Here is a 44,571-nt window from a genome sequence, read left to right as displayed (position 1 = left end):
CGGTCGACGACGAACCCGCAAGGCTGCAGGCGTTGCGGAACACGGGCCTGCTGGACAGCGCGCCCGATCCCGCCTTCGATGATCTGGTGTCCTGGGCCTGCGACCATTTCCAGGTCCCCATCGCGCTGGTGTCGCTGCTGGATGCCGACCGCCAGTGGTTCAAGGCACGGCGCGGGCTGGCAGTGCAGGAAACACCGCGCGACCATGCCTTCTGCCGTTTCACCATCCGGCAGAGCCTCCCCATGGTGGTGGAGGATGCCGCGAACGATCCGCGGTTCCGCGACAACCCGCTGGTTCTGGGGCCGCCCCACATCCGCTTCTATGCCGGTGCGCCGATCATCAACCGCAATGGCCTGGCGCTCGGCTCGGTCTGCCTGATCGATACCAAGCCGCGCCGCTTCGGCATGGTGGACCGCATGGTGCTGGCCCAACTGACCGTTACGGCGCTCGTCGCCATTGAAAGGCGGCAATGCTAGCTGTCCCAACTGGTTATGGAGCCGAGCGCCGGCATGCGTCACACTGGCTGTACACTGGCCGACAGGATTGCGCACAAGGAACAATGACAGCTGTGATGACGCCTTTTCCGCCCTTGTCGCCTCCCATCCTTCCTCCCCTGCCCCCGATGGTGCCCCGCGAAGAGGACCGGCTTGCGGCGCTCCAGCGCTATGAGCTGCTCGACACCCCCGAGGAGCCGGCCTTCGACCAGATCACCCGTCTGGCCGCAAAGCTGCTGAACGTCCCGATCGCGCTGATCTCGCTGGTCGACCGCGACCGGCAGTGGTTCAAATCGCGGGTCGGCCTGCCGGTGCGGGAAACGCCGCGCGAGCATGCCTTCTGCGCCCATGCGCTTCACTCCGAGTCGCTTTTCGTGGTCGGCGATGCCAGCCAGGACCACAGGTTCGCCGCCAACCCGCTGGTAACCGGCGATCCGCACATCCGTTTCTATGCCGGCGCCCCTCTGCGGACAGCCGATGGCCTGACGCTGGGCACCATCTGCGTGATCGACGACCAGCCCCGTCCCGCCCTGTCGCCCGGGGAGGAGGAGGCCCTGCGCGACCTGTCGGCGATGGTGATGGCCCATATCGAGGCGCGGCGCGCCGTCGGCTATCTGCATCCGGTCACCTCGCTGTCGAACCGCTTCCGCTTCCTTGCGGACATCGACGCGTTGCTGGCCGATCCGGCCGCCGGGGAGCACACCCGCATGGCCGTGGTGGTGATCGACACCGCCGCGTCGCAGCAATATGCCGAGCTGACCCGGGTGCTGGGCCAGATGTGCGCCGATGCGTTCGAGATGGATTGCGCCCGCCGCATCGCTGCCTGCCTGCCGGACCGCACCCGTCTCTATCACCTGTCGCCGGCCCGCTTCGCCTGCATCCTCGTCGACCGGCCGGAGAATGAGCTGGGGGCCACGCTCGACCGGATCGGCGGCGTCATCCGCAGCCCCTTCCATTACCAGGGGGTGCCGATCGCATCCTCCACCGGCATCGGCTTCGTCCATCATCCGGACAGTCCGGCGGACAGCGTCGAACTGTTGCGGGCCGCCGCCAGTGCCGCCCACCAGTCGCTGGAGACCCAGAAGCCCTGGTGCGCCTATGACGAGGAGCAGGACCGCGCCTCCCACCGCGCCTTCCTGCTGCTGCGGAGCCTGACCGAAGCACTCGGCGGCACCGGGGGCGGGGGCGGGGGCGCCGAGAAGAGCGCCAAGACCGGGGCGGCGGGCAACGGCCAGCTGCACATCGCCTACCAGCCCAAGGTCGACCTGCGCAGCAACGCCTGCATCGGTGCGGAAGCCCTGCTGCGCTGGACCCATCCGGAGCTGGGAGCGATCTCGCCTGCGGAGTTCGTGCCGCTGGCGGAGCGGACGGCGCTGGTGCGCCCGCTGACCGAATGGGTGATCCGGGCGGTGCTGGTCCAGATCGCCCACTGGCGCCGGCGCGGGATCGCGCTGCCGGTCTCCATCAACATCTCGATGCTGGATCTCGGCGCCAACGACTTCGCCGACCGGGTGGCCGCCATGCTGGACCGGCACGGGGTGCAGGCGGACTGGATCGATTTCGAGGTGACGGAAAGCGCGCTGATGACCGACCGCGCCGTGGTCGACCGGCAGCTGGACCAGCTGCGCCGGCTGGGGATCGAGGTCGAGATCGACGATTTCGGCACCGGCCAGAGCGCACTGTCCTATCTGAAGGACATCCCGGCGACGGCGGTGAAGATCGACCAGCGCTTCATCCGCTCCATCGCCATCGAGAACCGCGACCAGATCATGGTCCGCTCCACCATCGAGCTTGCCCACGACCTCGGCTATCGCGTGGTGGCGGAGGGGGTGGAGACCCTCGAAGCCTATGACTGGCTGCGCCTGCACGGCTGCGACTTCGGGCAGGGCTATCTGTTCTCCCGACCGCTCGCCCCCGCGGCCTTCGAAGACTGGCTGGCGGCGGGCGCCTTCCGGCCCGCCGCCGTAGTTCCCGCCTGACTTACACAGTCGCCGGGCTGACGGCCGACAGGCACGCGACGATGGAGGCCCGTTCGATCTCCGCATAGAGGTCGAACGGGTCCCGGACGGGGGCGCCGAGGTCGGCTTCGAAGCGCTGCTGGTTCGGGCTGGCGGAGAAATCCTGCTGCGCATCGTCGCCCAAGTTGGACTGGAAGATGCCGGCGGCGCTGACCGGCAGGAAATCCTCATAGACGACGGGATCGAAGCGGACGAGACCGGCGGCGATCAGCGCCTCCAGATCGGCCTCCGGCGCCGGCGGGTTGCGGCGTCCGGCATCGGTCAGCGAATAGGCGAAATAGCCCAGCCCCTGGCGGCGGATCTCGTCCCAGCTGTCGGGGAACGGGGCGAAGACCTCCTGCAGGGCCGCCATATATTCGGCGGCGTTGGACCCGTCGGCGGCCGGCGCGACGAGGCGGCGCGAGTCCTGCAGCAGCGTGTCGTACAGCGCCCGGCCCTTCGGCGTCAGCGCGATGCCGCGCTGCTCGATCTCGCCGAAGCGGGCGGTGTGGACGCCCGACCGCCAGCCGTCGCCGTCGCGGAAATCCACCGGCTCGCTCAGCGCCTTGAAGGAGGTCTGGCGCAGCAGGATGGGGCAGCGCCGGGTCGGCGGGCCTTCCACCACGGCCTTGGGGGCGATGCCCTTTTCCGGCATCATCCGCTGCACCGCATCGATGTCGAGCGTGCGCGGGGTCAGGTGGTTGATGTGCGGCCCCTTGAAGGAGACGACGTCGGCGATCAGCCGATGGGCGTCATGCAGCCGCTTGTAGAGGTCCAGCGGCACATTGGCCCGGCTGTGCCAGCGGAAGGTCTCCAGCGCCTCCGCGACGAAGCGGGTTGCCTCCTCCTCCGTCAGCCCGCCGGCCGCCTCGGCCTTGCCGATCAGGGCGAGGCAGCCGTCGGTGAAGATGCGGCGGCCGGCCAGCACCTGCTCCGCCTCCTGCCGCAGGCCGGCGTCGGCGATCAGGTCGAGCCGCAGCAGCGAGGTGAAGACGCGGAAGGGATTGCGGCTCAGCGCCTCGTCGGTCACCGGACGGAAGGCGGTGGAATGGACGGGGACGCCGGCCTCCGACAGGTCGTAATAGCCGACCGGCTGCATGCCCATCACCGCGAACAGGCGGCGCATGGTGGACAGCTCGGCCGCGGTGCCGAGCCGGATGGCGCCGTGACGCTCCTCCGTGATGCGGGCGAGGCCGCCGGCGGCCTCCAGCCGGTGGCGCTCCGCCGGATCGGCGGCCAGCACCGCCTCGTTCACGTCCCGAACCAGCTCGACCAGCGTCTGATAGGCCGGAACCTCCGTCCGGTACATCTCCGACATGGCGGTGGAGAACAGGGTGCGGATCGCATCGGGGCTAATGAATCCGGCGTTCGGGGAAGTCTGGACACTCATTGCAAATCTCGCTCGCGTTGCCTGCGTCGAACCGGTCCGGTCGCTTTCCCGGTCCCTGCCATGGGCCAGCTATAGCAACGAAGCGCCGCCTTGGATTGCGAATGTTTTTACCGACTTCATGAGGAAAGCTCATGATGCGGTGGATGATCGCGCTCCGCGGCCTCCTCCCGAGTTTCCTCCAGAATCCAGTCGCGGAAGGCGACGAGCGGTGGATAGCCGGCCCGTTCCGACGGCCACACCACGTAATAAGCGTCCTCGCTTTCCATCGGCAGGTCGAGCGCCGGCACCAGCTGCCCTGACCGCAACTCCTCCCCGATCAGAAACAGGGGCAGCAGCGCCACCCCCAGCCCGGCGACCGCAGCCTGGGTGGTGGTGCCGAACTGGTCGAACAGCATGCCGTGCACGCCATCGGCCGGCGTGTCGTGCAGGGTCAGCCAGCGTTCCCAGGCATCGGGGCGGCTGGTCAGGTGCAGCAGCGGGGCAAGGCGCAGGTCGGCGGGCCGGCGGAAACCGAAACGGTCGCGCAGGCCGCGGCTGCAGGCCGGGATGACGGTTTCCCGGCGCAGCAGCGCCATCTCCCCGCCCGGCCAGCCCGGACGGCCGAAATGGATCGCCGCGTCGACGGGGTCCAGCCGGAAGTCGAAGGGCGCCATGCGCGTCACCAGATTGATGGTCACGCCCGGATTGGCGGCCAGGAACTTCGGCAGCCGCGGCGTCAGCCAGCGGGCCCCGAAGGTCGGCAGGATCGCGATGCTCAGCGTGCCGCCGAAGGGGTTGGCACGCAGGTTGAGCGACGCGGTGCTGATCTTGCGCAGGGCGTCACGGACCTCGCGCACATAATACTCCCCGCCCGCGGTCAGGCGGATGGTTTGCCGTTCGCGGTGGAACAGCTCGACCTCCAGCAGTTCCTCCAGGGCCTTGATCTGGCGGCTGACCGCGCTCTGGGTCAGCGACAGCTCCTTCGCCGCCGCGGTGATGCTGCCGGTCCGCGCCGCGGCCTCGAACGCCGACAGCAGGGCCAGAGAGGGGAGGAAGCGGCGCGGGCTCTGCATCTCATTCTCACAAGGAATGACTGGTTGAGCAAACATCACTTTGCCGAAGGGGGTAGGCAAGCGAATCTTCCCAGCTGTCCGTGGAGGTGCAGACCCGCTACGCTCACGGAACCGGTCGGCACGGTGTTTCCGGCTGGGAATGACAGGCGGGCAAGAACATGGGATGAGGACCACAGGGAATGCTGAACGATCCGCGGTCGCATGGGCTTTGGGAACGGACGGCGCCGCCGGCGCCGCCGACCGCGCCGCTGGCCGGGCCGGTCAAGGCGGACGTGGTGATCGTCGGTGCCGGCTACACCGGCCTGTCGGCCGCCCTGCATCTGGCGGAAAGCGGCGTCAACGCGGTGGTGGTGGAGGCGGTGGAGATCGGCTTCGGCGGCGCCGGACGGAATGTCGGGCTGGTCAATGCCGGCATGTGGGTGATGCCCGACCAGCTGGTGAACACGCTGGGACCGGTCTATGGCGAGCGGCTGATCGAGTTGCTCGGCAATGCTCCGCGCGCCGTGTTCGACCTCATCACCAAGCATGCCATCGCCTGCGAGGACGAACGCAGCGGCACGCTCCATTGCGGCGTCGGCGCCGCGGGCTTGCGCGAACTCGAGCAGCGGGCGGAGATCTGGCAGAAGCGCGGCGCGCCCGTGCGCCTGCTCGACGCGGATGAGACGGCGGAGAAGGTCGGCAGCAGGGCCTACACCGGCTCGCTTCTCGACCTGCGGGCCGGCACCATCCAGCCGCTGGCCTATGCCCGCGGGCTGGCCGCCGCCGCCGTGAAGGCGGGCGCCCGCATCTTCACCCGCAGCCCCGTCCAGTCGGCGAGCCAGACCGCCGGCAAGTGGGAGGTGAAGACCGCCGCCGGCAGCGTGCTGGCCGATTGGGTGATCGTCGCCACCGACGCCTACAGCATCGGCCCCTGGGTGCAGCTCCGCACCGAGCAGGTCCACCTGCCCTACTTCAACCTGGCGACGGAGCCGCTGTCCGATGCCATGCAGAAAGCCATCCTGCCGGAGCGGCAAGGGGTATGGGATACCAAATCGGTGCTCAGCTCCTACCGGTTCGACCGCCGGGGCCGGCTGGTGTTCGGCAGTGTCGGCGCGCTGCGGGGGACCGGGATCGCGGTGCACCGGGCCTGGGCGCAGCGGTCGCTGGCCGCACTGTTCCCGCAGCTCGGCCCGGTGCGGTTCGAGTCCGAATGGTATGGGCAGATCGGCATGACCAAGGATAATCTGCCGCGCTTCCACCGGCTGGACCGCAACGTGATCGGCTTCAGCGGCTACAACGGCCGCGGCATCGCGCCCGGCACCGTTCTCGGCCGCTGCCTCGCCGACCATATCGCCGGCAAACTCACCGACGCGGAGATGCCGCTCCCCGACAGCGCCGTGGAAACGATCGCCGGCCGGGCGGTGCGCGAAGCCGCCTATGAATATGGGGCGCAGGCGACCCATTTCGTCGGTGCGCGGCTGCCGGGCCGGATCTGACCCGTCCGGGATGGCGGGCATGGCCGGAGGAGACCGGCCATGTCCGACCGCGCCCCAGGCTCCGTTACAGGCCCCAGGCCCCGCTTTCCGCCGGGTCGACGACCTGGATGTTGTTCTCCACCGCCTTCACGCCTGGAACGCCTTCCGCCGCGACGCGCACGGCATCGCGCTGGGACTCGCTGCTGATGAAGCCCCAGAGATGGACGACGCCGTTACGGACGACGATGGCGTCGTGCGACCGCGGATCCCAGGACAGCTCCTTCACCGCCGCGGCGACCCGCTCCTTCAACACTCGGTCGTCCGGGGTGGCGACCACGGTTTCCGGCGATACGCTGGCCAGTGCGCGCAACAGGTTCGCCCGGCTGATGATGCCGATCAGGGCGCCCTGGCGGACCACCGGCACGCGCTTGATCCGCCGCGTCTCCATCAACCGCACCACCTCCTCGGGCGAAGCGTTTTCGTCGACGGTGGTGACATGGGCGGTCATGACGTCCGCCACCTTGCGGGCATGGGATTTGACGAAGTCCTCCGCCGGCAGCGTGCCGCCGGACACCAGTCCCAGCCACCAGGAGCGGTGGCGCTCCGTCCCAAGTTCTACCCGGCGCAGCAGGTCGCCCTCGCTGATGATGCCGACCACCTTGCCGGCAGCATCCAGCACGGGCATGCCGCTGATATTGTTCTCCAGCATCTTCCTGGCTGCATCGGCGATGGTCTCGTCCATGCCGATGGTGATGACGCGCGGCGTCATCAGATCGATGGCCTTCATGGTTTCGCTCCCCGAGATGTTGTTCGGTGAGCAAAGAGTATGGGAGCGGTGAAGCCTGGACGATTGATCTGCCGCAAATCGGCCGCGGGCTTTCCGCATGGTGAAAAATGCGGGCGACGGAAGAGCAGACTTAATGAGGCCCGGGCATTTCTGCCCGGGAAGACACCAAGCCGATTTGCGGAGGACATGCAGAGGTGCCGGTTGCTTCAATGAGGCCCGAGCATTTCTGCCCGGGAAGACGGCCACTCTACACCGCATTGATTCGGCGTCAAGAATCCGCGGCAGTGCGAGCGGTGGCCGTTTCTGACCAGGTGGTTAGGCTCCATGATCCCGTTACGTTCTGGACGATGTCAAAGATCCCAACGAAAACAACGCCTCTTCCGTTGCGAGCGGTGCCGGGGTTTTCGCGAGTGCCGGACCGCTCGCGGGGCGGCCGGCAGTTGCTACGGTAGCATGACCCGAACCGGCCGCACCAGACCGGCTTCCGGCCGGCAGCGGCTACCCGCGGAAATGGTCCTTGCGGTGGCGGAGTTCGGCGAAGACCTCCACCGGCGGGGCGCCGGGCAGGCCGATGGCGGACTGGACGGCGGGGTCGTCGGCGCGCAGGAAGGGGTTGGTCCGGCGCTCCAGGCCGATGGTGGTCGGGATGGTCGGCTGGTTGCGCTCGCGCAAGGCCGCGACCTCCTCCATGCGCTGCCGCAGGGCGGAATTGTCCGGGTCGGCGGTCAGGGCGAAGCGGCCGTTGGACTGGGTGTATTCGTGGCCGCAATAGACGCGGGTCGAATCGGTCAGCGACCGCAGGCTTTGCAGCGACTCCCACATCTGGGCCGGCGTGCCCTCGAACAGGCGGCCGCAGCCGAGCGAGAACAGGGTGTCGCCGCTGAACAGCGTCTCCGCCGCCTCGAACCAGAAGGCGATGTGGCCGCTGGTGTGGCCGGGAACGGCGATGACGCGGGCGGTCTGCTCCCCGAACACCGTGCGGTCGCCGTCGCCGAGCGCCACGTCCAGGTCGGGGATGCGGTGGGCGTCGGCACGGGCGCCGATCACGGTGGCGCGGTGGCGGGCCTTCAGCTCCGCCACGCCGCCGATATGGTCGTTGTGGTGGTGGGTCAGGAAGATGTGGGTCAGGGTCCAGCCGCGGCGCTCCAGCTCGGCCTGCACCGGGGCGGCCTCGCCGGGATCGACCACGCCGACCTTGCCGGATGCCGCATCGCGCAGCACATAGATGTAATTGTCGGCGAAAGCCGGAACGAGAATGACCTCCACGGCAGCGGACTCCTGCTGTTGCGATACGAAACCCGTGTTACGCTTGGGATACCATGTACACAGATATCGTCGATCTGAGGGAGTTCTACGAGTCCGGATTGGGCAGGACCGCCCAGCGGATGATCCGCCGGCGCATCCGCACCATCTGGCCCGACGTGCGCGACCAGATCGTGCTGGGCGTCGGCTACACCACCCCGTACCTGCGCCCCTTCATGGGCGAGGCGGACCGGGTGGTCGCCGTGATGCCGGCCAGCCAGGGCGTCAGCTTCTGGCCGGCGGAAGGGCCGGGCATGGTGGCGCTGGGCGATGAGGCCGACCTGCCCTTCGGCGACAACACCATCGACCGCGTCCTGCTGGTCCATGGGCTGGAGGGGACGGAACAGCTGCGGCCGATGATGCGCGAGATCTGGCGCGTGCTGGCCGGCGGCGGCCGGGTGCTGGCGGTGGTGCCGAACCGCCGCGGCCTGTGGGCGCGTGCCGACTGGACGCCCTTCGGCCACGGCTTCCCCTATTCCGCCTCGCAGCTGAAGCAGGTGCTGCGCGACACCATGTTCGTGCCGGAACGCACCCGCCACGCCCTGTTCATCCCGCCGCTGCGCTCGCACTTCCTGCAGAAGACGGCGCCGGCCTGGGAAGAGGTCGGCGTCCGCTGGTTCAAGGCCTTCGCCGGGGTAACGATGATCGAGGCGTCGAAGCAGATCTTCGCCGGCGTGTCGCGCCGGGCGGCGCATCAGCCGGTCAAGCGCCGGCTGATCGTGCCCCTGCCGGGCGGTGCAGCCCCCGCCGCGCGAAGCGGCAGCGCCCGCATCATCACCGGTCCCGGCGGCGATGCGGTGGACGGGCAGCAGCCCTACCCGCGGACCTGACGCAGCGCGTCGGACAGCCGGCCGCCCAGGCCGCTGCCGAGGCTTCCCGCCCGCGCGGCGATGGTCTGGCTCAGCGTCGCCAGCTCGTCCAGCGTGCGCGTCACCCCGCCCAGCGTCTGTTCGGCGTCGCCGATCCGCTGTTCCGCCGCCATGGCGTCCTGGCGGGAGCGGTCGAGCGAGCGCGCCACCTCGGCGGTCAGCGCCGCCTGTTCGTCGATGGCGGCGGCGACGGTGCCGTTGATGGTCTGGATCGAGCCGATGGTGGAATGGATGCGGCCCAGCGCCTCGTCCACCGCCGCGGTCTCCTTCTGCAGGTTGGCGACCTGATCGGCGATCTGCTTGGTGGCATCGGCGGTCTGGCGCGACAGGGCCTTCACCTCGTTGGCGACGACGGCGAAGCCGCGCCCCGCCTCGCCCGCCCGCGCCGCCTCGATGGTGGCGTTCAGGGCCAGCAGGTTGGTCTGGCTGGCGATGGCGTTGATAAGCTTGACCACGCTGGCGATCTGCTCCGCCGCCGACCGCAGGGAGTTCATGACGGTGGTGGCGCGGTCGCTGTCGGACGCCGCCGCCAGGCTGATCTCCCGCGCCTTGCTGGTGTCCCCGGAGATCTGGTCGGAGGTGGAGGCCAGCCGGTCGAGCATGCCGGCGATGGCGCCGACCGACCCGTCGACGGCGCGCGCGGCGCCGGCCGCGTCGGCGGTCTGGCGCAGCCCCTCGGTCCCGGCGGTGCGGACGGAGGCGACCGCCGTCTCCAGCCGGCGTCCGGCATCGGCCAGATCGGCGGCCAGCCCGCCGACCTCGCGCTCCACCCGGTCGGACAGGTCGCGCATCAGGGCGACGCGGCGGGTCTCCGCCGTTTCGGCCCGCAGGGTCGCCACCGCCCAGTGGCGGGCGAGGCGGGCAAAGCGGCGGGCCTGATCGGCCGGGCCGGCAACGGCCAGCGCCCCCACCCGCTCGCCGTCCAGGTCGATGGCGATGACGTATCCCTCGCGCATCGTCCCGCCCGACTTCGCCGCCTCCTCCCGGGTGACGGCGCGTTCGTCCAGCCGGCGCGCGACGATGTCGGAGGCGGCCGGATGGCCGGTGCCGATCCGCTCCCGCGCGGTGGAGGCGGCGACGCTGCCGCCCTTGCCGATGAAGGACACGACGGTGTCCAGTTCACGACCGATGGCATCGCAGAGATCCTGTGCGATGGTGGCGCTGATGTCCAAGGCGCTTCTCCCCTGTCTTCGGTTGGTGCGTTCCGGCCCTGCCCCGCCCACCGGACCGGGAGCATCCGCCGTGTTTTTGGTTATCTTCAGACACTACACGCAACATTTACAAACGCAGAGTTGAAAGAATGACGCAGCCGACCGTTCTGGTTCTTCCCGGCCTGGGCAATTCCGGGCCGGAGCATTGGCAGAGCTGGCTGGAAAGCCGGCTGCCGGCGCTGAACCGCGTCGACCTTGGGGACTGGGACGCGCCGGATCCGGAGCGGTGGGTCGGGCGGCTCGACGCCGCGGTCCGCGCCGCAGCGCTTGCGGCACCGGGCCCGGTGGTTCTGGTCGCGCATAGCCTGGCCTGCATCCTGGTCGCGCGCTGGGCGGCGGGTTCCGACGCCGCGGACAAGGTGGCGGCGGCCCTGCTGGTCGCCCCGCCCGACGTCGAGTCGCCGGACCGCGTGCCGGCGGTTGTCCGCCGCTTCGCGCCGGTGCCGACCGATCCCCTGCCCTTCCCGGCGGTGACGGTCGGCAGCCGCAACGATCCCTACTGCTCCGCCGCCCGTGCCTGCGGCTTCGCCGCACTGTGGGGGGCCGACTTCATCGACGCGGGAGAGGTCGGCCACATCAACGGCGACAGCGGCCACGGCCCCTGGCCGATGGGCGAGACGCTGCTGAAGGACCTGCTGGCGCAGCTGTGAAGCAACCCCTTGCCGCTGCGGGGGCAAGGGTGCGACACAGGGCGCGTCGTCGCGCGCCCGCCAGCGGATTGGAGCTTATGACCGGCATTCCCATCACCGAGGCCGCCCCGGCCAAGCTGAACCTGTACCTGCACGTCACCAGCCGGCGCGCCGACGGCTACCACGAGCTGGACAGCCTCGTTGCCTTCGCCGAGCTTGGCGACACCATCGCCCTGACGCCGGGCGCGGCGCGGGTGGCGCTGCGCGGTGCCGACCTGCCGCCGGCCGGGCCGCGGCTGGCCATCGCCGGCCCCTTCGGCCCGGTCCTGATGGGCGAGAACCCGGCCGGCAATCTGGTGATGCGCGCCGCCCATGCGCTGGCCGCCCGGCTGGGCCGGCAGGCCGACGTGATGATCGCGCTGACCAAGGCGCTGCCGGTCGCGTCGGGCATCGGCGGCGGGTCGGCCGACGCCGCCGCCTGCCTGCGGGCGCTGGCCCGCCTGTGGGGAGTGCCGGCCGACGACCCGGCGCTGTTCGCGGTGGCCGCCGGGCTGGGCGCCGACGTGCCGGTCTGCGTCGCCGGGCGCAGCTGCTATTTCGGCGGCATCGGCGACGTGCTGGACGAGGCGCCGGAGCTGCCGGAAACCCATGTGGTGCTGGTCAACCCGAACCAGCCGGTGCCGACGCCGGCGGTGTTCAAGGCGATGGCCGCCGCAAGGGCGCAGAGCGGCGCCCGCTTCTCCGCCCCCGCCCGCTTCACCCGCAAGCCGGCGGATGCGGCCGATCTGGCCGCGCTGCTGCGGGAGCGGACCAATGACCTCACCGCCCCGGCCCTGACGGTCGCCCCGGTGATCGCCGACGTGCTGTCGGCGCTGGAGCGCAGCGCCGGCTGCCTCTTGCCCCGCCTGTCCGGCAGCGGCGCCACCTGTTTCGGCCTCTATGCCACCGCGCGGGAGGCGGAGGCCGCGGCCAACGCCATCGCCGCGGCGGAGCCGGGCTGGTGGGTCAAGCCGACCCGCCTGCGCCCCACCCCGCCCGACGCCCCGGCCCTGCCGCGCGGCATCGTCGCCGATCCCGCCGCGGCCGTCCCACCGCCCGCCGTCCCCTTCCCCGACACCGGCGGCTGGGGCGTGGGCTGATCCGCATCCGCGCAGGGGGCGGGGCTCAGGCCCGCATGTAGCCCCATCCCTCCGCCTGCGCCTCGGCGATGTCGAGGACGCCGGCGGAGACCACCGTCAGCCCCTCCGCCGACCGGCCGGACTTCGCCAGCGTGTTGCCGCAGACGCGCAGAAGCCGGTCGGTCTCCGCATCCGGGGCATCCAACGCCGCCGCCACCGCGCCGGCATTGACCACGATCCGCACCTCGGCGTCCGGCCGCGCCTTCAGCAGGTTGCGGGCGTTGTTGCGCGCCCGTTCCAGCGCCGCCGGGGTGGGGGCGTGGATGACCAGACGCAGGGGCACATCGGGCTGGGTCGTCATGGCAATCATTTCCCCATGGCGGCGTCATGGAAGGACAGGTCGAACAGCGCATCCACGTCGACCGGTTCGGTGATCTGGCCCAGCGTCTGCTGGAAGGCCTGCATCCGCTTGGTGGAGTCCAGGATCGCCCTGGGGTCGTCGACGAAGGTCGTCGCGTCGGAGGTCAGCGCCGCCCGCATCACGTCGCGCTCCACCAGACCCTTGCCGATGATCTCCGTCACCAGTTCCGCCGTGCGGTCGGGGTTGGACTTGGCGAAGGCGGTGGCGCGGATGTGCAGCTTGACCAGATCGGCGACGGCGGCGCGGTTGTTGGCGATGGCGTCCTCCGTCACCGCCAGGACGGCGCCCGGCTGCTTGGGGAACATGGTGCCGGCCTTGGCGATGATCGCGGCATCCTGCAGGCGGGACTGCACCAGCGTCAGGATCGGCTCCAGGATCGAGGCGCCGTCGATGGCGCCGGTCAGCAGCGCCTGCTGCAGGGGCTGCTCGCCCATGCCGACGATCTCGACATCGTCCGCGCCGATATGGGCGACCTCCGCCATCCAGTAGCGCAGCACCGTGTCGGGCACCGAGCCGGCCGGCAGCGAGCCGATCTTGGGCAGGCGGCCGTTGGCGGCGCGGAAGGCCCTGATCCCCTCCGCCGGGCTGGCGGCACCGGCAATCGCCTTGGCCAGCGGGCCGCGGCCGATCAGCGCCACCTGATCGATGACGTTGGCGGCGACGACCTTCAGCTTCACCCCCTTCGATCGGGCGATCATCGCCGGGCCGATGCCGACATAGGCGACGTCCAGCGTCCCCGACGCCAGCGCCTGGATCATCGCCGGCCCCGACTGGAAGCTGGTGGTCTGCAGGGACAGCCCGACATCCTTCGCCCATCCCTCCCCGGTCAGCACATAGAGCTGGGTCATCGGAATGATCGGGATATAGCCGACGCGCAGCGTGGTCGCGGCGAAGGCCGGCAGCGGCAGCGACGCAACGCCCCCGGCGGCGACGGCGCCCAATGCGGCGGCACCCGCCAGCAGCCGGCGGCGGGCGATGGGAAAGGCGGTGTTGGAACGGCTGGTCGTCGGCATTGCTGTCTCCCTTTGCCGGGCGAGGCTAGCCCGCCCGGCCGGGAAACTCAATTCACATCGCTTCCGGATTCCATATTCCGGTATTTAACAAAGTTTCCCCGCTTTATTGCACGCCATGCTGCCGGCGGCGCACCGGACCGATCAGCCACAGGTTCAGCACGAGGCTGACCAGGGCCGTGCCGCCGATCACCGCCGCCATCGGCATGGCGGTGCCGTTGGCCATCAGCCCGACCGCCCAGCCGGACACCGCGCCGATGCTGAACTGCAGCATGCCCGCAAGCGCCGACGCGGTGCCGGCCATCTGCGGGAAGGACTGCAGCGCCCCGGCCATGGAATTGGCGAAGCAGAAGCCGGTCAGCGACATGAACAGGAACAGGCAGCCGACCAGCCCCCACAGGCCGCCCCAGCCGCTCGCCACCGTGACGACCAGCAGGATGCCGCTCGCCGCCGACAGCCAGACGCCGGTCCGCAGCATCACGTCGGAGCCGAAACGCATCACCGCGCGGCTGTTCAGCGTGTTGACGATGATCATGCCGACGATGTTCAGCCCGAACAGGAAGCCGTAATTCTCCGGCCGCACCCCGAACAGCTCGATATAGACGAAGGGCGATCCGGAGATGAAGGCGAACATCCCCGCATAAATGAAGGACGATCCCACCGCATAGCCGAGATAGCGGCGGTTGGTCAGAAGCATGCGGTAGGACTCCGCCAGCACCATCGGGCGCAGGCTGGTGCGCCGCGTCTCCGGATGGGTTTCCGGCAGGGTGGCGAGCGCCAGCATGGCGATGATGCCGAAGGCCGCCTGCGCCCAGAAAATCCAGCGCCAGTTCGCCCAGATCAGGATCTGTCCGCCGATCAGCGGCGCGATGATCGGGGCAGCGCCCATCACCAGCATCATCATCGACAGCACGCTGGCGGCGCGGTCGCGCTCGAACACGTCGCGGATCATGGCGCGGACCAGCACCGGCCCGGCGCAGGCCCCCACCGCCTGCACGAAGCGCCATGCAGCCAGATGACCGACATCGGTGGTCAGCGAGCAGCCGACGCAGCCCACGGCATAGAGCAGGATGCCGGTCGCCACCGGGATGCGCCGGCCGAACCGGTCGCTCAACGCCCCCCACAGCAGCTGCCCGACGCCGAAGCCCAGGAAGAAGGCCGACAGCGTCCATTGCACCTGATCCTGCGGGGCCTGCAGGTCGCGCCCGATCTCCGGCATGCCGGGCAGATACATGTCGGTGCCCATTGGACCGAACGACATCAGCACGCCGAGCGCCGCGATGAAGAAGGGGCTTTCGGCAGGCAGACGGGAACGGACGGCGGCAAGGCGCGCGAGCATCAGAAAATCCGAATGAGAAGGGATGGGGGATCGGCCGGACGGAGTCCGCAGCCTTTAAGCTGATCCGTCACCCGCCCCGCGCAAAGTCCCGTCTTGTCATGGCTGCCCTGACCGGTGCGCGATGGGCGGCAGCCGAGACAATCCGGGCTTTCGCCGGTTTGCGGCAGGCGGCGCGACAAATTTCTGGTTCCGGCGACGGGCCCGTGTCTAAAATTGCGGACCGATTATGGGTATTCCACCCAGCCAAAGGCCGCGCCATGCCGCACCCCACCCGCCGATCGGTCCTGTCCTGCGCCGCCGCCGGGACAGCCCTGGCCCTGCTGCCGCGATGGGCGCAGGCCGCGGCCGTCCGGCCGGGGCTGGTCTATGCGGCGGGCCAGAAGTTCGACAAGAGCTTCAACGAAGGCGCCTTCGCCGGGGCGGAGCGGTTCAAGGCGGCCAGCGGCATTCCGGTCGTCGAATACCTGCCGTCCAATCCGGCGCAGTTCGACCAGGGCGTCGCATCCCTGCTGCGGCGGGGCGTGACCGATCTGGTCGCCATCGGCTTCTACTATGCGACACCGCTGGCGCGGCTGGCCCCGAACCACCCGGAGGTGCGCTTCACCCTGGTCGATGCGGTGGCGGAGGGGCCGAACATCCGCTGCGTCACCTTCAAGGAACAGGAGGGCGCCTTCCTGGTCGGCGTGCTGGCGGCGCTGGCGTCGAGGACGGGGACCGTCGGATTCATCGGCGCGCTGGACATCCCGCTGATCCGCAAATTCATCGCCGGCTTCGAACAGGGTGCGCGCCATGCCCGCGGCGACATCCGGGTGGTGGTGAACTTCGTCGGCACCACGCCTGCCGCCTTCAACGACCCCACCGCCGGGGCGGAGGTGGCGCGCAGCCAGTTCCAACGCGGGGCCGACGTGGTCTTCGCCGGGGCGGGCGTATCGAATTTCGGCATCTTCGCCGCGGCGAGCGAGGCGCGCCGGCTGGCCATCGGCGTCGACAGCAACCAGAACTACCTCTACCCCGGCACCATCCTCACCTCCATGCTGAAGCGGGTGGATCTGGCGGTGGAGTCGAGCTTCCAGGCGGCAGTCCAGGGGCGATGGAGCGCCGGCACGGTGGCGCTGGGACTGGTGGAGGGTGCCGTCGATTACGCGGTGGACGAAAACAACCGGGCGCTTCTGACCCCCGCCATGCTGGAGGCGGCGGAAGCGGCCCGCCGCGCCATCGTCGCCGGCCGCATTCCGGTGGCGGACGGCAGTTGAATGACCCCGAATGGGGGCGGGCTCAGGCCGGCGCCTCGCAGGGTTGCCACCCCAGGGCGGCGGACAGGTCGGCCCCCTTCAGCGTGGCGAAGCTGGTCTTGATCGCGGTCAGGTCGGTGCCGCGCAGCACCACCCCGGCAAGGCTGGCGTCGCGCAGGTCGGCACCGGTCAGCCGCGCCTTGGCGAAGCTGGTCGGCCACAGGCGGCTGCCGTCGCCGCTGAGGTCGACCTTGCGGAACTTCGCCCGCCACAGCTTGGCGCCGGCCAGATTGGCGCCTTCCAGGTTGCAGCCGGACAGGTCGGCGCTGGTGAAATCGGCATCGCGCAGGTCGCTGTAGGACAGGTCCGCCATCATCAGCTTGGCGCCGGAGAAATCCGCCCCGCGCAGCCCGCTGAAGCGCATCACCGCCCCGCACAGCAGCTGGTTGGCGAAATTGTAGCCGCGCAGGTCGATGCGCTGCAGCTGGATGCGCTCCCCGCCCTTGCCAAGCTTCTCCACCCAGATCTGATGCTCGGCGATCAGGTCGGACATCCGCGCCGCGGTGGTGGTCAGCCCGGTGCCGTCCACGTCGACGCCGTGCCGTTCCAGCGCCACGCGCAACTCCTCGTTCAGGCGGGCGCCGCACATCAGCACGCCGTCCAGCGTCGCCTTGCGCATGGTCGCCCCCGTCAGGTCCGCCCCGATCAGGATGGCGCCGCTGAGGTCGCTGCCGCTGAGGTCGGCGCCGGACAGGTCGCTGCCGCTGAAATCGCACTGCGCCATCCGGCAGTCGGTCAGGACCGCCTGCGTCAGGCTGCAGCCGACGAAGGTCGTGGTGCCGTCGCTGTTGCCGGCGGCGCGGAATTCGCCCGCGTCCAGCACCATGCCGCGGCGCAGGTCGGCGCCCTGCAGGTTGGCGTTCAGCAGCTTCGCGCCGTCGACCCTGGCCCCGCGCAGGTCGGCGCCCTGCAGCTGCGCGCCGGTCAGGTCGGCCTTCGACAGGTCGGCGCCGTAGAGGTCGGCCTTCGACAGAACGGTGCCGACCATCCGCGCCCGCGCCAGACTGGCGCCCGTCAGCTTGGCGCCCGACAGGTTGACGCGGTTCAGGCCCAGTCCGGCCAGATCGTAGAAGCTGAGGTTGGCGCGGCGCCCCCGTCCGGCCGGGTCGCGCAGCAGCCATTGCTGGTGCCGCACCAGCGCGTCGCGAACCGCCCGAAGGTAGCGTTCATCCATCATGCGGCGCGTCGATGCCCCGGCATTGCCGTCCCGGACACGCTGTCCCGGACTGTTGGCGACCGGGATGTTACCGAAACCGATTCAATTTCGGAAGGCATGACCCCTCGAACCTTCGCCAGACCGGCAAGATTCTTTTGTCGCAGCTTCAGATCCGGTCCGATATAGGACCGCCGCCATCATAGGCGCGTGATCGCCGCACCGCCCGGCTTGGGCGGGCGGCAAGTCCGACCAATATAGTGGGTCTGGAACACCGACAACCACAAGCGGAGACCGGCGGCATGCCCGACTCGGACAAGACCACCACGGCCAAGAGCGAACAGGACTGGAAGCGGGAGCTGTCCCCCAACCAGTTCAAGGTCCTGCGCGAACACGCGACCGAATATCCCGGCACCAGCCCGCTGAACGACGAGAAGCGCCGGGGCGTCTACCGCTGCGCCGGCTGCGGACAGCCGCTCTACGCCAGCGACACCAAATACGAGAGCGGGTCGGGCTGGCCCAGCTTCTGGGAACCGCTTCCGGGCGCGGTGGAGACCTCCACCGACTACAAGCTGGCCTATCCGCGGACCGAGGTTCACTGCGCCAGCTGCAAAGGCCATCTCGGCCATGTCTTCGACGACGGGCCGCAGCCGACAGGGAAACGCTACTGCATGAACGGCGTCGCCATGACTTTCGTGCCCGCGGAAAAGTCCGGCTGACCCACGGAACTATGACCGGACGCCGAACTCCTTCGCCTGTTCGGCGTCCGGTCATAAATCCTCCCAAAAAAGGCGGGTTTACCCCTAATTGAGCTAAAAATGACAACCTTGGAACAGAGCGCGATGGTATGATCGCCCCCGTGCGGCGGGTTGTCGCGAGGGCATCGCCGCCCTCGGCCGTCCGTGGCACCATGCGCCGTTGAAGCGGCGCAGGCATTCGGTGCGGCTGGCGGAGGGCGAATGGTCATTTCGGCCGAGTTCCTGGGGATGCTGCTTCTGATCACCAGCGCCGCCGCGCTTGGTCTGTCGATCGTGGTCGATGTCGGCCGCGTCAGCGCCGAAAAGGCGCGCGAGGCGATGAACCAGCGACAATACGACAAGAAGCGTGCCGCGCTGGCCGAATGGCGCCAGAAGACGGAGCGCAAGCGCGTCGACCTCACCACCCTGCAGGCCCGCCTGACCGAATTCAACGGCCGGCGCCAGAAGGCGCTGACCGAATTGCGTGCGCTGGAATTCTCCAAGATCGAGCTGGTGCACGAGTTGGGCGACCAGGAGTCCGACGGCGACGTCTATTGGGCGCAGCTTGCGGTCGGCCCCAACTTCAACGAGCTGGACCGCAAGGATATCGTCTTCTCCCGCCAGATCTGGGAATACCGCAACGTCGCGCACATCACGGCCCCCTCGGCCGAACAGGCGCACGGCACGGTGCGGGCAAGCTTTTCCCAGCGCAACGGCCTGATCTGTTCGCCGGTGGTGCCGCTGGCGCTGGCCCCCGATCCCGAGGCGGAGGCGACCGCGGCATGACGGGCGGCATGATGGGAGCGGCCCGATGACCGGCATGATGCTGTATTTTGCGCTTGGCCTGATGGTGCTGACCGTCCTGTCCAACCGCTACTGGCGCCGCCAGCTGACCCTGACGCGGATCGCCATGTCCAAGCTGAAGGAGAAGGTGGACGACGTGACCAAGGAGGTGGCGGACATCGCCACCGACTATGCCCAGCTGGCCCAGCATCAGGCGGAGATGGAAAAGCGCGTCCAGAAGGCGGAAATCGACATGCAGGCCGCCATCCTGGAGCTGGACCAGAAGAAGGGCGCCGCGATGCAGCGCTATTTCGTGTTCGACCGGAACGAGCCGCGCCCCGGCCGCTTCTGGGAGGTCGCGGTGCGCTTCCACCCGACGGCGGTCAGCTTCGCCGACCAGCGCGGCTATCGCGGCTGGTCCGGCGGCATCCGCCGATTCCTTCTGATCGCCGACGGCGAACGGGACGCGCGCGAGCGGGTGGCCGCCCGCTACCCCCGCAAGGCCGGCTTCGAGATCCTGGAGGTCGCCGGCTGCCGCCTGAACGGACTGACGGTCAACCGCATCTCCGAACTCAGCACCTTCCGCAAGCCCGGCAAGCCGGAGGAGGAAGCCGACGCCAGCCGTTCGCAGCGCCGGGCCTCGCCCGCCCAATCCTGAAAATCCATTCCTGAATCCGGCGCGGGCGGCGGCGGTCAGTCCACCGCGGCCTGGAACATGTACCCCATGCCGTGGACGGTGACGATGCGGGTCGGGTCGGCGGGGTCGGGCTCCACCACCCGGCGCAGGCGGCGGACCAGCCGGTCGATGGACCGGTCGTAGGGCACCGAATCGCCGCGCAGCGTCAGGTCCAGCAGGTCGTCGCGGCTCAGCACCCGCCCCGGATTCTCGACGAAGGCGGCCAGCAGTTCGAATTCGGCGGAGGTCAGGCGCGCATCCTCGCCGCCGGGGTCGCGGAGGCGGCGCTTGTCCAGATGCAGTTCCCACCCGTCGAACCGCTTCACCCGCCCGCCCGCCGGCCGGGTCGGCTTGGCGATGCGGCGCAGGAGGCTGCGCGTGCGGGCCAGGATCTCGCGCGGCTCGAACGGCTTGGTGATGTAGTCGTCGGCGCCCAGCTCCAGCCCGATCAGCCGGTCCATGCGGTCGGAACGGCCGGTGATCAGGATGATGCCGATGTTGGAGGTGGCCCGCAGTTCCCGCGTCACCGCCAGCCCGTCCTTGCCGGGAAGCCGGATGTCCAGCAGCAGCAGGTCGATCCGCCCGCGCGCCAGCAGCGCCGACAGCTGATCGCCGTCGCGCGCCAGCATCACCCGATACCCCTCGCCCTCCAGATAGGCCTTCAGGGTCTCGCGGGTAATGGGATCGTCGTCGACCACCGCGATGGTGTTCATTGTCCCCCGTGACGGAGTCCTATGGTCGGCGGATTGTCTGCCGGCCCCTCATACCGAAGTTATCGGTTCCGCCAGCCGGACACAAGGTGGAGCACAGCGCGTTTTCGCCGGCGGCATCCGCTGATTGTATGGACTCCCCAGGGGTGCAGGATGGTGACAATCGCGCCGAACTTGCCAGAGCGAAGAGACAATGCCACATTTGTACTCATGACAAATTGGACCCCGAACCTGGAAGGCCGCGCCGGCCCGCTCTACCGCGTCATCGCCGACGCGCTGGCCGACGACATCGCGGAGGGCACGCTGCCGGTCGGCACCCGCCTGCCCACCCACCGCGACCTCGCCTTCCGCCTCGGCGTGACGGTGGGAACGGTGACGCGCGCCTATACGGAGGCGGAGAAGCGCGGGCTGATCGGCGGCGAGGTCGGACGCGGAACCTTCGTCCAGGGCCAACGGCCGCCGGCGACGCCCCTGCCGCTCGGCTGGCCGCCGGCCGGAGAGACCTCCGCCGGGCAGACGGGGACCGGCGCCGCCATCGTCAACATGACGACGGTCCATCCCGAACATGCGGTCGCGGTGCAGGCCTTCGGCCAGACGCTGGTCGCCATCGGCAGCTCCGGCCGCGCCGCGGCGCTGATCGGCTACGGTCCCCATGCCGGCCTGCCCGACCACCGCAGCGCCGCCGCCGCCTGGCTGGAGCGCCAGCACCGGGTGCAGGCGACCGCCGACTCGGTGCTGCTGACCACCGGGGCGCAGAACGCGCTGGCGGTGGCGCTGGCCGCCATCGCCCGCCCCGGCGACGTCATCCTGGCGGAACGGCTGACCAACATCGGCACCAAGGCGCTGGCGGCCACCCAGGGCTATCATCTGGAAGGGGTCGCCATCGACGAGCATGGGCTGGTGCCCGACGCCTTCGACAGCGCCTGCCGCCGGCTGGGGCCGAAGGCGGTCTATCTGGTGCCGACCCTGCAGAACCCGACCGCGGTGGTGATGCCCGCCGCCCGCCGCCGCGAGATCGCCGAGATCGCCCGCCGTTACGGCGTGATCCTGATCGAGGACGACGTGTTCGGCTTCATGGTGCCGGACGCGCGGCCGATCCAGACCATCGCCCCCGACATCACGCTCTATGTGTCGAGCGTGTCCAAGAGCCTTGCCGCCGGGCTGCGGCTGGGCTTCGTCGTCGCCCCGGCGGAGTTGCGGTCCCGCGTCGAGACCGCCATCCGCGCCCTGCAATATTCCGCCCCCGCCCTGCCGGCGGAGGTGGTGGCGCGCTGGATCCAGGACGGCACCGCCGACCGCATCGTCGCCACCCAGCGGGAGGAGGATCTGGCCCGCCAGCGGCTTGCCCGCTCCATCCTGCCGGCCGGGACGGTCTACGGCCACTCGGCGGCGCAACACCTGTGGCTGGTGCTGCCGGAACCCTGGCGGCGCGAGGATTTCATCGGCGAGGCGCGCCGGCGCGGCGTGATTGTCACCGGCGCCGATGCCTTCGCCGTGGGCCGTGCCAGCGCGCCCCATGCGGTGCGCGTGGGCTTGTGCATGCCCCGCAGCCGCGACGAGGCCGGGCGGGGGCTGCGCGCGCTGGCCGATGCGCTGGACGCACCGGCGGCGGCGATGCTGTCGATCGTGTAGAGTGCGATCGGTCCGGACGGAATCGTCCGAAGCGTGAATTGCACGGAAAATCGAAAGGCTAGAGTCCGCCTCACGCCCCCTGCAGCGTCCCCTGCACCGCGTCCATCGCGGCGAGCCCGCGGCTGAACACCGATTCCGCGGTCGCGGCCAGTTCCTGGGCCTCGACGCGGCGGCCTTCGCGCATGCCGTCCTCCACCGCGCGCATCAGCCCGACGAAGCGGGTCAGGCCGAAATGGCTGGCGGCGCCGGCCAGACGGTGGGCGATGTCCTCGATCTCGTCGTCGGGCGTATCGGCGGCGGTCAGGCGGGGCAGCCCCTCCTGCGCGGAGTCCAGCAGCAGCCCGCGGATGGTGGCGAAGCGCGCCGGGCCAAGGGAGCGGATGTAGCGCTCCAGGATTTCGTCGCTCACATCCTCCTCCACCACCGCCGGGCGGGCGGGCACCGCGACGGCGGCCTCCTCGCCGCCCGCCTCCTCGCCGTCGCCGGCACCATCGCCACGCGAGGCGACGGCGTTGGACAGCAGGTGCATCAGCCGTTCCGGGAAGATCGGCTTTTCGATCACCGCGTCGATGCCGGCGGCGAGATAGCGGGCGCGGTCGGCGGCGAAGACGTTGGCGGTCACCGCGACGATCGGCACCGCCGCGCGGTCTGCATCCGGGAAGGCGCGGATGCGCCGCGCCACCTCCGGCCCGTCGATGTCGGGCAGGCGGATGTCCAGAAGCACGGCGTCATAGCGCCGCCGCGCCGCCAGTTCCAGCGCCTTCTCCCCCGTCTCGGCGACAGTGATGCGGTGGCCGGCGTCCGACAGCAGGCCCAGCGCCACCTCCCGGTTGATGGCGTCGTCCTCCACCAGCAGCAGGGCCAGCGACCGCACCCGGCTGATCGGCAGGAGCCGGCCGGGCCGCCGCGCCGGCAGGGCAGTTTCCTCCACCCGCTGCAGGGGGATGGTGACGGTGAAGACGCTGCCCAGCCCGACGGCGCTGTCGACGCGGATGCTGCCCTGCATGGCGTCCAGCAGGTGCCGCACGATGGCGAGCCCCAGCCCGCTGCCGCCGAAGCGCCGCGCGATGGTGGGATCGGCCTGCTCCAGCTTTTCGAAGATGGCGGCGCGGCGTTCCGGCGGCACGCCGATGCCGGTGTCGCGCACGGCCAGACGCAGCATCTCTCCGGAACCGGAACGTTCCGGCCCCGGTTCGATATCGACGCGCAAGTCCACCCCGCCGCGTTCCGTGAACTTCACCGCGTTGCCGACGAGGTTCACCAGGATCTGGCGCAGCCGCTGGCGGTCGACCACCACAAGTTCCGGCACCTCCGGCGCGATGTCGAGGTCGAGGTCGATCCCCTTCTCGTTCGCCAGTCCTTCCACCGTCGCAACGACCTCCTCCAGCACCGGTAGCAGGGCGCAGGGGGCGGGATCGAGGTCCAGCTTGCCGTCCTCGATCTTGCGCAAGTCGAGGATGTCGTTGACCTGGTCGAGCAGTCCATGGCCGCAGCGCATGATCGACATGGCATAGCGCCGCTCGCCCGCATGCAGCTGCCCGGTCAGCAGCAGTCGGCACAGGCCGAGGATGCCGTTCAGCGGGGTCCGCATTTCGTGGCTGACGGTGGCGAGGAATTCGGTCTTGGCGGCGTCGGCGCGCTCCGCCCGCTCCTTGGCCTGCCGCAGCTCCTCCCGCGCCCGGCGCGAGGCGGTGATGTCGTTGGCGACGCAGATGATGCGGCAGCGGCCGTCGCCCGACCATTCGAAAGGGTGGCGCTGCAGGGCGAAGACCGCACTCTCGCCGTTGCGGGCCAGCACCAGCTCCTCCACCCCCAGCGAGCGCATGGAGCCGGGATCGCCGCCGGCCAGCGCCCGCCCGGTCTCCGGCCCCAGCACCTCGGCCAGGGTGCGGTCCTCGATGTCGGCGCGGCGGGTGCCGAAACGGTCCTCCGCCGCCCGGTTCCACAGCACGACCCGGCCGGTATCGCCCTCCAGCACGTAGAGCACGCTCGGCACATTGTCGATCACGGCGTCCAGGAAGGCCTGGGTCCGGCGCAGCAGCTCCTCCGCCTCGCGGCGGCGGGTGATGTCGACGACCGAACTCAGCAGCACCTCCTCCCCCTGGAACTCGAAGGCGATGCCGGACAGCAGGCCCCAAAGCCGTCGGCCGGTGCGGGTCACCAGCTCCGTCTCGACGTCGAGCGCCAGGCCGCTGGCGAAGACGTCGCGGACGAACTCCTCGCGCACCGTCGGCACATACCAGACGGAGGCGGCCGGCCGGCCCAGCAGTTCCCCGGCATCGGCGACCTCGAACAGGTCGGCGGCGCGGCGGTTGACGAAGCGGATCTGGCCGTCGGCGCGGCCGGAGATCACCAGCGGGACCGGTGCGGCCTCCAGCACCGTGCGCAGCCACTGCTCGTTGCGGCGCAGGGCCTCGCTCTTGTCCTCCGTCTCCTGGATGTAGAAGCGCAGCGCCCGCGCCAGCTCGCCGATCTCGTCGGCGCCGGTCGCCGGCACCTCCGCCCTGCCGCCCCCGGTGCGGTCGCGGATCGCCTCGCTGACCGCCCACAGCCGGGCCAGCACCTTGCGCCGGACATACAGAACCGACAGCACCATCCCCAGCAGAACCACGCCGACCGAGGCGAAGAACAGGCGGGTGTAGGTGGTGGACACCTCGATCACCTGCTGGCGGCTTTCCTCCGCCGCCTTGGTCTGCTCGACGAAGATGCCGGTGTTGAGGCCGGTGTTCACCAGCGACACCTGATTGGCTCGGTCGACCAGCCCGTTCAGCGCCTCCGACGCCTGCAGCTCGGCCTGCCGCTGCCGGAAGACGGAGCGGTCGCCCTCCACCACCGCGCGCATTCCCTCCGCCAGCCGAGCCAGTCGGTCGGAAACCCCGTCGGCCAGACCTTGCGGGACCGAGCCGGCAAGGCTCTCCAGCTGGGCTGCCGCGCCGTCGGCCAGCCGGGCCAGGGCGAAGCTGTTCTCCGCCTGATGGACCGAGGCGATCAGGAACAACAGTCGCTCGGCCATCGCCAGCCAGCGCTGCACGCCAACATCCTCCACCCCGCGCAGTCCCGGTTCCGCCAGGGCGTCGGCCATCCGCCGCACGTCGCGGGTGCGGTCGGCCAAGGCGCGGCGGGCGGCGACGCGGGCGGTCACGCCGCGGTCGATGGCGTCGCGCAGCCGCAGGATCTCATCGCGCTGCTGCTTCAGCCCGGCGATCCGCCGCGCCTGCGGGGCGTCGGACGTTTCCATCTCCGCCAGCAGCCGGTCATAGCCGTCCAGCTGGTCAGCCAAACCCTGCTTGATCGTTTCGCGGCCGAAATTGTCGTCCGACAGGGCCAGCTGTTCCAGGGTCCGCATGATCCGCTGATGCTGGCGCTCCAGCTTGGCGGAGGCGACGACGGCCGGAAACTGTTCCGATGTCACCCTGGTGATGCCGGCATGCAGCCCGTCGAAGGCGATATAGGCGCCAAGCCCGATCAGGAAGGCGACCAGACCGTTGAAGGCGAGCGCGCCGAACAGACGCGCGCCGACGCCGATCCTCACCACGCCCGCCCGTCCGGCTTCGGACCTGCCGGCCTCCGTCTCGCTGCCGCCCGCCATTCCCATTCCCGCCTGTCCCGTCCCGCCCGCGCCGAAGCGCCCGTGCCGAAGCGCCGCCCCGGCACCCCCAATCGTTTGCGCGGTGCCGCCGTCAGCGTATCATAGCGGCGCCGTCGGATAAGGGGAGAAGGATGGGGCTGAAGCCTGTTGCCGCCGCGCTGGGGCTGATTCTGGCGTTCGTCCCCGCGTTGGGCGGAACCGCCGTGGCGCAGCCCGACGCGCAGCCCGTGCCGAACGGCGACCGCCCGGTCCTGGCGGAGATCGAGCGGCGCGGGGTGGTCCGTTGCGGCGTGTCCTTCAACCCCGGCTTCGCCGCCAACGACGACGGCGGGCGGCCGGTCGGCTTCATGGTCGATCTGTGCCGGGCGCTGGCCGCCGCCGTCCTGGGCAAGGCCGATGCCGTAGAGATCCGCCGCCTGTCCAAGCCGCAGGAGTTCGAGGCCGTCGCAGCCGGCGAGGTCGACGTCTCCTTCGCCCAGACCTCCTGGACGCTGACCCGCGACGCGACCTATGCCGTCGATTTCGGTCCGCCGGTCTTCCACGACGTCCAGGGGATGGCCGCATGGCGCCTGCCCGACGGACGGTCGGCCCTGGACGGCGGGGAACTGACGGTCTGCGTCCCCGCCGGGACCACCACCCAGGCGGAGCTGGAAGCGCTCGCCGCCGCGGGCAAGCGCCCCTGGAAGCTGCGCAGCTTCCCCGGCTGGCCCGATGCGCTGGAAGCCTTCCTCAGCCGCGACTGCGCGGCGCTCAGCGCCGACCGTGCGCTGCTGACCACCGCGCTGCATGTGCTGGAGTCGCCGAAGGAGGCGCTGGAGATCGCCGACGCACCCCTGCCGTCGCGCGAACCGCTGGCTCCGCTGACGCCCAACACCGACCGCATGTGGATGGCGGCGGTGCGCTGGACGGTCTATGCACTGTTCCTGGCCGAGGATGCCGGCGTGACCGGCGCCAACGCCAATTTCCAGCGCATCACCGGCAGCAGCGAGATGCGCCGCCTGCTGTCCGGACTGCCGGAGGTCGCGGCCAAGGCCGGCCTGCGTCCCGACTGGGCCTATCAGGCGGTGGTGCAGGTCGGGAATTACGGCGAGATCTTCGAGCGCAACCTGGGCGCCCGCTCCCCCTTCAAGCTGGAGCGTGGGCCGAACCGGCCATGGACGCAGGGCGGGCTGCTCTACGCCCCCGTGTTCCAATAGGGGTGTTTCGACAGGGCGTACGACCCCGGCGGGAGGCCACGCACCTGTCCAAAGGATCACTGTAACCCAGTACCGCAACGCCTGATACCCCCGACCATGGTCGGGGGTGACGCGGATAATTTGGTTGGCACACTATCCATCAGAAAACCAAGGAGCGGGCTCGGTCATCAGTTCACATGACCGAAACGCACCGCTCGCCAAAAACCAACCGGAATACATGACCTTTCACTTGGGAGGGTGAAGACCATGGCCTATGCGGCTTCGTCGGGCGATGCCGTCCGACCGATGACGAGCGAGGAGAAGAAAGTCATCTTCGCGTCCTCGCTCGGGACCGTTTTCGAGTGGTACGACTTCTATCTCTACGGTTCGCTCAGCGCGGTCATCGCCGTGCAGTTCTTCTCCGGGGTCAATCCGACCGCGGCCTTCATCTTCGCGCTGATGGCCTTCGCCGCCGGCTTCGCCGTGCGGCCCTTCGGCGCCCTGGTCTTCGGCCGTCTCGGCGACATGATCGGCCGCAAATACACCTTCCTGGTCACCATCCTGATCATGGGCGTGTCGACCTTCATCGTCGGCATCCTGCCCAACTACGCGACCATCGGCATCGCCGCCCCGATCATCCTGATCGTCCTGCGCCTGCTGCAGGGTCTGGCGCTGGGCGGCGAATATGGCGGTGCCGCGACCTACGTCGCGGAGCATGCGCCGCACGGCCGCCGCGGCAACTACACCTCCTGGATCCAGACCACCGCGACGCTCGGTCTGTTCCTGTCGCTGCTGGTCATCCTGGGCTGCCGCGTGTCGATGTCGGCGGAGGATTTCAACGCCTGGGGCTGGCGCATCCCGTTCCTGCTCTCCATCGTGCTGCTCGGCATCTCGGTGTGGATCCGTCTGATGCTGAACGAATCCCCCGCCTTCAAGAAGATGAAGGAGGAGGGTAAGCACTCCAAGGCGCCGCTGACCGAATCCTTCGGCCAGTGGAAGAACCTGAAGATCGTCCTGCTCGCCCTGTTCGGCCTCGTCGCCGGCCAGGCGGTGGTCTGGTACACCGGCCAGTTCTACGCCCTGTTCTTCCTGACCCAGACGCTGAAGGTCGACGCGCAGGCGGCCAACCTGATGATCGCGGCAGCCCTGCTGCTCGGCACCCCCTTCTTCGTGATCTTCGGCACGCTGGCCGACAAGATCGGCCGCAAGCCGATCATCATGGCCGGCCTGCTGCTGGCCTGCCTGACCTACTTCCCGCTGTTCAAGGCCATCACCCACTACGCCAACCCGGCGCTGGAGGAAGCCATCGCGACCTCGCCGGTCGTCGTGGTCGCCGATCCGAACGAATGCTCGTTCCAGTTCAACCCTGTCGGCACCAGCCAGTTCACCAGCTCCTGCGACATCGCCAAGAGCGCGCTGGTCCGGCGCGGCATCCCCTACACCAACGAAACGGCCCCGGCCGGCACAGTCGCCTCGATCAAGGTCGGCAGCACGGTCATCCCCAGCTACACCGCGGCACCGCAGGCCAGCACCACCGTGTCGCTCAGCCACGGCCCGACCGCCTCGCATGCGCCGACCGACACCAAGGCCGCCGGCGCCGCCTTCGACAAGGGCCTGACCGACGCGCTGAAGACCGCCAACTATCCGCCCAAGGCCGATCCGGGACGGATCAACACGGTGATGGTCATCGCCCTGCTGACGGTCCTGGTCATCTACGTGACCATGGTCTACGGCCCGATCGCCGCGATGCTGGTCGAAATGTTCCCGACCCGCATCCGCTACACCTCGATGTCGCTGCCCTACCACATCGGCAACGGCTGGTTCGGCGGCTTCCTGCCGACCACCTCCTTCGCCATCGTGGCGGCGACCGGCGACATCTACTCGGGCCTCTGGTACCCGATCATCATCGCCGCCGCGACCCTGGTGATCGGCCTGCTGTTCGTCCGCGAAACCAAGGACGTGGACATCTACCAGCACGACTGACGCAGGGTTCCACCTGCTGACCATAGTCCGGCAAAAGGAAACGGGCGGAGGGGATGACCCTCCGCCCGCTTGCCGTTGGGACCTTTGCCGAAGTCCGGCTTTCCGGTCAGGCGATCGACAGCGTCGCCTGCTGCTGCAGGGCATCGGACGAGGCGAAAGCCGTGCCGGTGCTGGTGCCGAGCGGAGCGGCGCTGCGGCCCTCCTCATAACCCTGGGCGACGTAATGGGCGGTCGCCGCCTGCAGATCGCCGCCGAAGGCCGCCTGCAGGTCCGGATAGCGCGCCAGATAGGCCGACGCATCGAACTCCACGTTCCGCCCCTCGTTCCGGCCATAGGTGGCGTAATGGAGTGCCGCCGCCGTCGGATCGTTGCCGAAGGCCTGGATCAGGTCCGGGTTGGCCGCCAGATAGCTGGTGGCGTCGAAATCGGCCTGACGGTTCTCGTTGCGGCCGACGTCGATGTAGTGGCGCGTCGCTTCCGCCGTGTCGGTCCCGAAGGCGGTGGCGAGATCCGGATTGTCGGCCAGATAGCCGGCGGCGTTGAAGGTCAGGGTGCGCCCTTCGCTCCAGCCGAAGGACCGGTAATGGTCGAAGGCGGCGTCGCTGTCGGTGTTGTAGACGGCCGCAAGGTCCGGATTGGCGGCGAGGTAGGACAGGGCGTCGAACACCGGGGCGGTGGCGCTGGACACCGTCTGGTCGGCGTACTGGATGAACTCGACGTTGGTCATCCGGTCGTAGCCGTTGGCGTCGATCACGTAGATATCGCCGTTGTGCTTGACGGCGCCGCTGTCGGCCAGCGACGCGCTGCGCACCACCGTGTCGATGCCGTCGCCGCCGTCGATGGTGTTCACGCCGGCGCCGCCATCCAGCAGGTCGTCGCCCAGGCCGCCATTGATGGTGTCGTCGCCGGCATAGGCGCGGATCGTGTCGTTGAAGTCGGACCCGGTGAAGCTGTCGTTGCCGCCCAGCAGCGCCGCGCGGATCGCTGCGGGATCGGTGCCTGCGGCCTCCCAGCCCAGCGCCGTCGCCACGGGCAGGTTCAGCTGCGACACCGATAGGCCAGGGATGCCGTTGACGGAGTTGGTGACGCTGGAAATAGTGCCGCCGGTCAAGGTCTGGCCCGTGGCGTCATAGGTGAAGTTGCCGCGGAAGTCGGTAGACCGACCATCGGCATAGTTGACGACGAGCTGGTTGGCCGTAGCCAAGGCAACCGTGCCGCCCCGAATGCCCGTAACGCCGAGATCGTCGGTGTTGATGCTGGTCTGGGAACCGGCGCTGACCGATACCATTCGGACTCTCCTTAACCTTGCATGTTCGACCAAAGGCTTTGCAGCCCGCCAGGAAGAACAGGGAATCGCCGGATGTGTGCCGGCCTCCCCGGACGTGCGGTCGGATGGCTCCCTTTGCTCCCTGTGGTGGCAGGGGCAGCCTTTTGCGCGCCGCCGAAGGTGGGTGCCGAATGCGGGCGCGGCGCAGGGACGCGCCCTGTGCTAGGCTGCCGCCCGCGGGGAGAGAAAATCAAAACGGGATGCGAAAAGCCCCATGGAAAGCTGGTTCATCCTGGCCGTATCGATGGCCTATCTGCTGTCACTGTTCGCCATCGCATGGTACGGCGACCGGACCGGCGACCAGGGCGCCGAACGGCGCACGCCCTGGCTCTATGCGCTGAGCTTCGGCGTCTATTGCACCTCCTGGACCTTCTACGGCGCGGTGGGGCGGGCGGCGACCGGGGGCTTCTATTTCCTGCCGATCTATATCGGGCCGATCCTGATGATCGGGCTGGGCTGGCCGGTGCTGGCCCGCATCGTCCGGGTGGCGAAGTCGGAGAACGTCGTCTCCATCTCCGACTTCCTGTCCGCCCGCTACGGGAAGAGCCGCAGCCTGGCAGCACTCGTCACCGTCGCCGCGGTGATCGGGCTGCTGCCCTACATCGCCCTGCAATTGAAGGCGATCAGCGTCAGTTTCGAGATCCTGGCCGGGGCGTCGCTGGGAACCGACCTGAACCAGATGCCGGGCGGGACCGCGCTGATGGCGGCCCTGCTGATGGCGGCCTTCGCCATCCTGTTCGGCGTGCGCAGCGTGTCGGCCAACGAACACCACCGCGGCCTGATGCTGGCCATCGCCGCGGAATCGGTGGTGAAGCTGGCGGCGGCGCTGGCGGTGGGCGGCGCCATCGCCTATTCGGTCTTCGGCGATCCGGCCACCTTCTTCGAAGCGGCGATGAACCACCCCGGCTTCCTCGACCTTATCCGGCTGGACAGCATCGGCGCGGACTGGTGGGTGGCCTGCCTCCTGTCGGCACTGGCGATCCTGTGCCTGCCGCGCCAGTTCCACGTCGCGGTGGTGGAGAACACCCATGGCGGCGACGTGCGGTCGTCGGCGAAGCTGTTCCCGGCCTATCTGGTCGCCATCAACCTGTTCGTGCTGCCGGTGGCGCTGGCCGGGCTGATGCTGTTCCCGGACGGCACGACCAACGCCGACACCTTCATGGTCTCCATCCCCTTGAGCCAGGGCTGGCCGTGGCTGGCGCTGGCCGCCTTCATCGGCGGCCTGTCGGCGGCGACCAGCATGATCCTGGTGGAGATGGTGGCGCTCAGCACCATGATCTGCAACGACGTCGCCGTGCCGTTGCTGATGGCGCTGCGCCCCGACGACCGGCGGCTGCGCGACGATCCGGCGCGGGTCCTGCTGCTGGTCCGCCGGTCGGCGGTGATCGTGCTGGTCCTGCTGTCCTACGGCTGCTACCGGCTGATCGGCCCGGCCTTTCCGCTGGCGACCATCGGCATGATGAGCTTCACCGCGGTGGCGCAGTTCGCCCCGGCCCTGCTCGGCGGCCTGATCTGGAGCCGCGCCAGCCGCGCCGGCGCCTTCGCCGGCATCTGCGCCGGTTTCCTCGGCTGGGCCTACACCATGCTGCTGCCGTCCTTCGCCGACGCCGGCTGGCTGGCCTCCAGCGCGCTGCGCGAGGGGCCGTTCGGCATGACCGTCCTCAGCCCGGTGGCGCTGGCCGGCATCGCCGGCATCGACCCGCTGACCAACGCCGCGCTGTGGAGCCTGGGGCCGAACATCCTGCTGTTCGTGCTGGTCTCGCTGCTGACCCGCCCGTCGACGCTGGAGCGCCAGCAGGCCGCGCGCTTCATCAGCCTGCGCCGCGCCACCGACGGAGAAGCCACCGGGCCGCGCGGCGCCACGTTGGCCGACCTGCACGACCTTGCGGTGCGCTATGTCGGGCAGGCCCGCGCCGACGCCGCCTTCTGCCGCTTCACCGGGGTGGAGGACGGCGATCTGCGCACCGCGCTGCTGACCCGCACCGACGGCGAGGCGATCCAGCTGACCGAGCGCCTGCTCGCCGGCGCCGTCGGCTCGGCGTCCGCCCGCGTGGTCGTGGCCGGCCTGCTGTCCGACCGCCGGCTGTCGCGCACCGACGCCCGCTCCATCATCGACGAGGCGTCGCGCGCCATCCTGAAGCAGCATGAGCTGCTGCGCGCCACCGTGGAGAACGTTCCGCAGGGAATCGCCGTGTTCGACGAGGATTGGCGCGTCGCTACCTGGAACAACCAGTTCCTGGTGCTGCTCGACCTGCCCGACGGCTTCGTCCAGGTCGGCACCTCGCTGCAGGAGATCGTCGGGCTGATCGCGCGGCGCGGCGAATATGGCCGCAACGGCGAGATCGAGACCCTGCTGGAGCGCCGTTCCGACCCGCGCCGCCGCAACAAGCCCGACGTCTACGAGCGGGTGCGGCCCGACGGCACGGTGCTGGAGATCGCCACCAACCCGATGCCCGGTCCAAGGCCGGGGGCGGCGGTTTCGTCGCCGTCTACACCGACGTCACCGAACGCCACCGCGCCGCCGCCGCCCTGCGCGAAGCCAACGAGACGCTGGAGCGCCGCATCGCCGAGCGCACCCACGCCCTGTCGGAAGCCAAGGCGGAAGCCGAGCGCGCCAACCGCGGCAAGACCCGCTTCCTCGCCGCCGCCAGCCACGACCTGCTGCAGCCGCTGCACGCCGCCCGGCTGTTCCTGTCGGCCCTGGCCGAGCGCAACGGCGACAGCGCCATCCGCCAGATCGACGCCTCGCTGCGGTCGGTGGAGCAGATCCTGGGCGACCTGCTGGACGTGTCCAAGATCGACAGCGGCGTGGTGAAGCCGAATCCGGTGCCGATGCGCATCGAGGAGCTGCTGAAGCCGCTGGGCGAGGAGTTCACCGTCCTGGCCAGCCGCCACGGCCTGGGGCTGCGGGTGGTCGATTGCTCCGCCATCGTGCATAGCGACCCGACGCTGCTGCGGCGCATCCTGCAGAACTATCTCGCCAACGCCGTGCGCTACACCCGCACCGGCCGCATCCTGCTGGGCTGCCGCCGCCGCGGGGGCTTCCTGTCCATCGAGGTGTGGGACACCGGCCCCGGCATTCCCGAGCACAAGGTGCCGGAAATCTTCATGGAGTTCCGCCAGCTCGACAACGATGCCGACGACCGCGGCAAGGGGCTGGGCCTCGGCCTTGCCATCGTGGAACGTCTGGCCGGCATCCTCGGCCACACGGTTCAGGTGCGCTCGAAAGTCGGGCGGGGCAGCGTCTTCTCCGTCCTGGTCCCGCTGACCGACGAGCCGGTCGCCGCCCGCGCCGTGGTGGTCCGCCCGCGCGGCCGCGACCTGAGCGGCGTCCTGGTGCTGTGCCTGGAGAACGAGCCCGCCATCGCCCGCGCCACCGAGGATCTGCTGTCCAGCTGGTCGTGCCGCGTCGTCACCGCGGCGGCCCCCGACCTCGCCCTGGCGAAGCTGGAGGGGCGCATGCCCGACGTGATCCTGACCGACTACCACCTCGACCGCAGCCTGACCGGGGTGGAAGCGCTGCGGACCCTGCGCGCCGCGCTCGGCAGCGACCTCCCCGCCGCCGTCGTCACCGCCGACCGCGACGCCGCCGTGCGCGAGGACATCGAAGCGGCGGGCTGCCGGTTGCTCTACAAGCCGGTGCGTCCGGGCGCGCTCAGGGCGCTGCTGGGGCAGCTGCTGGCGGAGGGACAGCGGATGGCGGGGTAATGCTCCCTCTCCCGCCCCGGGAGAGGGAAGGGGCCCGCCGCGTAGCGGTGGGAAGGGTGAGGGGGTAGGCACGAAGCCATGCGGTTCGGCATTCTCGGCTCACCCCTCACCCTCCCCACTTCGTGGGTCCCCTCCCTCTCCCGGGACGGGAGAGGGCGAAACTCACTCCACCGGCGGCGGGGGAGCCGACGACAGCGCCAGCTGGCTCGCCAGCACCGCCGCCTGAGTCCTCGTCAGCACGCCCAGCTTGCGCAGGATCGTGGTGACGTGGGCCTTCACCGTCGTCTCGGCGACGTTCATCTCGTAGGCGATCTGCTTGTTCAGCTTGCCCTCGGCGATGCCGGCCAGGACGCGGAGCTGCTGCGGGGTCAGGGTGGCGGCGCGCTGGGCCGGGTCGGGGGCGTCGGTCTCGGGGCCGCCGTTGATCTCCGGCAGCCACAGCTCGCCGTCCAGAACGGCGTGGATCGCCTCGACGATCTGGGTGTTGGGGGCGGATTTCGGCACGAAGCCGGAAGCGCCGTAATCGATGGCGCGCTGGATCGTCACCGGATCCTCAGAGGCCGACACCACGATCACCGGAATCGCCGGATGTTCGGAGCGCAGCATCATCAGTCCGATCAGGCCGCTCATGCCGGGCATGTGCAGGTCGAGCAGGATGATGTCCGGCGGTTCCCCGGTGTCCAGCAGCGGCTTGATCTGCTCGAACCGCGATGCCTCCAGGATCACGGCGCCGGGGATCGCCTGCCCGATGGTTTGGGTCAGGGCGGTTCGCATCAGCGGGTGGTCGTCGGCAATCAGGATGCGGTGCGACATCGGCCTTCTTGGACTTTCCGGCTATGGACATTCCGGGTTTAAAACCGTCCCGGCAGTATCCGCTTGCAGCCGCGCGTTGACAACTGCGCCCAATGCCGCGCGTCGACGTTTCCGATGGATTTTTACCCCTATCCGTCCGCGGACGGAATGGCCCCGGCGCTGGTGCGTTCGTGGATGGCCTGCCGCCGGAAGCGGTACAACTCCGCCGGCCGGCCGCCGGTCTGGCTCTCATACTGTCCGGTGGGCTCGACGAAGCCGCCGGAGATCATCAGGCGCCGGAAATTCTGCTTGTGCACCCGCTCGCCCGACAGCGCCTCCACCACCAGCTGGAGCTGGTGCAGGGTGAAGGTCGGCGGCAGCAGTTCGAAGACGATGGGGCGGTAGCGCAGCTTGCCGCGCAGCCGTTCCAGCGCGGTCGCCAGGATGCGCCGGCCGTCGCGCGCCATCGGCCGGCCCAGCGCCCGCGGCATCGGCCCGCCGGCCTGCACAGACGGGTCGATCCGCGCGGCGAGGTCGCGGTCGCGGAACGCCTCCACCACCAGCCCGGCTTCGTAGAGCAGTTCGAAGCGTTCCAGGACCCGTTCCATGTCCCAGTCGGCGCCGTCCAGGCCGAAGGCCATCTGGGCGCGCTCGGCCCGGCGCAGGCGGGTCTCCTCGTCGGGCGCCGAGGCGATCCAGCCGCCGAGCGCCGGGGCGATCACGCCGTCCAGCAGCGGCGGGCGCCGGTCGCGCCAATCCTCCCACGGGAAATGGTCGTAGAGGTCGCGCCACTCGGCCGAGGCATCGCCGCCCAGCGGGCCGTCGCGGACCAAGGCGAGATAGCCGACCACAACGGACCGCGGGCCGCCGAACAGCTCATGCGGGTCGCGGTAACGGTCACCGAAGGTGTAGAGCTGCTCGACATAGCGGAGCGCCAAGCCCGACAGCCCCTCCGCCACCGCGCGCACGCCCTCCTGCAGGGTGCGGAAGCGGTCGGGTTCGAAGGGTGCGCCGGGAAGGGCGTCGCGATGCGGCAACGGCTCGTCGCCGCGCCGATGGTCCTCCGGCACGGCGAAGCCGCTGCGCACCGTCACCACGCGCGGCGTCCCGCCGGTCACCGCCACGATGGCAACCGACAGGCCGAGTTGCAGGGGCTGGGTCACGGCAGACTTGCTTTTCCCCTCTCCCCCCGGGGAGAGGGTCGGGGTGAGGGGAGGCGCGGCGGGACCTTTGCATAGAATCTGAGGTGTATCCCCCTCACCCTAACCCTCTCCCCGGGGGGAGAGGGGATCCAAGGCGGGGATAGGCTACTGAACTCAACGCTTGTCCAGCGGCACGAAGGGGCGGGCGGCGTGGCCGGTGAAGAGCTGGCGGGGGCGGCCGATCTTCTGGGCCGGATCCTCGATCATCTCCTTCCACTGGCTGATCCAGCCGACGGTGCGGGCCAGCGCGAACAGCACGGTGAACATGCTGGTCGGGAAGCCCATCGCCTTCAGGATGATGCCCGAATAGAAATCGACGTTCGGGTACAGCTTCTTCTCGATGAAGTATTCGTCCGACAGGGCGATCCTCTCCAGCTCCATGGCGATGGCCAGATGCGGCTCGTCATGGATGCCCAGGCGGTCGAGAACCTGATAGCAGGTCTCGCGCATGATCTTGGCGCGCGGGTCGTAGTTCTTGTAGACGCGGTGGCCGAAGCCCATCAGGCGGAAGCTGTCGTTCTTGTCCTTGGCGCGGCGGACGAATTCGGGGATGCGGTCGACCGAGCCGATCTCCTCCAGCATCTTCAGCACGGCCTCGTTGGCGCCGCCATGGGCCGGACCCCACAGCGCCGCGATGCCCGACGCGATGCAGGCGAACGGGTTGGCGTGGGACGAGCCGGCGAGGCGGACGGTGGAGGTCGAGGCGTTCTGCTCGTGGTCGGCATGCAGGATGAAGATCTTGTCCATCGCCCTGGATAGGACCGGATCGACCGTCCATTCCTCGCACGGCGTGCCGAAGGTCATGTAGAGGAAGTTTTCCGCGTAGGACAGGTCGTTGCGCGGATACATGAACGGTTCGCCGACCGTGTATTTGTGGGCCATGGCGGCCATGGTCGGCATCTTGGCGATCAGGCGGTGCGCGGCGATCTTGCGCTGCACCGGATCGAAGATGTCGGTGGAATCGTGATAGAAGGCCGACAGGGCGCCGACGACGCCGCACATGATCGCCATCGGGTGGGCGTCGCGGCGGAAGCCGCTGTAGAACTTGGTCAGCTGCTCGTGCACCATCGTGTGGTAGGTGATGGTGCGCTCGAAATCGGCCTTCTGCTGCGGGTTGGGCAGTTCGCCGTTCAGCAGCAGGTGGCAGACCTCTAGGAAGTCGCAGTTCTCGGCCAGATCGGCGATGGCATAGCCGCGGTGCAGCAGGACGCCCTCGTCACCGTCGATGTAGGTGATGGCCGAATCGCAGGCGGCGGTGGAGGTGAATCCGGGATCGTAGGTAAAGTATCCGGTCTCGGCGTAGAGCTTGCGGATGTCGATCACGTTGGGACCGGTGGACCCGCCCAGCAGCGGCAGCTTCAGCGTCTTGCCGGTGGCGTCGTCGGTCAGCGTGACGGTGCCGACCTGGGTCACATCGCCGTGCGGTGTGTGCTTGCTCGATTCCATGACCTTATCACACTCCTTGCTGGCCGGACGGCGCCTGTCGGTCTCCGCCGCCGGACCTTGGTGGTTGGCCCGTTCTTCGCGCGCTTTGGCACCTCACGGCGCCGCGCCGTCTTCTCCCGGTCTCCGAAGGATCGGTCAGGATCGGAACCCGCACCCGTCCACAGTCGTTGACTCCTCCGGAAGATAGCAGAGGACATCATGACCGACACGCCTCAAACGCGCATCCCCTCCGAAGGAATGCCCCACGCCGACAAGCCCCTATCGGACAAACCCGCTTCGGGCAAATCCGGTTCCGACACCCACGACCAGACCCCGGCGGGCGAACGCTCCCCACGCGAGGACATGACAAAGACGCCCGGCGACGGCACCCTGCAGGACGCCACCCCGGCCGGCATGTCGTCGAAGGAACTGCGGGAACGGGCCGAGGACACCGACGGCTCGACCCAGCCCGGCACCGGCTGACGACAGTCCGGCGGAGGGTCAGGCCGGCGGAAGGTCAGGCCGCCGGCCGCTCCACGCCGGTGCGCTCGCGCAAGCTGCGCTCCAGGCAGGCGGCCTCGCGCAGCAGCACCGGCAGAAGCCCGGCGGCCTGAGCGGTGTCGCCGTTGCGGCAGACCACCTCCATCCGCCAGGCGAGATGCATGACCGCCATGCCGCCGAAACTGCCGGCAAGGCTGGACAGGTCGTGCGCCTCCCCCGCCAGCGCCCGCATGTCCAGGGTGCCGCCGGCCGACCGCGCCATCTCCGACAGCCGCTCCAGCCGGCGGGATACGTCGTCGAGGAAGCTGTCCACGATCAGCGCGAGGTTGTCGGCCCCCACCGTCTCGATCAGATCGTCCAGCACCGCCTCGTCCAGAACCTCGCCGTCTTCATTGCCGCCGGCCTCTCCCGCAACGCCGCTGTCGCCGCCGGCTTCCGCCGCGGGCGGACCGCCGGCCTCCGCCATCCAGCGGTCCAGCGCGGCCAGCAGCCCGGCGCGGCTGATCGGCTTGGTCAGATAGTCGCTCATGCCCGCGCGCAGACAGAGTTCGCGCGTGCCCGGCATGGCGTCGGCGGTGAGTGCTATGATCGGCAGGTGGGCGAACCGCCCGCCGCGCGCGCGGATCGCCTGCGCGGCCTCCAGCCCATCCATTCCCGGCATCTGAACGTCCATCAGCACCAGATCGATGCCGCCGCGGCAGGCCGCGGCCACCGCCTGCTCCCCATCCTCCGCCACCTCGACCGTGTAGCCCAGCTTGCGCAGCAGCGTGGTGGCGAACAGCTGGTTGGTGCGGTTGTCCTCCGCCAGCAGGATGCGGCCGCTGCGCGCCGGCTCCTCCGCGCGGCCGTCGGCCGGCCGGCTCTCGGTGGTCTGCCGTTCCGCGCTCACGGTTTCAGCGGAAGGCGGGGCGGCGGCCTGGAACAGCCCGGTCAGGCAGCCGGCCAGCGCGCTCTGCCGCAGCGGACGGCTGAGGGTGGCGTGGGCCAGCCCGTGGGCGGGACCGCCGTCGGCCCGCGCCGCCGGTCCCAATGCGGCGATCAGCACGCGGCTGGTGCCGGCCAGCATCGGGTTGCCGGCAATGACGGCCAGCAGGGCGTCGCCCCCCATGCCCGGCATGGTCTGGTCCACCAGCACCACGTCGAAGGGCCGGCCGCCGACCGCCGCGCGGGTCAGCGCCTCCAGCGCGTCGGGGCCGTTGTCCACCACCGTCGGCCGGGCCCCCAGGCTGTCGAGCATCGCCGCCAGCACCCGGCGGTTGACCGCCAGATCGTCCACCACCAGGGCGCGGCGCCCGGCCAGCGGCTGTTCGGCCGGAGGCAGCGCCTCGTCCAGCAGGGCCAGCGGCAGATCGACCAGGAAGCGGCTGCCGTTGCCCAGGCTGCTTTCCACTCCGATGCTGCCGCCCATCAGTTCCGACAGCTGGCGGCAGATCGCCAGCCCCAGCCCGGTTCCGCCGAACTTCCGGGTGATTGATCCGTCCACCTGCTGGAACTTGTTGAACAGGGTGGGCAGCGCGTCGACCGGGATGCCGATGCCGGTGTCGGTGACCGTCATGCGCAGGACCAGATGCGCCTCGGTGGCGTCCAGCGCCTCCAGCTCCACCGCAACGGAGCCCTGGTCGGTGAACTTCACCGCATTGCCCACCAGATTGACCAGGATCTGCCGGATGCGCGTGGGGTCGCCCAGCAGAGTGCGGCGCAGGAACGGGTCGATGTAGAAGCCGATCTCGATCCCCTTCTCGTAGGCGCGGGGGGTCAGCAGTTCCACCACCCCCTCCACCAGATCGGCGGGGTCGAAGGGCAGCGTCTCGATGGTGACGCGGCCGGCCTCCAGCTTCGAGATGTCGAGGATGTCGTTGATGATGGTCAGCAGCGCGTTGGAGGAGCTGCGGATCGCCTGGGCGAACTGGTGCTGCTCCGCCGTCAGGGAGGTGTCGAACAGCAGTTCGGTCATCCCCATGATGCCGTTCATCGGCGTGCGGATCTCGTGGCTCATCGCCGCCAGGAACTCCGACTTCGCCTGGGTCGCCGCCTCCGCCCGGGCGCGCAGGGCGTCGGCCTCCTCGCGGGCGGCGTCCAGCCCTTCGGCGAGCGCGCACATGTCGGCGGCCTGACGCTGCAGCTCCGCCTCGAAGCGCTTGCGTTCGGTGATGTCGGTGCGGGTGCAGACCAGCGCCCCGCTGCTGGTGCGGTTCTCAGCCACCAGGATCCAGCGTCCGTCGGGAAGCTCCCGCTCGAAGGGCGGGCCGGGATTGCGGTGCTGGGCCAGTTCCGCCTGGATCCACGCCTCGTCGGTCGCACCCTCCGGGTTGGCCCCGAATTCGCCGTTGGCGACGGCGGCGCGCAGGATCTCCTCGAAGGGCCGGCCGGGCGTCAGCAGCGGTGCGGTCAGCGGATGCGCCCTGCGGTAACGCTGGTTGCACAGGATCAGCCGGTCGTCGGCGTCGAAATAGGCCAGCCCCTCCGGCACCGCCTCGATGGCGTCGTCCAGGGTCTGCTTGGCCAGCCGAAGCTCCTCCTCCCTCATCCTGTCGCGCGTGAGGTCGGTGTGGGCGCCGACCATGCGCACCACCCGCCCTTCGGCGTCGCGGATATGGATGGCGCGGCTCAGGATGTAGACGGTGTGCCCCTGCTTGTGGCGGAATCGCTGTACCGCCTCGAATTTCGGGATCAGCCCGGCATTGTAGGCGCGCACCATTTCCAGCGCGGCGATCCGGTCCTCTTCGAAGATCAGGCCCGCCCACATCTCCAGGCTGTTCTCCAGCTCGTCGTCGCGGTAGCCGAGCTGTTCCTTCCAGGTGGGGGAGAACCAGATGACGCCGGTGTCCAGCGACCAGTCCCAAATGCCGTCCCGCGTCGCCTGGACGGTGAGGTCCAGCAGTTCGCGGTTCGACCGCAGCTCTGCCTCTTCCCGCTTGGCGTCGGTGATGTCCTGGACGACGCCAAGCAGCCCGATCGGCCGGCCGGCGTCTCCCCATTCGGCCATGCCGCGGATGAAGACGTGCCGCAGCGTGCCGTCCGGCCGGATGACCCGCGCCTCGACGGAGAATCCCTCGCCGGTCGTCCGCGCCCGCTGCACCAACGCCGCCAGCGTCGGCAGGTCGTCGGGATGGTAGGCGCCGCGCGACATGTCCACCGTCGGCGGACCGTCCTGCGGGCTCAGCCCCATGATGCGGTAGACCTCGTCCGACCAGCGGCGGGTGTCGGTGACGAAGTCGATGTACCAGTGCCCGAACTGGCCGATCTCCTCGGCCAGGTTCAGCAGCCGGGAGCGGTCGCGCAGCTCCGCTTCCGCCTGCTGGCGCCGGGTCACCTCGCGGCGAAGCTCCAGCTCGTCCACCACCAGCCGGGCGAGCTGGGTCAGGGTTTCCGCCTCCCGCGGCTCGAAGCCGCCGCGGGGGCTGTCGTCGATCACGCACAGCGTGCCCAGCTTGTAGCCGTCCGCCACCAGCGGCGCGCCGGCGTAGAAGCGGATGTTGGGATCGCCGGTGACCAGCGGATTGCCGGCGAAGCGCGGGTCCTTCGTCGCGTCCGGCACCACCAGGACGCCGTCGTCGAGGATGGCGTGGGCGCAGAAGGCGAAGTCGCGGTGCGTTTCCTCCGCGTCCAGCCCGATGCGGCTCTTGAACCACTGGCGGTTCCGGTCGATCAGAGAGACCAGGGCTATGCGCGTGCCGAAGAAATGCCGGGCGAGCCGGGTGATGTTGTCGAAGCCGGACTCGGGCGGGGTGTCGAGGATGCAATAGGACTCCAGTACCGCCAGCCGCCGCTCCTCGTCGGGGGGCAGCGCCGCCGGGACCGCGCCGGTCGCCTCCCCGCTCACGCCGCCGTCCCCTGGTGGGCCGTTCCCTGGTGGGCGGTCCCCTCGGCTGCCCGCCACTGCTGCAGCTTGCGGTAGATGGTGGACGGGCTGATCTCCAGCATCAGGGCGGCGCGCGGCACGTCGTCGCCGCTCAGCCGCAGGGCCTTCAGGATCATCTCCTTCTCCACCTGCCACAGCGGAAGGACGGCGCCGTCCTCTGCCGGTTCGCCGCCTGCCGGGTTTCCGCCACCGGCGCCGGCGTCCGCGCCGATCCCGGCGGCTCCTCCGGTCAGGGGCGGCAGCATGTCCAGCGTAACCTGCGGCCCGTCGTTCAGCACGACGACGTTGCGCAGCACGTTCTGCAGCTGCCGCACGTTGCCCGGCCAGTCATGGGCGCGCAGCCGCGCCTCCACCTCCGGCGCGAAGGCCGCCAGGGACTTCCCCTCCTCCCGCGCGTAATCGACCAGGAAGGAGCGGGCGATGTCGATCACGTCGTCGCCGCGGTCGCGCAGCGGCGGCAGGGCGAGCGGGATGACGTGCAGCCGGTAATAGAGGTCCTCGCGGAAGCGACCGGCCTGCACCTCGGCCAGCGGATCGCGGTTGGTGGCGGCGACGAACCGCACGTCCACCCGTTCCTCCCGCCCGCTGCCCACCGGGCTGACGGTGCCGGTCTGGACGAAGCGCAGCAGCTTGCTCTGCAGTTCCACCGGCATCTCGCAGATCTCGTCCAGGAACAGCGTCCCGCCGTCGGCCAGCAGCGCTGCCCCCGGCCGGTCGCCCGCCGCCCCGGTGAAGGCGCCCTTCACATGGCCGAAGATCTCCGACTCCAGCAGCTCCTTCGGAATGGCGGCACAGTTCAGCGCGATGAAGGCGCGGTCGCGGCGCGGGCTGGCGCGGTGGATGGCCTGGGCCGCCACCTCCTTGCCGGTCCCGCTCTCCCCCGTGATGAAGACGTTGGCGCGGCTGGCCGCCACGCTTTCGATGGTGCGGTAGACCGCCTGCATCTCCGGCGAGCTGCCGATGAAGCCGTGGAAGCGCCCGCGGTCCAGATCCTTGCGGTATCCCTCCACCATCCGCGCCAGCGTCCGCCGCTCCAGCGCGTTGCGCAGGGTCAGGTTCAGCCGGTCGGCGTTGAAGGGCTTCACGATGAAGTCGAAGGCGCCCAGCTTCATCGCCTCCACCGCCAGATCGATGGAGCCGTGGGCGGTGACGATCACCACCGACACGCTCGCGTCGCGGGCCTGCAGCGCCTGCAGAACCTCCAGCCCGTCCATGTCCGGCAGCTTCAGGTCCAGGATCACCGCGTCGGGCGGGGATGCCGCCGCAGCGTCCAGCGCCTCGCGCCCACGGGTGCAGTGCACGACCTCATGGGCGTCCGCGCGCAGGAACTCGATGTACAGCTTGGCGAGCGGGACCGTATCCTCGATCAGAAGGATGCGGCGCTTCTTGGCGGAGGACACGGGGGCGGCACTCGGGCAGTCGGTGGGGCAGTCGGTGGGGCAGTCGGTGGGGCAGTCGGTGGCGGGCGGTAATTCGTCCACAGTGTAACCCGGCGAAAGCGCTGCCGCCAGTCGGGGCGAGCCCCTCGGCATATGACCTTCGGCGGAGACCGCCCGCCTGCGGTGCCCCGGCCCCCTCTACGCCCCGCTGTCGATCAGGTCGGTCCGCCCGATCCGCCGCAGCGAGACCTGGACGCGGGCGTTGTGCTCGCGAATCTCGCGCAGGGTCTGCAGCGTGAACTCCACATGGGCGTCGGCCGCGGCACTCGCAGCAGCCGCGTCGCCGGCGAGCACCGCATTGGCGATGGCCAGATGCTGCTGCAGCAGAAGCTCGCGCACGCCCGGCCGGGAATAGAGATCGGCGCGGTTGTAGAAGACGTCGTTGCGCAGCAGGTCGGACAGGGTCCGCATGATGTGCAGCATGACGACGTTGTGGGCCGCCTCGTAGATGGCCAGATGCAGGTCGGCGTCGGAATCCGCCTCTTCCGAGCTGTCGTCCTTGCCGTGGGCGGCCTGCATGCGGGCGATGATGGCGCGGATGCCGTCGCGGTCGAGGTCGGTCGCCCGCTGCGCCGCCAACCCCGCCGCCGCCGCCTCGATGGAGCGGCGGAACTCCAGATAGTCGAAGGACGCGTCCGGCTTGTTGCGCATCAGCGTCATCAGCGGATCGGCGATCTGCGACAGGAATGTCGCGACATGGGTGCCGTTGCGCCCGGTGATCAGCAGTCCACGCTCCTCCAGCTTGGCGATGGCATCGCGCAGCGACGGGCGCGACACGTCCAGCTTCACCGCCAGTTCGCGTTCGGCCAGCAGCTTCTCCCCCGGACGCAGCGCGCCCTCCAGGATCAGCCGTTCCAGATGCTCGGCAATGGCGTCGGCCAGCTTGGCCGGTTTGATCGTCCCCTGCATTGGGTGGGCGGCCTCTCCCTGCGCGTCTCGATCCTCTTCAATACCGGTGGACGGAACAGGCGTCCAGAGCAGTGGCAGACCGACAGCGTCGCACCCCCTACCAAAGTTGGTCGATTGGCAAACGATTCAGCCGTTGCACAGTCTGGTAAAATATTTTATCCAACGCCAACCGTATGGATAAGAGATGTCCGCCGCTTCCTCTATGGCAAGGGATCTTCCCCAAAGCCGCCGGGGCGGAAAGTGCATCCAGACGTACCGGGACAGGACGGACCAGCACCCGCAGGGGCGCATCCGCACCGCAGGCACGGGGCCGCAAGACCCCGACGGCGGTGAACGTCTTAGCTTTGCCGAATTTCCGGCCCTCCTCCTGCGCCGCCATCCGGGCGCGGGCAGCCCGGATGCATGCAAAGGCGGCTTTCCTTCTCCCGGAACACCGTTCGGACCGACATCACTCCCCGAGAAGGAGGCCCCTGACGATGAGCTGGTCGCAAGTCTACGACCCGATGAACAACATGTGGCTGTCGACGTTCTTCGCGTCGCTGCCGGTCCTGGTGATGCTGGGCGGTCTCGGCATCTTCCACATGAAGGCGCACCGCGCCGCCC

Annotated in this window: 34 protein-coding genes and 1 pseudogene (2 of these 35 cut by a window edge); 17 read left to right on the top strand and 18 right to left on the bottom strand. The window is 69.6% G+C overall.

Translation table 11 applies throughout. The features are described from left to right. Window positions 1–476 carry the 3' portion of a GAF domain-containing protein gene (locus AB8P05_RS29240; protein ID WP_472761920.1) on the top strand. It extends 52 nt beyond the left edge of the window, so only the last 476 of its 528 coding nucleotides appear in the window; the start codon falls outside the window, past its left edge; it ends in the stop codon at window positions 474–476. A 95-nt stretch (window positions 477–571) separates the two neighbouring features. Beyond that, a complete protein-coding gene (locus AB8P05_RS29235; RefSeq protein ID WP_472761919.1) occupies window positions 572–2,473 on the top strand; it encodes a putative bifunctional diguanylate cyclase/phosphodiesterase in 1,902 nt (633 codons plus the stop codon). A 1-nt stretch (window position 2,474) separates the two neighbouring features. Here AB8P05_RS29235 and hglS read toward each other — a convergent pair whose 3' ends face one another. Both hglS and AB8P05_RS29225 read right to left on the bottom strand, forming a co-directional pair. Beyond that, window positions 2,475–3,881 (bottom strand): 2-oxoadipate dioxygenase/decarboxylase HglS, encoded by a 1,407-nt coding sequence (hglS, locus tag AB8P05_RS29230; protein WP_472761918.1) that lies wholly within the window; start codon window positions 3,879–3,881, stop codon window positions 2,475–2,477. 116 nt (window positions 3,882–3,997) lie between these two features. After that, on the bottom strand, window positions 3,998–4,933 hold the full coding sequence (locus tag AB8P05_RS29225; RefSeq protein WP_472761917.1) for a LysR family transcriptional regulator: 936 nt from the start codon (window positions 4,931–4,933) through the stop codon (window positions 3,998–4,000). A gap of 179 nt (window positions 4,934–5,112) precedes the next feature. Between AB8P05_RS29225 and AB8P05_RS29220 the strand changes: the two genes are divergently transcribed. Further along, a complete protein-coding gene (locus AB8P05_RS29220) occupies window positions 5,113–6,408 on the top strand; it encodes an NAD(P)/FAD-dependent oxidoreductase (protein ID WP_472761916.1) in 1,296 nt (431 codons plus the stop codon). 64 nt (window positions 6,409–6,472) lie between these two features. Here the strand turns inward: AB8P05_RS29220 and AB8P05_RS29215 are convergent, their stop codons facing one another. Further along, complete coding sequence (locus tag AB8P05_RS29215) at window positions 6,473–7,174, bottom strand: CBS domain-containing protein (protein ID WP_472761915.1); 702 nt, start codon at window positions 7,172–7,174, stop codon at window positions 6,473–6,475. Window positions 7,175–7,672: 498 nt separating this feature from the next. Beyond that, on the bottom strand, window positions 7,673–8,440 hold the full coding sequence (gloB, locus tag AB8P05_RS29210) for a hydroxyacylglutathione hydrolase (protein WP_472761914.1): 768 nt from the start codon (window positions 8,438–8,440) through the stop codon (window positions 7,673–7,675). Between the two features lie 53 nt (window positions 8,441–8,493). On the opposite strand from gloB, the gene AB8P05_RS29205 reads away from it, so the two are divergent. Then, window positions 8,494–9,306, top strand: coding sequence for a methyltransferase domain-containing protein (locus tag AB8P05_RS29205; protein ID WP_472761913.1), 813 nt, complete (start codon window positions 8,494–8,496; stop codon window positions 9,304–9,306). Here the strand turns inward: AB8P05_RS29205 and AB8P05_RS29200 are convergent. Further along, a complete protein-coding gene (locus tag AB8P05_RS29200) occupies window positions 9,291–10,517 on the bottom strand; it encodes a methyl-accepting chemotaxis protein (protein ID WP_472761912.1) in 1,227 nt (408 codons plus the stop codon). The genes AB8P05_RS29205 and AB8P05_RS29200 overlap by 16 nt on opposite strands. 128 nt (window positions 10,518–10,645) lie before the next feature. Between AB8P05_RS29200 and AB8P05_RS29195 the strand changes: the two genes are divergently transcribed. Continuing rightward, a complete protein-coding gene (locus tag AB8P05_RS29195) occupies window positions 10,646–11,206 on the top strand; it encodes an RBBP9/YdeN family alpha/beta hydrolase (protein ID WP_455175995.1) in 561 nt (186 codons plus the stop codon). Between the two features lie 77 nt (window positions 11,207–11,283). Then, entirely contained in the window at window positions 11,284–12,324 is a 1,041-nt protein-coding gene (locus AB8P05_RS29190) for a 4-(cytidine 5'-diphospho)-2-C-methyl-D-erythritol kinase (protein ID WP_472761911.1), read from the top strand. 25 nt (window positions 12,325–12,349) lie between these two features. Here AB8P05_RS29190 and AB8P05_RS29185 read toward each other — a convergent pair whose 3' ends face one another. From AB8P05_RS29185 to AB8P05_RS29175, 3 genes are all read right to left on the bottom strand, one after another. Further along, the gene (locus tag AB8P05_RS29185) at window positions 12,350–12,664 is read right to left on the bottom strand and encodes a DsrE family protein (protein ID WP_472761910.1); all 315 of its coding nucleotides are present in this window, start codon (window positions 12,662–12,664) and stop codon (window positions 12,350–12,352) included. A 5-nt stretch (window positions 12,665–12,669) separates the two neighbouring features. Continuing rightward, window positions 12,670–13,737, bottom strand: coding sequence for an ABC transporter substrate-binding protein (locus AB8P05_RS29180; protein ID WP_472761909.1), 1,068 nt, complete (start codon window positions 13,735–13,737; stop codon window positions 12,670–12,672). Window positions 13,738–13,840: 103 nt separating this feature from the next. Continuing rightward, window positions 13,841–15,073, bottom strand: coding sequence for a Bcr/CflA family multidrug efflux MFS transporter (locus AB8P05_RS29175; protein WP_472761908.1), 1,233 nt, complete (start codon window positions 15,071–15,073; stop codon window positions 13,841–13,843). Window positions 15,074–15,330: 257 nt separating this feature from the next. On the opposite strand from AB8P05_RS29175, the gene AB8P05_RS29170 reads away from it, so the two are divergent. Next, window positions 15,331–16,326 carry a BMP family lipoprotein gene (locus AB8P05_RS29170; RefSeq protein ID WP_472761907.1) on the top strand — a complete coding sequence of 332 codons (996 nt, stop codon included), beginning with the start codon at window positions 15,331–15,333 and terminating at the stop codon, window positions 16,324–16,326. Between the two features lie 22 nt (window positions 16,327–16,348). On the opposite strand, the gene AB8P05_RS29165 is transcribed toward AB8P05_RS29170, so the two are convergent. Next, on the bottom strand, window positions 16,349–17,542 hold the full coding sequence (locus AB8P05_RS29165; RefSeq protein ID WP_472761906.1) for a pentapeptide repeat-containing protein: 1,194 nt from the start codon (window positions 17,540–17,542) through the stop codon (window positions 16,349–16,351). Between the two features lie 278 nt (window positions 17,543–17,820). Between AB8P05_RS29165 and msrB the strand changes: the two genes are divergently transcribed. The 3 genes from msrB to AB8P05_RS29150 all read left to right on the top strand — a co-directional run bounded on the left by msrB (window position 17,821) and on the right by AB8P05_RS29150 (window position 19,696). Then, on the top strand, window positions 17,821–18,237 hold the full coding sequence (gene msrB, locus AB8P05_RS29160; RefSeq protein ID WP_472761905.1) for a peptide-methionine (R)-S-oxide reductase MsrB: 417 nt from the start codon (window positions 17,821–17,823) through the stop codon (window positions 18,235–18,237). Window positions 18,238–18,477: 240 nt separating this feature from the next. Then, entirely contained in the window at window positions 18,478–19,041 is a 564-nt protein-coding gene (locus AB8P05_RS29155; RefSeq protein WP_455175987.1) for a hypothetical protein, read from the top strand. A gap of 25 nt (window positions 19,042–19,066) precedes the next feature. Continuing rightward, entirely contained in the window at window positions 19,067–19,696 is a 630-nt protein-coding gene (locus tag AB8P05_RS29150; protein ID WP_472761904.1) for a hypothetical protein, read from the top strand. A 35-nt stretch (window positions 19,697–19,731) separates the two neighbouring features. On the opposite strand, the gene AB8P05_RS29145 is transcribed toward AB8P05_RS29150, so the two are convergent. After that, window positions 19,732–20,427 (bottom strand): response regulator, encoded by a 696-nt coding sequence (locus AB8P05_RS29145; protein ID WP_472761903.1) that lies wholly within the window; start codon window positions 20,425–20,427, stop codon window positions 19,732–19,734. Window positions 20,428–20,634: 207 nt separating this feature from the next. Between AB8P05_RS29145 and AB8P05_RS29140 the strand changes: the two genes are divergently transcribed. Beyond that, window positions 20,635–22,056 carry an aminotransferase-like domain-containing protein gene (locus AB8P05_RS29140; protein ID WP_472761902.1) on the top strand — a complete coding sequence of 474 codons (1,422 nt, stop codon included), beginning with the start codon at window positions 20,635–20,637 and terminating at the stop codon, window positions 22,054–22,056. Between the two features lie 70 nt (window positions 22,057–22,126). Here AB8P05_RS29140 and AB8P05_RS29135 read toward each other — a convergent pair whose 3' ends face one another. After that, window positions 22,127–25,645, bottom strand: coding sequence for an ATP-binding protein (locus tag AB8P05_RS29135; protein ID WP_472761901.1), 3,519 nt, complete (start codon window positions 25,643–25,645; stop codon window positions 22,127–22,129). Window positions 25,646–25,776: 131 nt separating this feature from the next. On the opposite strand from AB8P05_RS29135, the gene AB8P05_RS29130 reads away from it, so the two are divergent. Then, window positions 25,777–26,841 (top strand): transporter substrate-binding domain-containing protein, encoded by a 1,065-nt coding sequence (locus AB8P05_RS29130; protein WP_472761900.1) that lies wholly within the window; start codon window positions 25,777–25,779, stop codon window positions 26,839–26,841. Window positions 26,842–27,087: 246 nt separating this feature from the next. Next, entirely contained in the window at window positions 27,088–28,803 is a 1,716-nt protein-coding gene (locus AB8P05_RS29125; protein WP_472761899.1) for an MFS transporter, read from the top strand. Window positions 28,804–28,909: 106 nt separating this feature from the next. On the opposite strand, the gene AB8P05_RS29120 is transcribed toward AB8P05_RS29125, so the two are convergent. Then, window positions 28,910–30,091 (bottom strand): calcium-binding protein, encoded by a 1,182-nt coding sequence (locus AB8P05_RS29120; RefSeq protein WP_472761898.1) that lies wholly within the window; start codon window positions 30,089–30,091, stop codon window positions 28,910–28,912. A 253-nt stretch (window positions 30,092–30,344) separates the two neighbouring features. On the opposite strand from AB8P05_RS29120, the pseudogene AB8P05_RS29115 reads away from it, so the two are divergent. Then, window positions 30,345–32,528: pseudogene (locus AB8P05_RS29115) on the top strand (PAS-domain containing protein); the annotation flags it as partial. Continuing rightward, window positions 32,453–33,838: an ATP-binding response regulator gene (locus tag AB8P05_RS29110; RefSeq protein WP_472762015.1), complete on the top strand. Its 1,386-nt coding sequence runs from the start codon at window positions 32,453–32,455 to the stop codon at window positions 33,836–33,838. The pseudogene AB8P05_RS29115 and the gene AB8P05_RS29110, both read left to right, overlap by 76 nt. 162 nt (window positions 33,839–34,000) lie before the next feature. On the opposite strand, the gene AB8P05_RS29105 is transcribed toward AB8P05_RS29110, so the two are convergent. The 3 genes from AB8P05_RS29105 to gltA form a co-directional block, all read right to left on the bottom strand. After that, the gene (locus AB8P05_RS29105; protein ID WP_149222643.1) at window positions 34,001–34,651 is read right to left on the bottom strand and encodes a response regulator; all 651 of its coding nucleotides are present in this window, start codon (window positions 34,649–34,651) and stop codon (window positions 34,001–34,003) included. A 128-nt stretch (window positions 34,652–34,779) separates the two neighbouring features. Next, a complete protein-coding gene (locus AB8P05_RS29100; RefSeq protein ID WP_455175978.1) occupies window positions 34,780–35,793 on the bottom strand; it encodes an NUDIX hydrolase in 1,014 nt (337 codons plus the stop codon). Window positions 35,794–35,946: 153 nt separating this feature from the next. Next, a complete protein-coding gene (gene gltA, locus AB8P05_RS29095) occupies window positions 35,947–37,278 on the bottom strand; it encodes a citrate synthase (protein WP_455175977.1) in 1,332 nt (443 codons plus the stop codon). A 198-nt stretch (window positions 37,279–37,476) separates the two neighbouring features. Here gltA and AB8P05_RS29090 point away from each other — a divergent pair, with 198 nt between their 5' ends. After that, window positions 37,477–37,740, top strand: coding sequence for a hypothetical protein (locus AB8P05_RS29090; RefSeq protein ID WP_455175976.1), 264 nt, complete (start codon window positions 37,477–37,479; stop codon window positions 37,738–37,740). A gap of 34 nt (window positions 37,741–37,774) precedes the next feature. Here the strand turns inward: AB8P05_RS29090 and AB8P05_RS29085 are convergent, their stop codons facing one another. From AB8P05_RS29085 to AB8P05_RS29075, 3 genes are all read right to left on the bottom strand, one after another. Then, window positions 37,775–41,581, bottom strand: a complete 3,807-nt coding sequence (locus AB8P05_RS29085; RefSeq protein WP_472761897.1) for a response regulator — start codon at window positions 41,579–41,581, stop codon at window positions 37,775–37,777. Beyond that, window positions 41,578–43,020, bottom strand: coding sequence for a sigma-54-dependent transcriptional regulator (locus tag AB8P05_RS29080; protein WP_472762014.1), 1,443 nt, complete (start codon window positions 43,018–43,020; stop codon window positions 41,578–41,580). Before AB8P05_RS29080 ends, AB8P05_RS29085 begins: the two co-directional genes overlap by 4 nt. 177 nt (window positions 43,021–43,197) lie before the next feature. Then, the gene (locus tag AB8P05_RS29075) at window positions 43,198–43,968 is read right to left on the bottom strand and encodes an FCD domain-containing protein (protein WP_472761896.1); all 771 of its coding nucleotides are present in this window, start codon (window positions 43,966–43,968) and stop codon (window positions 43,198–43,200) included. Window positions 43,969–44,444: 476 nt separating this feature from the next. Here AB8P05_RS29075 and AB8P05_RS29070 point away from each other — a divergent pair, with 476 nt between their 5' ends. After that, window positions 44,445–44,571, top strand: partial view of an L-lactate permease gene (locus AB8P05_RS29070; protein WP_472761895.1) — the beginning only. 1,550 nt of this gene lie beyond the right edge of the window; the window shows 127 of its 1,677 coding nt (coding positions 1–127); it begins with the start codon at window positions 44,445–44,447; the stop codon falls past the right edge of the window.

It is taken from the genome of Azospirillum sp. VT-I1 (assembly GCF_055698305.1).
This window is presented reverse-complemented; position numbering and strand designations above follow the sequence as displayed.

Excerpts from the sequence above, each read along its gene's own strand:
- AB8P05_RS29075 (WP_472761896.1), bottom strand. The coding sequence starts at position 43,968 with ATGCAGGGGACGATCAAACCGGCCAAGCTGGCCGACGCCATTGCCGAG.
- AB8P05_RS29215 (WP_472761915.1), bottom strand. The coding sequence starts at position 7,174 with ATGAAGGCCATCGATCTGATGACGCCGCGCGTCATCACCATCGGCATG.
- AB8P05_RS29170 (WP_472761907.1), top strand. The coding sequence starts at position 15,331 with ATGCCGCACCCCACCCGCCGATCGGTCCTGTCCTGCGCCGCCGCCGGG.
- AB8P05_RS29155 (WP_455175987.1), top strand. The coding sequence starts at position 18,478 with ATGGTCATTTCGGCCGAGTTCCTGGGGATGCTGCTTCTGATCACCAGC.
- AB8P05_RS29145 (WP_472761903.1), bottom strand. The coding sequence starts at position 20,427 with ATGAACACCATCGCGGTGGTCGACGACGATCCCATTACCCGCGAGACC.
- hglS (WP_472761918.1), bottom strand. The coding sequence starts at position 3,881 with ATGAGTGTCCAGACTTCCCCGAACGCCGGATTCATTAGCCCCGATGCG.
- gltA (WP_455175977.1), bottom strand. The coding sequence starts at position 37,278 with ATGGAATCGAGCAAGCACACACCGCACGGCGATGTGACCCAGGTCGGC.
- AB8P05_RS29125 (WP_472761899.1), top strand. The coding sequence starts at position 27,088 with ATGGCCTATGCGGCTTCGTCGGGCGATGCCGTCCGACCGATGACGAGC.
- AB8P05_RS29120 (WP_472761898.1), bottom strand. The coding sequence starts at position 30,091 with ATGGTATCGGTCAGCGCCGGTTCCCAGACCAGCATCAACACCGACGAT.
- AB8P05_RS29190 (WP_472761911.1), top strand. The coding sequence starts at position 11,284 with ATGACCGGCATTCCCATCACCGAGGCCGCCCCGGCCAAGCTGAACCTG.
- AB8P05_RS29205 (WP_472761913.1), top strand. The coding sequence starts at position 8,494 with ATGTACACAGATATCGTCGATCTGAGGGAGTTCTACGAGTCCGGATTG.
- AB8P05_RS29150 (WP_472761904.1), top strand. The coding sequence starts at position 19,067 with ATGACCGGCATGATGCTGTATTTTGCGCTTGGCCTGATGGTGCTGACC.
- AB8P05_RS29105 (WP_149222643.1), bottom strand. The coding sequence starts at position 34,651 with ATGTCGCACCGCATCCTGATTGCCGACGACCACCCGCTGATGCGAACC.
- AB8P05_RS29185 (WP_472761910.1), bottom strand. The coding sequence starts at position 12,664 with ATGACGACCCAGCCCGATGTGCCCCTGCGTCTGGTCATCCACGCCCCC.
- AB8P05_RS29165 (WP_472761906.1), bottom strand. The coding sequence starts at position 17,542 with ATGATGGATGAACGCTACCTTCGGGCGGTTCGCGACGCGCTGGTGCGG.
- AB8P05_RS29220 (WP_472761916.1), top strand. The coding sequence starts at position 5,113 with ATGCTGAACGATCCGCGGTCGCATGGGCTTTGGGAACGGACGGCGCCG.
- AB8P05_RS29180 (WP_472761909.1), bottom strand. The coding sequence starts at position 13,737 with ATGCCGACGACCAGCCGTTCCAACACCGCCTTTCCCATCGCCCGCCGC.
- msrB (WP_472761905.1), top strand. The coding sequence starts at position 17,821 with ATGCCCGACTCGGACAAGACCACCACGGCCAAGAGCGAACAGGACTGG.
- AB8P05_RS29140 (WP_472761902.1), top strand. The coding sequence starts at position 20,635 with ATGACAAATTGGACCCCGAACCTGGAAGGCCGCGCCGGCCCGCTCTAC.
- AB8P05_RS29225 (WP_472761917.1), bottom strand. The coding sequence starts at position 4,933 with ATGCAGAGCCCGCGCCGCTTCCTCCCCTCTCTGGCCCTGCTGTCGGCG.
- AB8P05_RS29175 (WP_472761908.1), bottom strand. The coding sequence starts at position 15,073 with ATGCTCGCGCGCCTTGCCGCCGTCCGTTCCCGTCTGCCTGCCGAAAGC.
- AB8P05_RS29195 (WP_455175995.1), top strand. The coding sequence starts at position 10,646 with ATGACGCAGCCGACCGTTCTGGTTCTTCCCGGCCTGGGCAATTCCGGG.
- AB8P05_RS29235 (WP_472761919.1), top strand. The coding sequence starts at position 572 with ATGACGCCTTTTCCGCCCTTGTCGCCTCCCATCCTTCCTCCCCTGCCC.
- AB8P05_RS29135 (WP_472761901.1), bottom strand. The coding sequence starts at position 25,645 with ATGGCGGGCGGCAGCGAGACGGAGGCCGGCAGGTCCGAAGCCGGACGG.
- AB8P05_RS29130 (WP_472761900.1), top strand. The coding sequence starts at position 25,777 with ATGGGGCTGAAGCCTGTTGCCGCCGCGCTGGGGCTGATTCTGGCGTTC.
- AB8P05_RS29090 (WP_455175976.1), top strand. The coding sequence starts at position 37,477 with ATGACCGACACGCCTCAAACGCGCATCCCCTCCGAAGGAATGCCCCAC.